The 57,671-nt window shown below is 47.7% G+C and carries 54 protein-coding genes and 1 pseudogene (1 of these 55 running past the window's edge); 15 read left to right on the forward strand and 40 right to left on the reverse strand.

Annotation, left to right across the window (positions count from 1 at the left end; genetic code table 11):
- Positions 1–66: 66 nt before the first annotated feature.
- Entirely contained in the window at positions 67–744 is a 678-nt protein-coding gene (locus C558_RS0127460) for a helix-turn-helix domain-containing protein (RefSeq protein WP_018756428.1), read from the forward strand.
- A gap of 5 nt (positions 745–749) precedes the next feature.
- The gene (locus tag C558_RS0127465; RefSeq protein ID WP_245583789.1) at positions 750–1,622 is read left to right on the forward strand and encodes an IS3 family transposase; all 873 of its coding nucleotides are present in this window, start codon (positions 750–752) and stop codon (positions 1,620–1,622) included.
- Positions 1,623–1,929: 307 nt separating this feature from the next.
- On the opposite strand, the gene C558_RS0127475 is transcribed toward C558_RS0127465, so the two are convergent.
- The 9 genes from C558_RS0127475 to C558_RS0127510 all read right to left on the reverse strand — a co-directional run bounded on the left by C558_RS0127475 (position 1,930) and on the right by C558_RS0127510 (position 6,711).
- Positions 1,930–2,865 (reverse strand): DUF5677 domain-containing protein, encoded by a 936-nt coding sequence (locus C558_RS0127475; RefSeq protein WP_018759511.1) that lies wholly within the window; start codon positions 2,863–2,865, stop codon positions 1,930–1,932.
- Between the two features lie 129 nt (positions 2,866–2,994).
- Positions 2,995–3,189: a hypothetical protein gene (locus C558_RS0127480; RefSeq protein ID WP_156826289.1), complete on the reverse strand. Its 195-nt coding sequence runs from the start codon at positions 3,187–3,189 to the stop codon at positions 2,995–2,997.
- A 104-nt stretch (positions 3,190–3,293) separates the two neighbouring features.
- The gene (locus tag C558_RS0127485) at positions 3,294–3,587 is read right to left on the reverse strand and encodes a hypothetical protein (protein ID WP_018759513.1); all 294 of its coding nucleotides are present in this window, start codon (positions 3,585–3,587) and stop codon (positions 3,294–3,296) included.
- Positions 3,588–3,736: 149 nt separating this feature from the next.
- Positions 3,737–4,207 (reverse strand): hypothetical protein, encoded by a 471-nt coding sequence (locus C558_RS0127490; protein ID WP_018759514.1) that lies wholly within the window; start codon positions 4,205–4,207, stop codon positions 3,737–3,739.
- A 61-nt stretch (positions 4,208–4,268) separates the two neighbouring features.
- Positions 4,269–4,772: a hypothetical protein gene (locus tag C558_RS0127495; protein ID WP_156826290.1), complete on the reverse strand. Its 504-nt coding sequence runs from the start codon at positions 4,770–4,772 to the stop codon at positions 4,269–4,271.
- Between the two features lie 31 nt (positions 4,773–4,803).
- Positions 4,804–5,250, reverse strand: a complete 447-nt coding sequence (locus C558_RS34045) for a ParB N-terminal domain-containing protein (protein ID WP_156826291.1) — start codon at positions 5,248–5,250, stop codon at positions 4,804–4,806.
- A 47-nt stretch (positions 5,251–5,297) separates the two neighbouring features.
- Complete coding sequence (locus C558_RS0127500; protein WP_018759516.1) at positions 5,298–5,747, reverse strand: hypothetical protein; 450 nt, start codon at positions 5,745–5,747, stop codon at positions 5,298–5,300.
- Positions 5,748–5,775: 28 nt separating this feature from the next.
- Entirely contained in the window at positions 5,776–6,432 is a 657-nt protein-coding gene (locus C558_RS0127505) for an outer membrane protein assembly factor BamD (protein ID WP_018759517.1), read from the reverse strand.
- A 36-nt stretch (positions 6,433–6,468) separates the two neighbouring features.
- Positions 6,469–6,711 (reverse strand): hypothetical protein, encoded by a 243-nt coding sequence (locus C558_RS0127510; protein ID WP_018759518.1) that lies wholly within the window; start codon positions 6,709–6,711, stop codon positions 6,469–6,471.
- 75 nt (positions 6,712–6,786) lie between these two features.
- On the opposite strand from C558_RS0127510, the gene C558_RS0127515 reads away from it, so the two are divergent.
- Complete coding sequence (locus C558_RS0127515; RefSeq protein ID WP_018759519.1) at positions 6,787–6,996, forward strand: hypothetical protein; 210 nt, start codon at positions 6,787–6,789, stop codon at positions 6,994–6,996.
- A 201-nt stretch (positions 6,997–7,197) separates the two neighbouring features.
- Here C558_RS0127515 and C558_RS32005 read toward each other — a convergent pair.
- From C558_RS32005 to C558_RS0127535, 3 genes and pseudogenes are all read right to left on the reverse strand, one after another.
- Positions 7,198–8,067, reverse strand: a pseudogene (locus C558_RS32005) (TadA family conjugal transfer-associated ATPase); the annotation flags it as partial.
- The gene (locus C558_RS0127525) at positions 8,060–9,205 is read right to left on the reverse strand and encodes an AAA family ATPase (RefSeq protein WP_018759521.1); all 1,146 of its coding nucleotides are present in this window, start codon (positions 9,203–9,205) and stop codon (positions 8,060–8,062) included. The pseudogene C558_RS32005 and the gene C558_RS0127525, both read right to left, overlap by 8 nt.
- 276 nt (positions 9,206–9,481) lie before the next feature.
- Positions 9,482–10,495: a sugar phosphate nucleotidyltransferase gene (locus tag C558_RS0127535; RefSeq protein WP_018759523.1), complete on the reverse strand. Its 1,014-nt coding sequence runs from the start codon at positions 10,493–10,495 to the stop codon at positions 9,482–9,484.
- Between the two features lie 421 nt (positions 10,496–10,916).
- Between C558_RS0127535 and C558_RS0127540 the strand changes: the two genes are divergently transcribed.
- Positions 10,917–11,702 (forward strand): thermonuclease family protein, encoded by a 786-nt coding sequence (locus tag C558_RS0127540; protein ID WP_018759524.1) that lies wholly within the window; start codon positions 10,917–10,919, stop codon positions 11,700–11,702.
- Between the two features lie 66 nt (positions 11,703–11,768).
- Here the strand turns inward: C558_RS0127540 and mgrA are convergent, their stop codons facing one another.
- The 7 genes from mgrA to C558_RS0127575 form a co-directional block, all read right to left on the reverse strand.
- Positions 11,769–12,755: an L-glyceraldehyde 3-phosphate reductase gene (gene mgrA, locus C558_RS0127545; protein ID WP_018759525.1), complete on the reverse strand. Its 987-nt coding sequence runs from the start codon at positions 12,753–12,755 to the stop codon at positions 11,769–11,771.
- An 86-nt stretch (positions 12,756–12,841) separates the two neighbouring features.
- A complete protein-coding gene (locus C558_RS0127550; RefSeq protein ID WP_018759526.1) occupies positions 12,842–13,267 on the reverse strand; it encodes a hotdog fold thioesterase in 426 nt (141 codons plus the stop codon).
- A gap of 45 nt (positions 13,268–13,312) precedes the next feature.
- Complete coding sequence (locus tag C558_RS0127555; protein WP_281167151.1) at positions 13,313–15,010, reverse strand: long-chain-fatty-acid--CoA ligase; 1,698 nt, start codon at positions 15,008–15,010, stop codon at positions 13,313–13,315.
- A gap of 15 nt (positions 15,011–15,025) precedes the next feature.
- Positions 15,026–16,807 carry an acyl-CoA dehydrogenase family protein gene (locus C558_RS0127560; RefSeq protein WP_018759528.1) on the reverse strand — a complete coding sequence of 594 codons (1,782 nt, stop codon included), beginning with the start codon at positions 16,805–16,807 and terminating at the stop codon, positions 15,026–15,028.
- Positions 16,808–16,843: 36 nt separating this feature from the next.
- Positions 16,844–18,025: an acetyl-CoA C-acyltransferase gene (locus C558_RS0127565; protein WP_026264171.1), complete on the reverse strand. Its 1,182-nt coding sequence runs from the start codon at positions 18,023–18,025 to the stop codon at positions 16,844–16,846.
- A gap of 45 nt (positions 18,026–18,070) precedes the next feature.
- Positions 18,071–20,476: a 3-hydroxyacyl-CoA dehydrogenase/enoyl-CoA hydratase family protein gene (locus tag C558_RS0127570; protein WP_018759530.1), complete on the reverse strand. Its 2,406-nt coding sequence runs from the start codon at positions 20,474–20,476 to the stop codon at positions 18,071–18,073.
- A 28-nt stretch (positions 20,477–20,504) separates the two neighbouring features.
- Entirely contained in the window at positions 20,505–22,688 is a 2,184-nt protein-coding gene (locus tag C558_RS0127575; RefSeq protein WP_018759531.1) for a (Fe-S)-binding protein, read from the reverse strand.
- Between the two features lie 190 nt (positions 22,689–22,878).
- On the opposite strand from C558_RS0127575, the gene C558_RS0127580 reads away from it, so the two are divergent.
- Genes C558_RS0127580 through C558_RS34050 form a run of 3 tightly spaced genes read left to right on the forward strand, consistent with a single transcriptional unit; the run spans position 22,879 to position 24,833 of the window.
- Positions 22,879–23,652, forward strand: coding sequence for an electron transfer flavoprotein subunit beta/FixA family protein (locus C558_RS0127580; protein ID WP_018759532.1), 774 nt, complete (start codon positions 22,879–22,881; stop codon positions 23,650–23,652).
- A gap of 11 nt (positions 23,653–23,663) precedes the next feature.
- A complete protein-coding gene (locus C558_RS0127585; RefSeq protein WP_018759533.1) occupies positions 23,664–24,677 on the forward strand; it encodes an electron transfer flavoprotein subunit alpha/FixB family protein in 1,014 nt (337 codons plus the stop codon).
- A 3-nt stretch (positions 24,678–24,680) separates the two neighbouring features.
- Positions 24,681–24,833: a hypothetical protein gene (locus C558_RS34050; protein ID WP_018759534.1), complete on the forward strand. Its 153-nt coding sequence runs from the start codon at positions 24,681–24,683 to the stop codon at positions 24,831–24,833.
- Between the two features lie 300 nt (positions 24,834–25,133).
- On the opposite strand, the gene C558_RS0127595 is transcribed toward C558_RS34050, so the two are convergent.
- The 12 genes from C558_RS0127595 to C558_RS0127650 form a co-directional block, all read right to left on the reverse strand.
- Positions 25,134–25,916: an SDR family oxidoreductase gene (locus C558_RS0127595; protein WP_018759535.1), complete on the reverse strand. Its 783-nt coding sequence runs from the start codon at positions 25,914–25,916 to the stop codon at positions 25,134–25,136.
- Between the two features lie 47 nt (positions 25,917–25,963).
- The gene (locus C558_RS0127600; protein WP_018759536.1) at positions 25,964–26,836 is read right to left on the reverse strand and encodes a helix-turn-helix transcriptional regulator; all 873 of its coding nucleotides are present in this window, start codon (positions 26,834–26,836) and stop codon (positions 25,964–25,966) included.
- A 133-nt stretch (positions 26,837–26,969) separates the two neighbouring features.
- A complete protein-coding gene (locus C558_RS0127605) occupies positions 26,970–28,073 on the reverse strand; it encodes a Gfo/Idh/MocA family protein (protein WP_018759537.1) in 1,104 nt (367 codons plus the stop codon).
- Between the two features lie 4 nt (positions 28,074–28,077).
- Positions 28,078–29,427 (reverse strand): hypothetical protein, encoded by a 1,350-nt coding sequence (locus C558_RS0127610; RefSeq protein WP_018759538.1) that lies wholly within the window; start codon positions 29,425–29,427, stop codon positions 28,078–28,080.
- Between the two features lie 69 nt (positions 29,428–29,496).
- The gene (locus C558_RS0127615) at positions 29,497–30,669 is read right to left on the reverse strand and encodes a Gfo/Idh/MocA family protein (RefSeq protein ID WP_018759539.1); all 1,173 of its coding nucleotides are present in this window, start codon (positions 30,667–30,669) and stop codon (positions 29,497–29,499) included.
- Positions 30,670–30,760: 91 nt separating this feature from the next.
- Positions 30,761–31,684 (reverse strand): sugar phosphate isomerase/epimerase family protein, encoded by a 924-nt coding sequence (locus C558_RS0127620; RefSeq protein ID WP_018759540.1) that lies wholly within the window; start codon positions 31,682–31,684, stop codon positions 30,761–30,763.
- A 1-nt stretch (position 31,685) separates the two neighbouring features.
- Positions 31,686–32,741: a mannonate dehydratase gene (uxuA, locus tag C558_RS0127625; protein ID WP_018759541.1), complete on the reverse strand. Its 1,056-nt coding sequence runs from the start codon at positions 32,739–32,741 to the stop codon at positions 31,686–31,688.
- Positions 32,742–33,644: 903 nt separating this feature from the next.
- Complete coding sequence (locus C558_RS0127630) at positions 33,645–34,340, reverse strand: response regulator transcription factor (protein WP_018759542.1); 696 nt, start codon at positions 34,338–34,340, stop codon at positions 33,645–33,647.
- Complete coding sequence (locus C558_RS0127635; RefSeq protein ID WP_169445436.1) at positions 34,312–36,429, reverse strand: ATP-binding protein; 2,118 nt, start codon at positions 36,427–36,429, stop codon at positions 34,312–34,314. Before C558_RS0127635 ends, C558_RS0127630 begins: the two co-directional genes overlap by 29 nt.
- Before the next feature lie 116 nt (positions 36,430–36,545).
- Positions 36,546–37,022, reverse strand: a complete 477-nt coding sequence (locus C558_RS0127640; RefSeq protein WP_245583889.1) for a VanZ family protein — start codon at positions 37,020–37,022, stop codon at positions 36,546–36,548.
- A gap of 198 nt (positions 37,023–37,220) precedes the next feature.
- On the reverse strand, positions 37,221–37,502 hold the full coding sequence (locus C558_RS0127645; protein WP_018759545.1) for a hypothetical protein: 282 nt from the start codon (positions 37,500–37,502) through the stop codon (positions 37,221–37,223).
- An 84-nt stretch (positions 37,503–37,586) separates the two neighbouring features.
- A complete protein-coding gene (locus C558_RS0127650) occupies positions 37,587–38,648 on the reverse strand; it encodes an FAD:protein FMN transferase (protein ID WP_018759546.1) in 1,062 nt (353 codons plus the stop codon).
- Positions 38,649–38,779: 131 nt separating this feature from the next.
- Between C558_RS0127650 and C558_RS0127655 the strand changes: the two genes are divergently transcribed.
- From C558_RS0127655 to C558_RS0127690, 8 genes are read left to right on the forward strand one after another with little or no spacing between them, the layout of a single operon-like run.
- Positions 38,780–39,184, forward strand: coding sequence for a NusG domain II-containing protein (locus C558_RS0127655; protein ID WP_018759547.1), 405 nt, complete (start codon positions 38,780–38,782; stop codon positions 39,182–39,184).
- Positions 39,168–39,719 carry a Gx transporter family protein gene (locus C558_RS0127660; RefSeq protein WP_018759548.1) on the forward strand — a complete coding sequence of 184 codons (552 nt, stop codon included), beginning with the start codon at positions 39,168–39,170 and terminating at the stop codon, positions 39,717–39,719. Before C558_RS0127655 ends, C558_RS0127660 begins: the two co-directional genes overlap by 17 nt.
- The gene (locus C558_RS0127665) at positions 39,712–40,557 is read left to right on the forward strand and encodes an ATP-binding cassette domain-containing protein (RefSeq protein ID WP_018759549.1); all 846 of its coding nucleotides are present in this window, start codon (positions 39,712–39,714) and stop codon (positions 40,555–40,557) included. Before C558_RS0127660 ends, C558_RS0127665 begins: the two co-directional genes overlap by 8 nt.
- Positions 40,533–41,456, forward strand: coding sequence for an energy-coupling factor transporter ATPase (locus tag C558_RS32010; protein ID WP_018759550.1), 924 nt, complete (start codon positions 40,533–40,535; stop codon positions 41,454–41,456). The genes C558_RS0127665 and C558_RS32010 overlap by 25 nt, the downstream gene beginning before the upstream one ends.
- Entirely contained in the window at positions 41,435–42,226 is a 792-nt protein-coding gene (locus tag C558_RS0127675) for an energy-coupling factor transporter transmembrane component T family protein (RefSeq protein WP_018759551.1), read from the forward strand. Before C558_RS32010 ends, C558_RS0127675 begins: the two co-directional genes overlap by 22 nt.
- Before the next feature lie 29 nt (positions 42,227–42,255).
- A complete protein-coding gene (locus C558_RS0127680; RefSeq protein WP_018759552.1) occupies positions 42,256–44,214 on the forward strand; it encodes a peptidase U32 family protein in 1,959 nt (652 codons plus the stop codon).
- Between the two features lie 38 nt (positions 44,215–44,252).
- Positions 44,253–45,557, forward strand: coding sequence for an aspartate aminotransferase family protein (locus C558_RS32015; RefSeq protein ID WP_018759553.1), 1,305 nt, complete (start codon positions 44,253–44,255; stop codon positions 45,555–45,557).
- A complete protein-coding gene (locus C558_RS0127690) occupies positions 45,527–46,396 on the forward strand; it encodes a UbiA-like polyprenyltransferase (RefSeq protein ID WP_018759554.1) in 870 nt (289 codons plus the stop codon). The genes C558_RS32015 and C558_RS0127690 overlap by 31 nt, the downstream gene beginning before the upstream one ends.
- 51 nt (positions 46,397–46,447) lie before the next feature.
- Here the strand turns inward: C558_RS0127690 and C558_RS0127695 are convergent, their stop codons facing one another.
- The 9 genes from C558_RS0127695 to C558_RS0127735 all read right to left on the reverse strand — a co-directional run.
- The gene (locus C558_RS0127695; protein ID WP_211220808.1) at positions 46,448–47,386 is read right to left on the reverse strand and encodes an extracellular solute-binding protein; all 939 of its coding nucleotides are present in this window, start codon (positions 47,384–47,386) and stop codon (positions 46,448–46,450) included.
- A gap of 1 nt (position 47,387) precedes the next feature.
- Positions 47,388–47,825 (reverse strand): type 2 periplasmic-binding domain-containing protein, encoded by a 438-nt coding sequence (locus C558_RS0127700; RefSeq protein WP_018759556.1) that lies wholly within the window; start codon positions 47,823–47,825, stop codon positions 47,388–47,390.
- A gap of 240 nt (positions 47,826–48,065) precedes the next feature.
- Positions 48,066–49,772 (reverse strand): ABC transporter substrate-binding protein, encoded by a 1,707-nt coding sequence (locus C558_RS0127705; RefSeq protein WP_018759557.1) that lies wholly within the window; start codon positions 49,770–49,772, stop codon positions 48,066–48,068.
- A gap of 120 nt (positions 49,773–49,892) precedes the next feature.
- Positions 49,893–50,792 (reverse strand): carbohydrate ABC transporter permease, encoded by a 900-nt coding sequence (locus C558_RS0127710; protein WP_018759558.1) that lies wholly within the window; start codon positions 50,790–50,792, stop codon positions 49,893–49,895.
- Between the two features lie 26 nt (positions 50,793–50,818).
- Entirely contained in the window at positions 50,819–51,757 is a 939-nt protein-coding gene (locus C558_RS0127715; RefSeq protein WP_018759559.1) for an ABC transporter permease, read from the reverse strand.
- A gap of 186 nt (positions 51,758–51,943) precedes the next feature.
- Positions 51,944–54,154, reverse strand: a complete 2,211-nt coding sequence (locus C558_RS0127720) for a helix-turn-helix domain-containing protein (protein ID WP_026264175.1) — start codon at positions 54,152–54,154, stop codon at positions 51,944–51,946.
- A 149-nt stretch (positions 54,155–54,303) separates the two neighbouring features.
- On the reverse strand, positions 54,304–55,293 hold the full coding sequence (locus C558_RS0127725; protein ID WP_018759561.1) for a polyprenyl synthetase family protein: 990 nt from the start codon (positions 55,291–55,293) through the stop codon (positions 54,304–54,306).
- A complete protein-coding gene (locus C558_RS0127730) occupies positions 55,280–55,726 on the reverse strand; it encodes a hypothetical protein (RefSeq protein ID WP_018759562.1) in 447 nt (148 codons plus the stop codon). Before C558_RS0127730 ends, C558_RS0127725 begins: the two co-directional genes overlap by 14 nt.
- A 115-nt stretch (positions 55,727–55,841) precedes the next feature.
- Positions 55,842–57,671, reverse strand: the 3' portion of a protein-coding gene (locus tag C558_RS0127735; protein WP_018759563.1) for an FAD-dependent oxidoreductase. 18 nt of this gene lie beyond the right edge of the window; the window shows 1,830 of its 1,848 coding nt (coding positions 19–1,848); the start codon falls outside the window, past its right edge — the gene reads right to left on this strand; it ends in the stop codon at positions 55,842–55,844.

Genomic DNA, 57,671 nt, shown 5'->3' on the forward strand with positions numbered 1-57,671 from the left:
TGATATGCTCCCCCTACGGTAGACAGGTTAAAAAATAAAACCTGTTACTGTAAGGGGAGTTTTTTCGTGGTCAGGAAAAAATATAATGCACTAGAAAAACTCAAAATCATTGAAGAAGTTTCAAATGGAGAGATTGGTTTTCTAGCTGCTGCTAAAAAGTATGAGATTAACAAAACAACGTTAATGAAATGGCAACGACGCTACAAATTGTATGGTTATGAAGGGCTGGAGCGCCGTACCCATAACCGAAGTTATAGTGCTGAACTCAAGCTTCAAGCGGTGAGAGAACACCTTCAGGGCGAATTGTCTCAGTACCAGATCATCGATAAATATGAGATCTCCAGTACAAGACAGCTCTCCGACTGGATTAAGAAGTATAATGGTCATAGCAGCTTAAAAGCCTACAGAGGAGAAACAAAAGCTATGACAAAAGGTCGTTCTACAACGTGGCAGGAACGGATAGAGATTGTTCAGTATTGCCTGGTTAATCAGTATGACTACCAAAAGACGGCGGAACAATTTCAGGTTTCTTACCAGCAAGTATATCAATGGGTGAAGAAGTTCGAGGATCGTGGTCAGGATGCGTTAAAAGATGGCCGAGGCAGAAAGAAAGCACCTGAAGAGTTAATAGAGGCTGATCAACAGAAACTCAAGATGAAGCAAATGGAGTACGAAATTGAGCGCCTTCGGGCTGAGAATGCATTCTTAAAAAAGTTAGAGGAACTCGAAAGAAGGCGACGCTAGGTCATATACGACATGAAACGGTTTACCTTGCCATTGAAGCTCTTCACAAGGATGCATCAATGCGCATTCAGCTTCTCTGTGAAATTGCAGGGATTGCACGCTCTAGCTATTACAAGTGGCTAAATCGTAGACCCAGCTTTCATGAGCTAGAGAATGAGCAGTTGGCGCAGGTGATGCTGAACATCTATGAGAAAGTGGAGCGTACATTTGGATACCGTCAATTAACTCTACATATGCGCAAGCAAACCGGAAAAACGATCAACCATAAACGTGTGTACCGGCTGATGAAGCTAAGGGGGATTCAGTCTGTAATCCGCAGGAAAAGAGCGAAATATGTGCATTCCACTCCACAGCAAGTGGCAGAGAACCTGTTAAACCGTAAATTTGAGGCTTCAGCACCAAATGAGAAGTGGGTCACGGATGTGACCGAATTCAAATATGGACATGGTCAAAAAGCCTATTTAAGCGCTATTCTAGATCTCCATGATAAATCCGTCGTCTCCTTTGTATTGGGGCATTCCAATAACAATCCGCTGGTATTTCAGACGTTGGAGCAAGCTTTGCAAGCAGCTCCAGGAAGCAAACCTATGCTTCACAGTGATCGTGGATTTCAATACACATCGTTGGACTTTAAAAAGCTTTTGGACAAAAACGGGCTGTCTCAGAGCATGTCTCGAGTTGGTCGATGCATCGATAACGGCCCAATGGAATCCTTCTGGGGGACTCTAAAATGTGAGAAGTATTATTTACACACGTACGAATTCTTTGAGGATCTCAAGAAGGACGTCGAGACCTACATTCATTTTTACAATAACGAACGATTACAAGCAAAATTAAACGGCCTTAGTCCAATGGAATTCAGGAACAAGGCCGCTTAACTGTTTTTATTATTTGTACTGTCTACTTGACGGGGTGCAGTTCAATTATTGGATGCTTTCTTATGTATGAAATATGTTTTGTAAATGTCCTACTATTCCTTGCAAACCCCACGTTGTAATATTTGCAATATATTGACTGGATACGATGGGATTTTTTATACACCATACAATTAATAATAAGCCTGCAACAGCAAGTACCAACTTATAGTTCCTTTGAATCATAGATTTATCTCCTTGTTTCAGAAATTCACTCTCTTAATGCTCAGTAATAATTTCAATTTATTATTCTTCTCATGAAATGCCAATTTCAATGACTTTTGTATACAGTTTTATATAATTTTGTTCCTGCAATTTTAAGATGAACTTTTCTAACTTCCTTTGTATACCAATCAGCATAATGCTGTTTCAATTCAGGTAAATATTTCTCTAACATTCTTAACACTAAATCACTGATAAGATTTATTGTCCATGTAACAAGCGTTTGTAATCCCTCAATATCACGGAATACCGGAATTACAGATTCATTATCCTCCGCAACCCTTAAAGTTTTTAATGCTGCTCCCCCATGAATGTATGATGATAGTGTTTGGTACATTACATCGTAAGTTGGCTCTTCTTTAAAATATTGTGCCAACTCTCTTAAATTATTTGGTCCATTATAAAGAGAATACCATTCAGGAACTCGATTTCTTTTCTCTTTTTTTGTTCTTATCCATTCTTGGGTCACATCATACATTTCTTCTTTATCTAATAGGGCAAATAAGTGCTTAGCAGATTCGTTTATTGGTTTCTTTGGATAAGATTCATGATTAGCATCTAAATCGAACATTTCTTTTAGTTGACTACTTAATCTTTTGCCTTTCTCCTCAGATTGATCAAATAACCTTCTTGTGGAAATTTCCTTTTGCACATGTGAAACGATATATGCCTTACACCCACGTTCAATGTCTTGATCCAATAAATACATCAAAGTTAGTCTTGATTCAATTAACATCCTTAAGAGAGGTCTCACACCATTAGTTTGACCTTTTTGTGTAAGTAAAGAAATAGAATCAACAGTATTTATTATTTGACCAAATAATAAAGGTATTGGTAATTCATATTCCCCAAAAGGAACTTCTTCTATGAGCTTATCATGTATATATCCGCAGTAATCAACATAATTATCGATTACCTTACTCATGGAGTTCAATACTTTATATACTTCATGTGGAAATTTTCGATTAACAAAAGTGCTATACATCGATACTCACCTCCCCATATAAACGATATATTTCATTAACAGGAGTGAAAAAGGGATATTCTTTTCAGTACGGATATGAATATGGACTTTTAGTAGGGACTAGTTCTTAAGAATGAAACCTACTTCATTTCACTTATTTCTTAGTTTATCAGTTGAACAACCGTTAAAATAGAGCTCTACTGCTGCTAAAATCACATTCATATTACCTTTACTACGCTTTACTGAAAAAGCATCTACGATTGTAATGAAATCTTCTTTTGTTAAATCAAGAGGAGTTGGCAAGTCAAATTTATGCTTTATCATTCTTCTTGTTTTTTCATCCATTTTAAATGTCTTAGACTCTGTTAGGTTTCCATCAATAGTGCCACAATTATTACACACTTCAAAACATCCCCTTTGTTTAACTCATGAAAGACTCGTTATATTGCTTATCTATTTTTAAGAATTAATTTCGACTCAAACTGTGCCAACTTTGGAAATTCTCTTCCATTCATATATAGATAGTACTTTCTTAAAACATTCTGTCTGTTATTATGATGATCTCTTAGCTTTAATACTCTCAATAAGCAATATGTTAAAATATCATCTGAAACAACTTCATCCAAACTAAGTTCAAATTGCTGCTCAATCTTTCTAGCTAAGGACAAACGCGAACTCACAGCAGCCTTCTTGCTCCAAATACTATCCTCATTTATTAGAAAATCTTTATAATCAGTATTCATAAAGTTCAGCTCCTTTAGGAGCATAATAACAGAAAAACATGTAACAGAACATTGATAAATTATCGGCTAAACGGTGTTACATACCATACCCTATGAAAGAATTGTTTCATTTACTAATAGGTATCATCCCCTAATGCAAAATCAGTTTTTTATAGCCGTTTGGTATATTGTTTTTCAATTTCTGTAACAAGCTCAATATAGATGTTTGCCATATCGTTATACCATTCTTCATGGTTAATGTAGTTCAAATCATCATAAGTGTAACTATCTAACTGTCGAGCTAGCTCAAACACATCTTTTGAAAGCAAATGAAGATCAGACATTAAAAGCGGTCTCATAACCTGCTTATATCTGTCTCTGTCAAAGTCTTTTAATTTTAAATCGCTACTCTCAGTTTCACGAACATACTGATATTCTCCATCCTCTTTCAAAAAAGCGTTATACACTTTAAACATGTCTGCTCGTTGCTTCACATCTCTTTCCTTACTGGTCTTTTCAAGCTCCCACTGTCTAGTCTTACCTTCCTTTCGGGACAAATAAAAATTATTTATGATGTTTCCGATTAGAGTTATAGTAGATCCACCGAGCACACCTACCACACCAATCCAAGCTGCATCCATTACAATTACTCACCCAATCTCCATGATTATTTTGAATCAAAGTATTATTTCATCAAACTTTTTATATAGTTACTTTCCAGACCTGATGTTCTTCAAGTAGCACGTCCTTTTCTTTTCTATATATTGTTCTGAAGTAGTTTAATCTTAAATGACCTTCTAATAAATGATATGGTTTACCTAATTCATCTATTGAATTATTATCAAGAACAATAATCGGTACTGGCCATGTATAATTAGACAAGAAGAATTTTTGAAGCCACGTCTTGTCATTCCTTTCATAGATCTGATATCCTAATGAATCAATTAAATGATTGTCATCAAATGAATTTATGTTACTATAAATCTCATCTTTATTCCAAATTTCCTTAGTAAACTTCATTTTTCTAAAATCTAAATAAGCATAATCATCAATATCAGAATAGTGTCTATAAATCCAGTTTTCGAAAACACACTTCGGAATATTTGGCATATAATGATTAACTCGCTCGTAGTATTTTTCAAATATTTCTTTTTCATATGTATTCCCCAATGGTTTAAGCGATTGTAACATTACTTGATAGTCCACTTATTCCCCTGCCCTTGATATAATATTCTGTTTATCTTATGAATTCTGTATTTTTACCTAGCAAATCTTTAATACGATAATTCAAACTAGTCTTTTTAAAATAGCATACCCTGCAGTCTGAATCCCATGCTCCACCATATAGAGCTGGTATTGAAGTAATGTTAATTGTTTTAGCTATACATGTTCGATGCTGCCCATTAGTAAAAACATAATGACCACAACTACATGAACTTATTTCAACAGGATAAATGAATCCTTTTTCAAGAAGACTTTTCATTAATAATCGGCAGTATAATACTGAGTTTTCCTTGTGATCCTCATATCTCGTGTTTATCTCCACGTCAGTATATTGTTTAACTTCCTCCTCAGGTAACAATAATGAACATTTCCCTGTTAATTTTCGAAAACAGTCATACTTGGATAGCATATATGCACATTCATGTGAAGTAGGGTCAAAACTGCCCAATTGATCGCTCACATCTTCACTCCTCTAGCAACTCCATAAAATTACCTTTTCAACGTTAATTAGACTGTATATTGCTGATACTCTCCCAGATCAACAACCCACTCTTTTTGGGATCGCTGTTTCCATAAAACAAATGCTTCTTTTACGTGTATTTCATAATCCTGCCTGGTACAATGATTGACTTTTAAAAAATGCTTTATTAACTCTTCTTTATCTAACACGCCTTCTGCAACAAGCATATTTGCGCGACCGTGATGAATGATTAAATGACACATTCTACAAACTGCAACAAGACCAGATAGTTTCTGAATGTTTTTCTTATCATCAAACTCCCATAATTCATGACAATCAAGAATCCCTTCTTTACCACCACATTTACCACAAGAATGATTGTAATCCTTGTAAGTCTGCTTTCTTAACTTGTCCCAAACGCTTTTCTTTACAACTTTTCTTAAGTTATCATAGATAGATGTTTCAGGTATGAGTTCAACAGTCACATTAAATTCCATTTATCATTCACCCCTTGAAAGAGTCTTTTCATTTCACTAACATCTTCTCTAATTTAATAATGTCTCGCTTATATGACTCAATGTATAATTCATACTCATGAAAACTAAACATTGCCCTTGTTCTTGAATCATTAGAATTTCTTAGTTTTTTCAGTCTTTCAGATCTAGATTCTCCTTCATTAGCATTATCTAAATTTTCATCAACAATGTTTTCTGCGATGCTTTCATAAGAAGATTTTAAAGAGTTTATTGCTGAGAAAAGATTGTTATATGTAGTAGAAAATTTATCATTATTAGCCCACGAGTCGTGTAATGATTCAACGCTATTTTTTAACTCTATTACTTTTGGTAATGCATCTGTAGCAGTACCTACACTTATTATGTCTACATCGAAAGCTTCTCCAAATTTAATGACCTGCTTATAGATTTCATTTGTTGTAATTAAAAACTCATTAATGCTATCATTCAATTCTTGTTCTAGTAATTTTTCCTTCGCATTTTCCATAAGAGCTTTTGCAAATTTATCAGTTGGCTTTTCTATAAGTGCTACTTCCAGTTGATTTATTGCTTCCTCATATTGTTTTTGAAGCATCGCTTCCTTTGCATTTTTCATACTTTCATCATAACGAGATGAGCAGCTTGAAAGTAAAACTGTAATAAACAACATTAAGAATATTTTCTTCAATATTTAATACCCCTTAACTATGAAACAGTATTTTTATTAAACTTCAATATCATCTTCCCTATACTTCCTAACCGCAATTTCAAATAAAAATGCTTCAATCATCGTATGTATCGGGAAGATATCTAATCCGTTCTCATCTTTAAACCGTTTCCAAATCGATTTAACAATACTATCAGAAGGCCAATCACCATTTACCTTGTTATGATAAATCTCAAGAAAACACTTCTCTAGCTCTTCATCTGTTAATCTAGAAATGAATTTATACAATTTGCTAGACATAGTTCTATTCCTCCTTTGTTAAGAATAAATATTTTAAAAATTGAGAATTATATAATAATCTAAGGAGCGATAAACATGAACGAATGGGATAAGAATAAAGATTATACATTTTTAAATGGAGAAAAATATGAATATTTTGAATACCCAGATGGATCAAAAACATTAAAAACAGAAAAGAATAAAGATGGTTTTAAAATCACTATTAATGTTTCAGGAGATAAAGAAGAACATGAAAGAGGGATCGATGCAGTAAAAGATTTCTATGTAAAAGGCTTTTCCCTATGATACAAGCCATTAGCCACCACAATAAGTGTGTAGACTTCATTCTAATCAAAGCACATAAGATAATAATTACCTAATGCATCTTCTCGTCCATTCATTCATACTTCTCATAAATTGCTATTATTCGACATTTCCCCTTTATTACCTTCTCTTGAAGAGTATTCCTACTGAAATATTCTGAATCCATTCTTATTACCGATTTATATTCATCGCCTGCAGCATATCTAACGCCTCAGCCCCCCGCACTTCCCCAACAACAATTCGGTTCGGACGCATCCGCAGTGAGGAACGAATCAGATCCCGGATCGAGATTTCTCCCTTCCCTTCGGTATTCGCATTTCTCGTCTCCAAGGCAACTAGATTCGGCACGGTACGAATTTGCAGCTCCGCGGAATCCTCAATCGTAATGACCCGTTCATCGCTAGGAATATATTGAGACAACGCGTTCAAGAACGTCGTCTTCCCAGAACCCGTTCCCCCACTAATAAAAATGTTATATTTGCCGCGAACGAGCTGCTGGAGAAACTGTGCCGCCTCGGAAGTCAGTGCCCCCTTCGCGACCAGATCATCCATCGTCATTGGCTGATCCGGAAATTTCCGAATCGTCATCGTTGGCCCCTTCAGCGCAATCGGCGGCAGAACCACGTTGACACGCGATCCATCCTTGAGCCGTGCATCGACGATTGGCGACGATTCATTCACGACGCGATTCACTTGCGCAACAATCGACTGAATGATGTCTTCTAGCCGCTCCTGCGATTCAAAGACAACCTTGGCCCGTTGAACTTCCCCATCGACCTCAATAAAGATCTCCTCATGACTATTAATCATAATCTCTGTAATGCGGCGGTCCTCCACGTAAGGCTGAAGTACGTCCAAACCGCGAAACGTGTAGTACACCCGGCGAACAATTCGCTGCTTCTCCGACGCCGTCCAACTTGGAGCAAGTTCATATCTGAACACGGCTTGTTCGATCATCTTGTACAACTCGTCATCACTCGTTGAGCCGGATAAATTCAAACCCGTTCGGACGGTCTGGCGGATTGATGCTACCCATGCCTCTTGATCATCCATGCTGCATTATCCCCTCGTCAGCGCATAATTTCATGACAGCGGATTGAAAGGAAGCTGCTTGCAGCAAAACATGCGGCTGCTCGATTTGTTTCCATGCGGCGATATAGGGAAGATAGGCCCCCACGCGAATACGCGGAGAACGAACTGCATTCACCATTTGTCCGACAAATCTATTAACTGTAAAGCAGGTCTTATGCAGCAGAGCCGACACCTCCTGGCTCGATTGATGAAGCTCCAAATACTGAAGCACTTGCTCCGTCTTCCATAACGCCAAGGCATCATCTTGAATGAGCCAGAAGAGCTGATCAGAACGCTCCAATGCTGCAAGAGTCCGCTCTTCTAACGCCGAATCCAAATCCATGACAACCGTATCATAGGCACCCGTCTGCAGGATCAGATCAAGCAACTGGCACGTATCCGCCTTATTCAACTGTTTCATTTCATCCAAATTATGCAGCGGCTCAAAATAATCAAAACTCATCGCCGGTCCCCTCGATTTCATCCCGTTCCATTCAGCGAGCAGTTCTTCCATGCGGCGCCCCGCCTTCAAATAATACAGAAGCTTCGACAGTCGATTGTCGGAATCAACGGCCTGTGGGCTTCGACTGGACTCCATAATGAGTGCCGAACCATTCAGCATCTCCAGACTAAGATAGAACACGCGCTGTCCCTGCAGCGTCAGCTGCTTGCACAGATTAAGCGCAAGTGTCGTCTTGCCCATCCCAGCAGCAGAGGAGTAAACCGAAATAACTTTCGTGCGCCCTGCATTGCCCCCGTTCGCCGAGCTCGAAATCCGCTCTCCGCCATAGCGTAACAATAAGGAGGAGAGGAGCACATGCAACGGCTGGTATTTACCAATCTTCTTTCCAGCCTCCGCAGCCCCCAGTCCCCTGGTATCTTCACTTAAGATCAGAATCGGACAAGCGCAATTCGCGGTACTATCCCCTGCTAGAAATGCCTCCTCCGCTAAGATGAGATCCACCGAAGGCTCATGCTGCACGTAATATCGGAAGGATTCAAGCTGTGTGAACGACTTCATCATCACATCATGCACAAACTCCGAAGACTGCACATAATGCATGAATAGCTCCGCATATTCACGATCCGCAGAGGCCAAAACAAGGTTTAATTTCTTCATGTGATCTCCCTCCTTCCGTATCTGTTCGTCATCACATCGCCCCTACCATCTTGAGCACACCGCCAATACAACACACGACACCAATCACAGCCATGAACACCGCCGTCTGAAGTTCCCATCGTTGCAACCGGAACCCTCCTTTCTCGCTGAAACGCAAAAAAACCGCCACCAACCGCAGGATACCTGCGATTGATGACGGTGCTTCCGTTCATCTGCTCTATATTTAACGCCAGAATAGCACATTTATTTCCAACTGTCAAGAATGTAAGTGTGCTTTCAGTCCTTGACGATTGACATGTCTCCCATGATGAATTTGGATGGTTTCGTTTTATTCACGGAACCAGCAAATTTGGTGTTAGAGCCAAATATACTATCCTGCGCGAACACATGAGAGATTTGGACGTGATCAGTCAGTATACTGTTCTCAATGCGGCAGTTTTCCACAACACAGTCTGGACCAATATATACATAAGGCCCGACTACACTTTGGGTTATTTGGGCTGAGGGATCAATTTGTACAGGAGGGTTAATGACGACATCGGTATTTCCAAATAAATGCTCACTGTTTCTTTCCATCTTATCCTTACTCATTTTGTAACGATTTGCGCTGAGCCAGCGTTCAGGGCTTCCTATATCAAAGAAAGGTTCTGTTGTTATGCTATAATCTACATGCTGGCCTTGATCAATCAGGCTCTGCAATGCATCAGACAATTCATACTCCCCCCGCTTAGATGGGATAAGTTGATCAAGGATACTCCATATGCCGCTGCCGAATACATATGCACCCACAATTACAAGATCAGATCGGGGGACTTTGGGCTTCTCCTCCAGCCTCACGATCTTGTTATCAGAGACCTCCACTACCCCGAAATCATACGGGTTCTCCACACGAGTAAGAAGAAGTGCGGCAGCAGATTTTCCATCGCTCATCAAATCGATCAGCGGCTGTAGGTCCCCTTCGATCAAATTATCGCCAAGCATCAGGAAGAAGGACTCATCCTGTATAAACGAACGGGCACTTTTCACAGCATGAGCAATGCCCAAGGCTTTTTCTTGCAGCAAGTAAGTGAGCGTTGCCCCATAAGCTTCTCCGCTGCCTAATAGCTCTCGAACACTTTCTTGTGATGTGTTCAGGACGATACCAATATCATGAACGCCTATACTCATCATCTTATTAATAATCGATACAATAATAGGTTCTCCGTTTACCGGAACCATGCACTTAGGCCTTGCATAGGTGAACGGTTGAAGCCTCTTTCCTTGCCCCGCACATAATATTAGTCCTTTCATAGCAGCCTCCTAAAAACCCACGCCCGGCCGTAGTTATGGGCAATTCTTATTCGCAGGAATAGGTCTAGCCAGGTTTGATCAGCATCTCACTGTGCATCATAGAGCTAACTCCTGCTATAGCCTCAAGCATCTCAACTGGCAATGTAATGGGATAAAAATGAATATGGTGATTAAAACTTTTCGTTATTTCATTGATCCGTCGCTCATCGTTTGTACCCTCGTGTTCCATTATATTATGTTTGTTGAGAACGATTGGAAAGGCATACCCCCAATCTATTCACCCAATTTTAGGTACTCCTGGTCCATTAATTTCTGCCATTGAAGCAGCACTTTTAAGCCTTTGTTCGCTTGCCAATGACGTTATTTCTGCGCCATACTTAAGTCTACATACATATGAATGACATAAGGAGTGCCTATTGCTTTGAAAAAAAACTTATCTGCCTCATCTCTTCTCATCTGCATTATACTAACGTTTGTTCTTATTGCTGCTGGTTGCAGTACAAACTCTACATCCGCTGACGATACCAATGCGAAAGTCGTGAAGGTCGTGGATGGCGATACGCTGGATGTCGAATTCAACGGCAAAACCGAGCGTATCCGCCTCCTGCTCGTCGATACACCAGAGACGGTACATCCATCCAAGCCAGTGGAGCCTTTTGGCCCCGAAGCATCGAAGTTCGCCAAAGAAACCCTCTCGAATCAGCGCGTTAAACTGGAATTCGATGTCTCGGAACGCGATAAGTACGGACGACTGCTCGCCTATGTCTGGATCGATGGCAAGATGTTCAATGAACTGCTACTCGAAAAAGGTCTTGCCCGGGTCGCTTACGTCTACCCGCCGAATGTGAAATACGTCGATCCATTCCGCGCCATTCAATCCAAAGCGCAGAAAGCAGAGCTCGGCATCTGGAGCATCGAAAATTATGCAACGGATCGTGGATTCGATGATTCAGCTGCAAAGAAGAATAGTAAGGCAAGCGAGAATTCGAAGCCTCGGGCCCAAACGAAAGACAGCAGCAGCTCGAAGTCAAATCAGCCTTCCATCGGCTCCTGCAAGAAACCGACGATTAAAGGCAATATCAGTAGCAAGGGCGATAAAATCTATCATGTTCCTGGCGGTCAATCGTACGAATCGACCAAAGCAGAGGAAATGTTCTGCTCCGAGGCAGACGCCGAAGCAGCTGGCTTCCGTAAAGCGAAGCGTTAAAACACAAAAAAGATCCCCAAGTACAAAGCCGCAATTCGGCCTCTTGGGGATCTTTTGGCATTCAATTTATTTCAAAATCGCTTCAATCTCCGCTAACTCATCGCTGCTAAACTCCAAATGATTGATTGCTGCGACGTTCTCCTCCAGCTGCGGCACACGGCTCGCTCCGATCAGCACCGACGTAACGCGTCCACCGCGCAATACCCATGCCAGCGCCATTTGCGCTAAGGATTGACCACGTCTAGCCGCAATCTGCTGCAGCTTGCGTGCCTTCTCGATGACCGCTTCCGTCACGTCTTTCTTATTCAAGAAGCCACCACGGCCCGCACGAGAATCCTGCGGAATGCCATCCAGATAACGATCCGTTAGCAACCCTTGAGCAAGCGGCGAGAACGCAATGCTGCCTACGCCATTTTCCTCAAGTACATCTTGCAGACCATTTTCAATCCAACGGTTGAACATCGAATAGGAAGGCTGGTGAATCAAGAGCGGCGTTCCTAGATCGCGTAGGATTCGAACCGCTTCCGCTGTCTGCTCGGCATTGTAATTCGAGATGCCCACATACAACGCTTTTCCTTGACGAACGATCAAATCGAGCGCAGCCATCGTCTCCTCCAGCGGTGTATCTGGGTCTGGACGATGATGGTAGAAAATATCGACATAATCCAGGTTCATCCGTTTCAAGCTCTGATCGAGGCTAGATACGAGGTATTTTTTCGAACCCCATTCCCCATACGGCCCTTCCCACATGTAATACCCAGCTTTCGTCGAAATGACTAATTCATCCCGATACGGTGCTAGATCCTTCTGCATCATCCGACCGAACATCGACTCCGCTGAACCCGGAGGCGGTCCGTAGTTATTCGCTAGATCAATGTGGGTGATGCCGAGATCAAAAGCTCTGCGCAGCAGCGCTCTGCCGTTCTCCTCCGTATCCACCCCGCCGAAATTATGCCACATACCTAGCGAGACTGCAGGCAGCTTCAAGCCGGATTTGCCGCATCGATTGTATTTCATCGTGCTGTAACGCTCATGATTTGCTTGATAAGTCATTGTACTTGCCTCCCATGAATCGTATTGAAGGACATGCTTCTTCAACAAAATGGTAAAGTCTTACGGAGGCAAAGTCAAATAATACCTTAGTCGCCGGAAATAATCCGGAACGTCCCCGTCCCAATCGAACCAAGATGACCTTCACGATCCGTAATTGAGCCGTAGACGGTTAACATTTTACGAGATTGATGCAATAAATCTGCGGTTACGATCAATTTCCCAGCATACATCGGCGCGACAAAATGAACATTCAGATTCGTCGTTACCGTTTTCGCACCTGGAAGAAGAGTAGCAATTAATACCCCCATCGCGTTATCCAGCAAAGAAGACAGCACACCACCATGCACCATACCGATTAAATTCATATGATGCGCTGTTGCCTCTAAACTAATGACGGCTTGTTTTGGAGACAACAACTCCAGCTGGCATCCAAGATACCCCCAGAACGTCTCCTCAGCTGCCTCCGCAATCTTCGCAATATAGGCCTCCCTTTCAGCCTCGTTCATATCCATCCTACGCACCTCCCTGCAGCCAACCGAGCAAGCACTTGTGCCGTGCTATTTCCCTTTCGGGGTCTTATTCAATTCTTCCTCCAAGAGCTTGCGGCGCAGCACTTTTCCGATAATGTTCTTCGGTAGTGATTCACGGAATTCATACAGCCGCGGCACTTTATAAGCGGCTAGACGCTCGCGGCACCATGCGGTAATCTCTTGCTCTGACGTGAACTCCCCATCCCGCAGCACAATGTAGGCTTTGACCGTCTCGCCGCGGTAATCATCCGGGACGCCGACCGCAATCGCTTCTTTAATGCTCGGATGTTCGAAGAGCACTTCGTCGATTTCGCGCGGATATATTTTGAACCCGCTGGCGATAATGACATCCTTTTTCCGATCCACGATTGCAAAAAAACCATCCTCATCCATCGTGCCCATATCCCCGGTATAGAGCCATCCGTCCTGCAGCACTTGCGCCGTCTCCTCTGGTCGCCCCCAATACCCCTTCATGACTTGCGGGCCTTTGACGAGCACTTCGCCTACCGTACCTATCGGCAATGCCTCTCCAGTTTCGGGATCGACGATTTTAGCATCTGTATCCGGCAGCGGTATGCCGATCGTTCCGATTTTACGTTTCTCCCAGACCGTATTCGCATGGGTCACAGGCGAGGCTTCCGTCAGGCCGTACCCTTCAACCAATCTGCCTCCGGACAATGCTTCGAACGTCTCCTGCACTTCAATCGGCAGCGGCGCGGATCCGCTCACGCAGGCTTTGATCGAGGACAGATCATATTTAGCAATATCCTTATGGTGGATGAGTGCAATGTACATCGTCGGCGCCCCAGGAAAAATTGTCGGTTTAAGCTTATCGATCGTCTTCAGCACTTGACTGACTTCGAATCGAGGCAGTAGGAGCAGCATGCCTCCTGAATACACACATTGGTTCAAAATCACGGTAAGGCCAAATACATGGAAACACGGAAGTGCTCCGAGATAACGTTCCTGGCCAAACTCGGCGCGATAGAACCATCTCGCGATTTGAAGCGTATTGGCAATGAGGTTCTTATGGGTGAGCATGGCACCTTTGGGAACCCCCGTCGTTCCTCCGGTATATTGCAGAACGGCAAGCTCTTCATCGGCATTCACCTGAACCATCTCAAACACGGGAGAGGCCCCCATTAGCAGCTTGCGAAATGAATGTACGGAGCTATTGTAGGTGACCGATAAATTCTGGCCGTCTTTCTTCGCTTTGATAGGATAGAGCCACTTGACTGGAACAGGCAATACATCTCTCAGCGAGGCTACAATAATATGTTGTATGGATGTCTGCGGCTTTACGGCGAGCACGCGATGATGCATGAAGTCGAGGGTAACGATCGCCTTCGCGCCAGAATCCTGCATCTGATGCCGCAGCTCCCCCTCCATATAGAGGGGGTTCGTCTGAACGACAATTGCACCAATGGAGAGTATGCCGAAGTAGGCGATCACCATCTGCGGACAATTGGGCAGCATAATCGCAACGCGGTCTCCTGCCTTGATGCTTAACGTGAGTAGGGCGTTAGCGAAGCGATTCGATTCACATAACAGTTCGCCGTACGTCATTCGTTTGCCCATGAAATCGATGGCGGGACGACTCCTGAACTTCGTTGCGGAGTCGACCAGAAATTGAGCGATGTTCTGATTCGGATAATCATTCGATGGAGCGACTTCTTGCGGATAATGCCTTAACCAGACCTTGGATGAATGCAAAATCGAACACATCCCTTCCTTAATGGATTAAGACTGGTATTTCTCCCCATGAATGACCCGAGCCCCGATCGCCCGTTTAAGCTGCGTCGTGTTCACCGGGGTGTTGCGCGTCAGCTTCTTCAAGATCGACAGCTGTGTCCGAAGGATATCGCCAGACTCCAGCGTCGAGAGTGTAATCTTTGCTTCGGATTCGATCCGTTCGAATGCTTCTTGCGCGAACACCTGTGTCATTTGAATATAGTTCATCGATTCCGCCTCAGAAGACCGGGCGACCTGCTTCTCGGCGCGCAGCAGCGCACTTTCTAGTGCATAGATCTGAATCATCATATCAGCGAGACTGCTCAGAATCTCTTGCTCGGCTTCGATCCGCGTTCCCACCTTCTGAATTGCAACGCCACCGGCAAACAAGAAGATTTTCTTCGCCATACTGAGCAAATGACGTTCTTGTTCAAGCACGCCGTCGAAGGTCTGCCCTGGAATGAGCTGCAGCAGCTCCGATTGTAAGGCTTCAGCCTTCTGAATAAGCGGCAGCTCACCTTTTAACGCTTTCTTCAGCAAAGTTCCTGGAATGAGGAGCCGATTGATTTCATTCGTTCCTTCGAAAATCCGATTGATCCGCGAATCCCGATAGATCCGTTCGATTTTGTACTCTTGGATGAAGCCGTATCCGCCATGAATTTGGACGCCTTCATCGGCGACAAAGTCGAGGGCTTCCGAAGCAAATACTTTATTAATGGAGCATTCGAGTGCGTATTCCGATATCCCTTTGGCCGACTGCTTCCCTGCGTCGGGACTCGTGTGATCCAAATCGCTTAGAATATGATCGATGTATCCTGCCGTGCGGTAGACCATGCTCTCCATGACATACGTCGCAATATTCATCTCCGCGAGCTTCTTCCCGATCAGTGGGAAGGAAGCAATCGGCTTGCCAAATTGGGTCCGAACATTGGCATATTGGGCCGCGATATGGATCGCTTCCTTCGCCCCGCCGAGACAGCCCGCACCAAGCTTGAACCGCCCAATGTTGAGAATGTTGAACGCAATGAGATGCCCTTTGCCTACTTCGCCAAGTAGGTTCTCGACAGGAATATGCGCCTCTTCGAAAAATAACGGACGTGTCGAGGAGCCCTTGATCCCCATCTTCTTCTCTTCTGGTCCGAGGGTGAAGCCTGGTGTATCCTTCTCCACAATAAAGGCGGAGAAGTGCTGGCCATCCACCTTCGCATATACGATGAACAAATCCGCAAAACCCGCATTCGTAATAAATACCTTCGAACCGTTCAAGATGTAATGTTGGCCGTCATCGGACAGCTTCGCAGTCGTCTTCGCTCCGAGCGCATCCGAACCCGACGTCGGCTCCGTCAAGCAATAAGCCGCGATCTTCACCCCTGTGGCTAGATCAGGCAGATAACGTTTCTTCTGCTCTGGCGTACCGAAGAATACGATTGGAAGGGTTCCAATCCCGACGTGGGCACCAACAGATAGTGCAAAGGAGGAGGCTCCCGCGAGCACTTCATTAATAATGGTAGAGCTGACTTTATCCAGCCCAAGTCCCCCATAGATCTCCGGGATATCCGAGCTGAGCAATCCAAGCTCCCCTGCCTTGCGCATCAGCTTCACCGTCAAGTCATAGTCCAGCTTCTCCAGATGCTCATCCTGCGGCAGAACATCCGTCTGCAGGAATTGCTTGGTCGTCTCCGCGAACATGCGCTGTTCTTCGGTAAAATCTTCCGGTGTTACAATCCGATCCGGCGAAATATCTTCAATCACGAAGCTGCCGCCGATGATGCGATCGATCACTTTCCCCATCTTACTCCCTCCATGTATGCAAATTATTGAATCGATCTATTCATGTACTTCAAATACACCCGCAGCCCCCATGCCTCCGCCGATACACATCGACACGACACCAATCCCGCCGCCACGTCGTTTCAGTTCATAAATTAGGCTCGCAGACAGCTTCGATCCGGTGCAGCCTAAGGGATGACCTAATGCAATGGCTCCGCCATTGACGTTGACCTTCGATTCGTCCAAGCCAAGCTCTCGAATAATATGGATGCATTGTGAAGCAAATGCCTCGTTAATCTCGAACAGATCGACTTGATCGATCTCGATTCCGGCGCGTTTGAGTGCCTTCGGTATCGCCTCGACCGGGCCGATGCCCATCACTTCCGGGGCAACTCCCGCAACCGCGAAGGCACGGAATGTCGCGAGCGGCTTAAGGCCCAACTGCTCGGCTCTCGTTCTGCTCATGACGACAGCGGCCGCGGCTCCATCGCTGGTCTGTGAAGCATTGCCCGCTGTGACTGTTCCTCGGGCTGCGAATGCCGGCTTCAGCTTCGCCAGGACCTCTTCGGACGTATCCGGCCGTACTCCTTCATCACGATCGAACACAATCGCGTGCTCTACGAGCTGCCCGCGTTCATCTACATGACGCAGCTTCGTCTCGAGGGGGACAATCTCATCTTCGAACTTCCCTGACGCTAACGCTGCAGCCGCCTTCCGGTGACTATTCGCCGCGAAGCGATCCTGGTCCTCACGGCTAATGTTGAACTGCTTCGCCACCTGTTCAGCGGTATGCCCCATGGCCATGTATACGCCCGGCAGATCCGAGACAATCTGCGGATGCGGAGACGGTCTAAATCCCGCCATCGGCACATGGCTCATACTCTCCACGCCGCCTGCAATCACAACATCCGCTTCTCCGAGCATGATGCGATCCGCCGCGAACGCGATGGATTGCAGGCCCGATGCACAGAATCGGTTAATCGTGAGTGCAGGAACCGATACGGGAAATCCCGCATATTGCGCCATAATCCGGGCGAAATTCAATCCCTGCTCCCCTTCCGGCATCGCACATCCGATGATGATATCCTCGACATCTCCTTTGGATAGCCCCGGCGCTCGTTCTACGACGGCATTTAATACCGTTTTCCCCAAATCTTCCGCCCGCGTCTGTGCCAGACTTCCTCGCTTCGCCCTTCCGATCGCGGTACGCGCGATCGATACAATGACAGCCTCCTGCATCATCGTTCACCTCACTTTCTATCGTCTCATTCCCTCTTCATCCCGTTAGTTGCGAAGCGGCTTCCCGCTCGAGAGTGTGTATTGAATCCGCTGCATCGTCTTCGGTTCGCCTGACAGACTTAAGAAGGCTTCCCGCTCCAGATCGAGCATGTATTGTTCGGATATAAGCGAGCCAGCCGGTGCATGACCGCCAGCCAGCACATGGGCAAGTTTCTTCGCGATTAAGAGATCGTGATCCGAGATGTATCCGCCTTGATACATTTGCAGCGCACCGAGCTGCATCACGGCAGAGCCATCTTCACCAAGCACGCGAATCGGCTCTTCCGGTGGAAGTAGATATCCTCTCCGATCCATCGCCAGAACCGCTTGCTTCGCTTCATAGATGCGATAATCGGCATGTACGATGACACGATCATGCGGCTGAGCGAAATGCAAATTGCGTGCATCATCACCACTTGTCGAGACTTTGGCGAGCGCGATGGTCTCGAACACTTTATTCATGAACGGCTGCACATCTTCATCACGGTCTTTCGCGGATCGACTGACCCGAAGCGCCATCTCTTTGCAGCCGCCGCCGGCAGGGATTAGGCCTACACCTGTCTCTACAAGTCCGAAGTACGTCTCCGCCGCGAACAAAATCTGATCCGCTGGCATACAGGCTTCGACACCTCCGCCAAGCGTCATGCGATGCGGCGCCGCAACGACAGGCTTCTCAAGACGTTTGAGCTTCAACATCGTGTTCTGGAAGGTGCGGATGATGTTATCGACCTCATCCCATTCGCCGTCCTGTGCTTCCATGAGCAGAAGCATCAAATTAGCCCCGACGCAGAAGTTCTTGCCTTCATTCGCAAGCACAAGCCCTCGCCAATTTTTACGAACCTCATCAACACTCTGCTGAATCATCGTGAGGATATCCACGCCAATGGCATTATTCGGCGAATGGAATTCAAGACAAGCGACACCGTCGCCAAGATCAATCAAGCTGGCCCCCGGATTTCCGCGAATGACCTTCTTCTGCTGCTTCAGCTGTGCGAGGGAGATGCATTCCGGAATCACATCAATCCCTTTCCATGCCTGCTGATTGGTATAGAACAATCGGTCTTCCTGCTGCTGGTAGAACGTGTCATGCCCTTGCTCCACCCATTCCATCACCCACGCTGGAACCGTCGTCCCTTCAGCCTCCATCCGGGCAATCGAGGCTTTCACTCCAATCGCATCCCATGTCTCGAACGGCCCGAGATCCCAGTTGAACCCCCACTTCATCGCCTGATCGATTTCTAGGATGGAATCTGCAATTTCCCCGACCTTCTCTGCGGCATAGATCAACACAGGCTTCACGATATTCCAAGCGAGCTGCGAATACGTATCATTCGTTCCGAGCAGCGCACGAATTCGTGCACGGGCGCCCTTTGCATTCTTCGCGGCTTCGAGGGATGCGGAAGTAATCTTGCGTGAAGGTTCATAGGACAACGTCTCCAGCTGCAGCGCTTCAATGATGGATTTACCATCCGAGCCTTTAACCTTTTTGTAGAACCCTTGCCCTGATTTCTCACCGATCCATCCTCGCTGAACGAGTTCCGTCAGCACACGCGGCACCTGAAATACCGATTTCTCCACCACGGCATCATCCGGTAAATTCGAATGCACATTATTCGCAACATGCACGAACGTATCGAGGCCAACCAGGTCCAGCGTTCGGAACGTGGCACTCTTCGGTCGACCTAACGCAGGCCCTGTCACCGCATCCACTTCCTCCACGGAATATCCCCCGCGCTCCATTTCTTGAAGCGTCACGAGCAGCCCGTACGTCCCAACCCGGTTAGCAATAAAATTCGGTGTATCCTTCGCTTGCACAACACCTTTGCCAAGCCGTTTCTCTGCAAAACCCTTCATAAACGCAAGAATTTCTGGATCTGTGTCCGGCCCAGGTATGATCTCCAGTAGCTTCATATACCGCGGCGGATTGAAGAAATGCGTCCCGAGAAAATGCGCACGAAGCGCTTCACCGCAGTCCGCGATCATCTCGCGAATGGAAATACCCGACGTATTCGAGCTCACGATTGTCCCCGGCTTCCAGACTTGCTCCAGCCGAGCGTAGAGCCCTTTTTTGATCGGCAATGATTCTGTTACGACTTCAATAATCCAATCCACATCCCCAAGCTGGCGCAGGTCGTCCTCGATATTCCCAATCTGAATCCGTTGCACGAATTCCGGACTATAGAGCGGTGACGGGTTCGTCTTTTTTAGCCTAGCCACCGCATCCGCTGCGAGCCGATTGCGAAATGTAGACGAGGCCGGATTCAGGTCCTTTGCCTCCTCTTCCTTCGTTCGTGATTCTGGTACTCTGTCGAGCAATAAGCACGAGATGCCCACATTCGCGAGATGCGCAGCAATCGCAGCCCCCATAACGCCGGAGCCTAACACCGCTGCTCTTCGAATCATTCTTGTCATTTCGTCCATCCCTCCACTTCACTCACCACTACACTTCATCACCAAATACCGCGAGCGCCAAAATTTCCGCAATATCCATCGCCCGCACCTGCTCTTCCACGCCTTGCTGCTTCGTCCCATCCGATAACATCGTGAGACAATACGGACAGGCAGACCCAATCATCGTCGGCGATACCGCGAGCGCTTGCTCGGTTCGAGCCATATTCACTCGCTTCCCTTCCGTCTCTTCCATCCACATCCGACCCCCGCCTGCGCCGCAGCACATTCCATTCTCCCGGGACCGCTCCATTTCGAGCAGCGTGACCCCCGAAATTGCTCGCAGAATCGCGCGCGGCGGATCATACACCTCGTTGTACCGACCGAGATAGCAAGAATCGTGATATGTGATTCGCTCTTTCAAAGCATGCTGCGGCGAAAGCGCTCCCGATTCAATTAATCTTGCGAGCAGCTCACTATGATGAATCACCTCGGCCTTCAGGCCAAAATCGGGATACTCATGCTTGAAGGTATTGTAGGTATGAGGGCACGCCGTTACGATTTTCTGCACGCCGTATTTCTCGAAGATGGCAATATTCTCCTGACATAATTGTTGGAAAAGAAGCTCATTCCCGAGCCGTCTCGGCGTATCGCCTGAGTTGCGTTCTTCATTGCCAAGGATTGCAAAATTTATATTTGCTTCCTGCATAAGTCGCACAAAGGCTTCCGTAATTCGCCGTGAGCGAATATCATATGAACCCATCGAGCCCACGAAGAAAAGATATTCGAAACCCGGATTTTCCTGTACCGTTCTTACGCGCTGCTTGTTTTCGTGAGCCGAATCCGGATCGGCGCTTTTCCTTTTCGCTGCATATTCCTCGGCCCATTTCGCCCGATCCATCCGACTCATACCCCATGGATTACTCTGACGCTCAATGTTCTGCATCGCTCGTTGGCCATCATGCGGCATACTGCCCTGCATGAGCACGAGATGGCGGCGCAGATCAATAATTTTATCCACGTGCTCGTTATCCACAGGACATTGATCTTCACAGTTCCGACAGGTGGTACATGCCCAAATCTCTTCCTCCGTCATGACATCGCCGATCAACTGGATCGAATCGGTTGACGCAGTCGGATCTGCATGCCATGCCTGCTTCTGTGCAGACATCGTCGGTTCGATATTCACAGCGAGATGAGGTTCCGTATGAAAAGAAATCGGTGCATACTCCCCTGTCATCTTGTGCACACCGGAGCTATTGAACGCAAAAGCAGGAACCCATGCGGAGCTCGATGTCATGGCGGCGCCTTTTTCGGTTAGATGGTCGCGGAGCTTCGTAATCAGATGCATCGGTGAGAGCAACTTGCCTGTACTCGCTGCTGGGCACACGTTCGTGCACCGACCACATTCCACACAGGCATACAGATCCAATAGCTGTTTCTGCGTGAACTGCTCAATCTGATCCACCCCGAACGTCTCGGCGTTTTCGTCCTCCAAATCGAGCCTTACGAGCCGTCCCGGCGGTCCTTTTCTCCGGAGCCAGATGTTCACAGGTCCAACGATAATATGGAAATGCTTCGACTGCGGAACATATACGAGAAAAGCAAGAATCGTAAGCAGATGCACCCACCAGCTTACTTCCATCCACACGCTGACGGCATTCGAAGAAAGGCCTGCGAATAACCAAGCTGCTGCAGAGGATAGCGGGGCGGTAAGCGATCCATCCAGATTGCTGTGAACCCGATCGAACCCTAAGAACGCTACGACCGACAACATCAAGGTACCGATAAAAAACACAACCAGACTCGGTTTAAAATCCCGTTTCAACCGCGTGAGCTTCTCTATGTACCGCCGATAGGCTGCGTAGAGGATAGCGAGCAGCACAAGTCCAACGGTTATTTCTTGCGTTAAGGTGAACCACGCTGCTTCGAACCAAGGAATTCCCCCTCCCGCCACACCTTTGACCAGAATGTCGAGCGCTCCAAATTGCACAATGATGAAACCATAGAAAATGACAACGTGCATCACCCCACTGCGCCAATCCTTGAGCAGCTTGGATTGACCGAAGACCTGTGCTGCAAATCCATTACGCGCCGCACCATCGCGGGTCTGGTGTTCCATCCGTTTGCCGAGCCGGATATATTGCCATCGCCTGTACACGACCACGCCGAAAAGTGAAGCCGCATAGGCAGCTACTGCTATCGCGATCAGCAGGCGCACAATGGATGGGTTCATAGGCTATCCCTCCCTCTTTTTTGTTCCCAAGTGGTCTGTCGTCACGTTTGCGATCCTCAATACTTGTATATGTCCAGTAAGATTGAAAAATGAATTTGGATAAGCGGTATTTTAGCAGTGTTCAATTAATAAACTTACGAAGAGGATGTTACTCTCGGCTGAGGAAATGAAGGCGAAAGGAGAACATAGGATGAATATTTGGGTATTGCTTAAACAGACGTTTGATACCGAGGAGAAAATTGTGCTCACGGGCGGCGGGATTTCCGAGGCTGGTGTGAAATGGATCATCAATCCTTATGATGAATATGCCGTTGAGGAGGCGATTCGCCTCGTCGAGCAACATGGCGGCAAGGTGAACCTGCTGTCGGTGGGACCTGAACGAGCCGGGGAAGCCCTTCGTACAGCGCTAGCGATGGGGGCCGATGAAGCTGTATTGATTCATGATTCACGAATCCCACAGGATGAGTGGGCAATCGCCAAAGTGCTCTCTGCGTTCTTAGCCGATCAAGGGGCAGATCTGATCCTCGGGGGCAATTTTTCCGTTGACAACGGTGCAGGGCAAGTGGCGATTCGGATCGCGGAGCAGCTCGGCTTACCGCATATTGGATCGATTACAAAGCTGGATATTTCAGCGGCGGGAGAGGCAATCGTTCACCGCGATGCGGAAGGGGATACGGAGATTATCGATGCTCATCTGCCTGCACTCTTCACGGCGCAGCAGGGGTTGAACGAGCCGCGCTATCCGACGCTGCCGGGCATTATGAAGGCGAAGAAGAAACCGTTCAGGCTGCTGTCACTGGACGATATTCCAGGCATTTCGCTGCAGGAACTTGAAGCTCGAACGACGAGGGTATCGTTATCCTTGCCTCCGTCGAGACAGGCAGGGGTTATTCTGCAAGGCGATCTGGCAGCCCAAGCCGCGGACCTCATCCGTCGATTGCGCCAAGACGCCAAAGTGATCTAGGAGGGAAGAACATGAGTCGTACAATCCTTACATTCGCAGAAATTCGAAATCACGAGCTGCGTCAGGTTGCCTTAGAAGCGGTCAGCGCGGCAGTGAAAATCGCGGGTACAGCTCCTTCGGAAATTGCAAGCTGCCTGCTCGTTCCGGTTGATACATCGCTAGATGCTCTAGAGCGCTATGCCGAAAGTCTCTTCACGCATGGAGCGAATCGAGTATATGTGTTGAAGCATGCGGACTTTACAGCATATCATGCAGAGCTTTATCTGGGCGCAGTGCAGCAGGTCGTGTCCACGGCGAATCCGGAGTTCATCATTTTCGGGCATACTTCGGTCGGTCGTGATCTTGCTCCACGTCTAGCTTCAATGCTGCAAGCCGGGCAAATCTCAGATGTAACGGCGATTCAGCACGAGGATGGCAATCTGCTCTGCACGCGTCCGCTCTATGCCGGCAAAGCGGTAGAACAACGTGCCTTTACTGGAACATCGGCAGCCCCTTCGATAATCACGATTCGGCCAAATAATATTCCGCTCAGCGCGCCAGACTCCTCCCGCTCCGGTGAAGTGATCGAGGTTGCATTCGCCCCGCCATCCTTGCGTACCATCGTTCGCGATGTCGTCCGCAAGACAAGCGGTACGCTCGACCTGTCCGAAGCGAAGATCATCGTCTCCGGCGGACGTGGCGTGAAGAGCACTAACGGTTTCAAGCCGCTCGAAGAGCTCGCATCCGTCTTGAATGGCGCTGTCGGTGCTTCGCGTGGCGCCTGTGACGCGGGCTACTGCGACTACGGCCTGCAGATCGGCCAGACCGGCAAGGTCGTAACGCCGGAGATCTACATCGCCTGCGGCATCAGCGGCGCAATCCAGCATCTTGCGGGGATGAGCGGATCGCGCGTCATTATCGCGGTGAACAAAGACCCCGAAGCGCCGATCTTCAAGGTGGCCGATTACGGCATCGTCGGGGATCTCTTCGAGGTAGTACCGCTGCTGACTACGGCGTTCCGTGAGTTTCTGGAGCATGAGGCATAGGGCATGATTATTGGATTAAAAATAGATGCGGCTGAATCTGATTCAGTCGCATCTATTTTTATTCACAGTGTGCCTTATCTGCAATTTACAATCAAAGCTCTGACTTTTCTACTTCATGCCATTGTAAATCCAATAGAATTGGAGGAATATAAATGATTTGCGGACAATCAATCCGTTATTCACCCGTTTTTGATGTGCAAATCTACTTTCACGGACCGTGAATCCGTTATTCGTCAAAAACATTGCTTGTTCTGGCACGAATCACCTAAATAACGGCTTTATGGTCCTCGGAAAGCCAAAAATCACGAACAATCCATGGCATAGCGGATCGTAGGTCCGTACGCCAGTCTGTACACTTAGACAATACAGCATCGCCCTCGCCCACTATGCTATTGCAGTAAAAAAAGCGTGGCTGATTCCCTCAGCCACGCTTCTCTATTTTCGACAAACCCTACTCTAAATCGTTACCGCGCCAAATCCCCCGTCGACTCGGATCAACGTCCCTGTAACAAAGCTGGATGCCGCTTCGGAGGCAAGCCATACGACGGCGCCTTGCAGTTCTTTCGGATCGCCAAATCGGTTCATCGGCGTATGGCTCATGATAGAAGCGACACGCTCGGGGGACAGAATCGAACGATTCTGCTCCGCAGGGAAAAACCCTGGTACGATCGCATTGACCCGTATCTTGTTAGGAGCGAACTCTCGAGCAAGGTATTGTGTCATGCTGTTGAGCGCTGACTTGGATGCGGAATAAGAAAATACGCGCGACAGCGGCGGTCCGGATGAAACGGAGCTGATGTTGATGATGCTGCCCCCCATTCCTCCATCGATCATCGCCTTACCGAATACCTGACAGGCCAACATCACGCTCTTGGCGTTGACATCCATAATCCGGTCCCATTCTTCTTCGGTAATCTCGAAGAACGGTGTTGCACTGTTCACTCCTGCCGTATTCAGCAATATATCGACGCGACCCGTCCACTCCACAATTTCAAGCAACGCCTGCTGTAATTCCGGCTTACTGACCGCATCCGCTTTGAACATCCTAGCTTTCCCCGTATCAAGCAGCGGCTGAAGGTCTGTTGCAGCTTTGTCCTGATTGCGGACGACAAGCGCCACATGAGCCCCGTGGGCGACTAACGCTTCAGCCATCACGCGGCCCAAGGTACTGCCTGCTCCGATCACGACCGCCGTCCGTCCAGACAAATCAAATAATGGTGATGGTGCTTGTAATGGCATTGGAACGAACTCCTCCTTTACATGGCTCGTCTTCTCGACCGTAAGGTTTACTCGCGATGCGACGACGACTCCTGCCATATGCCTTTGCGGTATGCCTCCGGGCTGCACCCGGCAACCGCCTTGAACAATCGGCTGAAGTGTGCCAGATGGCGGAAACCGACCATTCGACCGATATCCGATACCGAGTAGCTTGGCTTCAGTCGTAACCAGATTTTCGCCTGATTGATGCGGCGATTGTACAAATATTTAAACACCGTTGTGCCTGTCACTTCCTTGAACAAATTGGACAAATACGGTTTCGACAAATGGAGCGATGAGGCGATCGCCTCGAGTGTAATCTCTTCCGCATAATGATCCTCAAGAAACGAAATCACACGTTGGACGTATCGTTCTTTCTCTGAGCGATGCTCACGTTCGTACACATGCTTACTGCATAATCCACCGACAAAGTGCATCAATTCCATGAATCGCAGCGAAAAACGATCATAGGCCGCATGAACAACCGGATCTCTCCGATGCCTGTACAAGTCGTTCATCTCGGTGAGTAGTCGGTTGAATTCCTCTTGATCCCGCTCGTTCAAATGTAAGCGGATGTTGCTCAATTCTTCAAACGGCCGCAGTAGTTCCGCTGCCTTATTCGGCTGAAGAACGGTCGTCAAATACGACGGGTCAAAATGGATGATCGTTCGCACATAAGGAACATGAGGCACAGGATTCGGACAATGGAGCGTCATGCCATGCATTAAGATAAGATCGCCAGAGGCAAGCGTCATGATCTTGTCCCCAATCAGATACGTGCATTCCCCGGTATGAAAATAATACACTTCGTAAAAAGCATGAGAATGAAATACCCCGTCAATCGGCAGCGAATTGCGGTACATGAGCTCGATCGGCTCCTGCAATTGCATGTTTTGCGACACAGACTCAACCTCCAGAAGCGCGCTAGGCGTCGGTTTGCAAGTGGTTCACGTTGTTGTAATGATTCTACCACACGACAGCCTTTTCGGTTAGAGAACGATCACGCTCATGGTGCCATAATGCCGTTCATGAATTCTACTTGATCACAACCGCTATATTCTGCGCTTGGATGCACAGTTCTGCCGCCTTGAACGCATGTTCCTGCGTCATCGCGTTCTCGGTTCGGTTCAGACAATCGAGAATAAGCTCCCCGAAAAAGGGAAAGCCGACCTGACCAGCAACGGCAAAATGATGCTCTCCTTCATGGTTCACCATGTACACGTGATCCCCTCGCGGATCGCGTGCTACATCGATATATTTACGAAGCTCGATATAGCCGTCCGTGCCGAGTACGATCGCTCTGCCGTCTCCCCAAGTGCCAAGACCATTTGGCGTAAACCAATCGACGCGAAAATAGTTCGTCGCCCCGTTGTCGCCGATCAACGTTGCATCGCCGTAATCCTCCAGCTCGGGATAATCCGGGTTATTGTAGTTCGCCACCTTGCTGTGTGCTACGCGAGCATCCTTACATCCGGCATAATACAAAAATTGCTCTACCTGATGGCTGCCGATATCGCAGAGAATTCCACCGTATTGCGCCTTTCGAAAAAACCAATCCGGACGCGAAGCGGCATTCAACCGATGCGGACCCGTGCCGATCACCTGTAGCACTTTACCGATTGCACCGTCTTGGATGAGTTGCCCCGCATAAATAGAGCTCTCCGAGTGAAGCCGCTCACTGTAATAGACCATATATTTGCAGCCCGTCTCGATTACCTTGGCGCGTGCCGACGCGATCTGCTCCAGCGTCGTAAACGGTGTCTTGTCGGTAAAATAATCTTTGCCGTGGTCCATAACCATCAGCCCGAGTGCGCACCGTTCGGAAGGAATCGCCGCCGCCGCGACGAGCCGAACCTCTTCGTCGTGCAAAATAACGTCAAGCGATGAAGCCGCTTGAACCCGCGGATACGTGCGGCAAAACGCAGCCACCTTCAATGGGTCAGGATCGTACACCCATTTGAGTGTACCTCCCGCTTCGATCAACCCATTGCACTGGCCGTAAATATGGCCGTGATCGAGCCCTACTGCGGCGAATACGAATTCACCAGGGCCGCATACCGGTTCCGGCTTTGCGGACGTCGGGGCGTAAGTCATGCCGTCTTTGTTCTGAAAACGAGGCGTTCCTATCGTTTCTGTCATCCCATCATCCCCTCCCCTTCTTGGCACGGCTTAACACTTGCTGGAACACGCCGCCGAAATAATGCTCGATATCACGACGAATGTCGTTCTCGCTCACCAACCAGCGGTCTTGATGCAGCCGGGCATATTTGTTGTACAACACGCCCGAGATCACGGAACGCGAATGGTCCCATTTATTGACGAGCTGCTCCAACACTCGACAATCAGAATGCTGTGGGATGTAGCTTGTGCCGAGCAGCTCTGTGCGGAATGACGTCATCTCCCGGATCATCGATTCCGTATGCAGGAACCACCAGCACCCGAAGATCGTCAAGTTGCTGAACTTCCGCGCCAAGACAGCTAATTCATGCTGGTTCTCCCGAGCAAGCACCGTCACAAGCAGTTGCAGCTCCGGGTAGCGCAAGCACAGCCGTTCTAGCAGGCCAAGGTCGGCCTGCATACTCATGTCACCGGCAAGGCGCAGCGCTGGATTCACTTGTCGTCGAACGCCGACCATCAGCGCCAGCGGTAGACCAAGCTCGCGGCAGACCGGCACGACCGCGCCATCGAGCAGCATCGTTAGCGCTTCACCCGGTGTAGGATACTGTACGTCGCCCGGCAGCGACGCCATAATATACAAGGCACCGATGCGTCCGCACCAGTCGCGCAGAAAGCGCCGAACCTCGGCAAGCGTCGCCTCTTGAGACAGCGCCGAAGGATCGTCCGCAGCGACTGTGTAGCCGAGACTTTGCAGCTCAGTTGCCGCCGATGTCCAATCGAGCAGCAGCTTGTCGATGCGCAGCGCCGCCTGGAAGCGCGCATCCGTGCATCCGCCCTTCAACCATACAGCTCGCTCAACTGCATCAAACGGGTCGTTCGTCATAACGACTGTTTTCACTTTGGCTGTAACGAGCACATCATTTACTTGTGCAACAGCCGTCTTTTCCGCCCAGGCAGCGCGGTAAGCGTCCAGGTCGCGACCGTAGACGGATGGCGATAAGCCGAGTCGGCTTATCGCAGTAATGACACCGGACGCCGCTTCGCTTACAGGCATGCGATCGACGAATAAAGCCTTCCAGACCCGATCCGCTCTGCCTGCATCGTCCATTGCCCAAAATTCGTCGTACGACAATTCGCCCTGGCGGAAATACTCCGCCGTCAAATAATGATAAACAAGCAGCTGATCGATGCCCCACAACAGCCGCTCCTCAAAATCAGCGGAATACAAGTGGGTATGAATATCATAAACCGGCGTTTCCAAGACGATATGCCGCACCGTCTGCTCCAGCTCGGCTAACGATTCGATCGGCGCATCCGGCTGGCGCAATAAGTTAACATTCGCGGGATTAGCATCGCTTGCAGCATGTCGTTCCATCCAGCGTTCCCCCTTTGTGCACGTTCCTCGGGGAACGTGCTATGCTCGAATACTCAATTCAGCAGCATTCTAAAAAGTGCCTTTCAAATCAACCGGCCCTGTGCTGCACGATACTGCAGCTTCCGGCTTGCGATATCGTGACGATTTGATTCGTTTGCGCAGCTCTGATTCATATAAGTCCTCATTTAACGGAAGCTCTACCCAGTCATCGAGCCAAGTCGACAAATGCATCGCATTAGAGATGGTCAGACCGTGGATGCCTTCCTCGCCTGGAGCGATCAGCGCCGTGCCGTTTCGGATGGCGTCGACGAAATTTTGCACAATGCCCGCGTGCTCCGAGCTCGTACCATGAATAGGTACTTCGCATTTCCAATGCTCCGGCGATCCGAACGCTGCGCGGTTGCGAGCATTAAAGTCACGTTCCGACTCGCGCAGCCGCCAGAACGTCAGCCTTCCGTCTTCGATGACGATTTTGCCTCGGTCGCCAGTCACTTCGAATCGGTTCGTCCCCGGCGCTTCGCCCGTCGTCGTAATGAATACACCCGTTCCGCCATTCGCGTATTCCACATAAGCAGTGACGTCGTCTTCGACTTCAATGTCGCGGTGTTTGCCAAAGTGGCAGAAAGCGCGAATCCGTACTGGCATTAATCCTGTCGTCCATTGCCATAGATCAAGCTGGTGCGGACATTGATTGATAAGAACCCCGCCGCCTTCACCGCCCCAGGTAGCCCGCCATGAACCGGAATCGTAATAGCTTTGCGATCGATACCAGTTCGTGATGATCCAGTTCGTGCGGCGGATTTCGCCAAGCTCGCCGTCTGCAATCAGTTCGCGCAGCTTCCGGTACAGCGGATTCATCCGCTGGTTATACACGATACTGAACACACGGCCGCTTGCCGCCGCGGCTTCGTTCATCTCCCGCACCTGCTTCGTATAGACACCTGCCGGCTTCTCGATCAAGACGTGCATCCCTTGGGCCAAAGCACGCTGCGCCTCCACCGGATGATCGTAATGCGGGGTTGCTACAATGACGGCATCCACATCGCCAGATGCCAGCATCGCCTCTGAATCCGCATATACGGCTACCCCTGAATAAGTTTCCGCCGCCCAAGCGCGTTTTTCGGCATCACCATCGCTAATCGCCGCTAATACAGCACCTTTGATCGTGCCTGACTTTAAATGATTCGCATGGCCCGCTCCCATGTTGCCGATGCCGACAATTCCAATTCGAACGTTACTCATATCGTTTTCTCCTCTCATTTATGGCTGACCCAACCTCGTTAGCATTGTCGTTTCGTTTATATCTTCATTTCATATCTATTTCGGCTTCAGCTCAATCAAGCTCTTCCCACCAAGCCCTCATTTGCTGGGCGTATAAGCTTAACATCGTTTTTGAATCGTACGCTTCGCTGAAGTCTTCAACCCCGAACCATCCGTCGTAACCAACGGCCTTCAGATCGGCTAATACCCGCTTCCACGGTACCATGCCCGATGCGATCGGCCTCCAGGAACCCGACCAAGCAATCGGATTCAATGGCTCTGCCTCCTGACCGCCATGCTCCGCTTGCGGCAAATTCGGATGCTCCACGCCGCTGGCATCCTTCGCAACAGGCCTCCAGCCCGCGTTTTTGACATGGACATGAGCTAGATATGGACCCAGCAACTCCATGCCCATCCGGTAATTCTCGAAGCCCTCGTACACCATATTGCCTGGATCGTACAGTACACCGACCTTATCGGGGTTAAGTCCTTGTACGAGCCGGTAGGCTGCGCTTGCGCTTGGCGCAATCGTAAAATGATGCGTCTCCACAAGCGCCTTAATGCCATACTCACCGGCAAGTCCCTCAACCGCCTTCAAATAACTGACCGCGTCTTGAAGCATCTCGTTGTAATTCCGTGTACCGTTATAGAAAGGAACGCCAACGCGGACCATCGACGCGCCAAGCTGCACAGCAAGCTTGAACACCGCCTCCGTTCCCTCCAAATCGCCGCATGTGAGGTACGGCGTTAGTGCGATCGATTGCAGCCCGTAACGGTTAGCAGCGCTGCTAAATACGGAGAGCTGTTCGTCGGTAACACGAGGATCGATCGTGCTCAGATTATTCCCCCAGAATGAAGGGGGGCCTTGAAGTTGGGTATCTTGCGGCTGCTCCTTACAGCGCCATTCCACACCTTGAATGCCTGCCGCCGATGCGGCTCTGGCAAGTTCCTCCGGCGATAAATCAGGCGTTGCGACAGTAAATACGGATAATTTCATATTAATAGCCTCCTCGCTTTATCTTCGCGACCGTCTCCCAGATGCCGTTCAAATACGCAGCCCCCAATGCGCGGTCGTACAAGCCGTAACCAGGGCGTCCTTGCTCCCCCCAGATCATCCTGCCGTGATCGGGGCGCAGCGGCCCATCAAATCCGGTATCCCATAGCGCCTCCAGCACCCTCACCATATCGATAGAACCGTCCGCCGAACGGTGAGACGATTCCTGAAAGGAACGAGCGCCGGTGCGAAGAATATTGCGCGTATGGGCAAAATGTATCCTTCCCCTGTCCCCGAAATAACGAATAATCTCGATCAGATCATTATCGGGATCGGCACCAAGCGAACCAGAGCAGAACGTGATGCCGTTGGCGGGACTGTCGATATGATCCACAAGCCTACGCAGCTGCCGCATATTGCCGACAATCCGCGGCAACCCGAATATTGGCCACGGCGGATCGTCGGGATGGATTGCCATTTTCACACCAGCCTCTTCGGCTATGGGAATGACCCGCTCCAGAAAATAGGTCAGATTAGCCCACAATTCGTCTTCGCTCATACCGTGGTACTGCTCCAACAAATGCTGCATTTCCTCCTTCGTGTAGCTGGCATCCCAGCCAGGCAGCGACAGATCGCCTTGCGCCGGATTCATGCGTTGTATCTTTTCGTCTTCGAACGTGAGCGTCGTTGAGCCATCCGGGAGCGTAAAGGCCAGATCGGAACGCGTCCAGTCGAACACCGGCATAAAATTGTAGCAAACAACCGGTACGCCCGCCTCGCCTAATCGCCGAATCGTTTGACTGTAATTTTCAATCCATTGGTCGCGATTGGGCTTCCCAAGCTTAATATCTTCATGAACAGGAACGCTCTCAACGACCGCAAGCTTCATGCCGTGCGACTCGATTTCGGTTATCAATGCAGCGATCGCCTCATGCGGCCACACTTCACCGACAGGAACATCGTACACAGCCGACACGATGCCGTAGACGCCCGGAATTTGCCGAATTTGCGCCAATTTCACAGGATCGTTGCCTCCGAACCAACGAAACGTCATTTCCATGGACAACCCCTCTTTCTAACCCGTTTTTGTATATCGCTTCGTGTACGTTTTCGTTTGATTCCGGTTAATTAAGCCCCATTGTAGCACAGGAAATTTAACGCTTTGACGCTTTTCCCTATGATCTTAACCACAGTCAAATAAACTGGCAAAGTTCAACGTTTCGGTCAACAAGGAAGCGCAACGTGGCGCATTCAAATTCCATACATTCGCCACAAGCAAAAAAAGAGCAACCCGCCAACGGCAGATTACTCCTTCCTCCAAACATTTATTCTTATCAGATCATCATAGGCATCATCCATCACACGGTAGCGCATTCACGCTAGTTACGGAAACCACGAGTCGTTATGATGGATTTCTGACAACATAGCCCCACTCATATCACCCAATTCTCACTCTATAATGGAAGTATGCACTAACTTTGAAGGAAAAGAGCCAGAGAGGCGGATACATACCACTCTATCCTGCAGACATCCACTATAGTCACGATATGGTATCCATTTAGCCCTCCTATCCTGCAGCAATCCAACATAGCAAAAAAGCGCGACTAAACAATGCAGCCGCGTACCCGATCATCACAAATACTAATTTCTTCTGGATTATTCAAAGATAAAAGCCATCACTTAATCACTTACCCTCTTCCCTGCCTCACCCCACAAAAAAGGCCGTCCTTTAAGGACGGCCCACGGGTTGACGATATCTCGCTCAGCGATTAACACCTATAGGTGGAGAGGGGAATCTCCTGGAAGAGTCTACGTCCGGCATTTGGTAGCCCATTGCATCCATCCAATCTCATCTTAGCAATAGGTGGACAAGAGCCGGCTGAAAGGAGATCCCCTCCCACACTCTTGTGCATAATCGCCCCCCAAGATATGGTCAACCCCCACGCCGCCCTTAACAGACAGCCTACTCCATATTGAATTTATACCCGTATCCCCTTACCGTCTGAAGCATCTTCGGATTGCTAGGATCAAGCTCTATTTTCCTGCGCAAATTGCTCATATGGACCATTACAGTCCGCTCGTCACTGTCATTGCCTTGCCCCCAGATCGTATCGAACAAATGAGAGACGCTGTAGACACGGTTCGGATTCTGTAAGAGATACATGAGCAGCTGACGTTCCTTCACGAATAACGACACGCTGCTTCCATTCACCCGCACCTCTTCGGTGCGCATATCGATCTCCAGATGTCCGTGACGCCATAGACTCGCCTTCTCTTCGACCTCACGCTTCATCGCGGACCGACGCAAGTTCGACTTGACCCGTGCGACCATCACCGTCGGATTGAACGGCTTCGTCATATAATCATTGCCCCCCAAGTCGAGCCCATTCACAATGTCCTCATTATCTCGCTTGCAGCTGATAAAAATGATAGGAACATCCGATATCAGACGCACCTGATTGCATACATCCATTCCACTCATCCCTGGCAGCAAGATATCGAGCAGAATCAGATCCGGCCGCTCCGAAGTTACCAATTCCAGCCCTTGCTCCCCGCTCATCGAATGAATGACGTGATAGCCTTCCCGCTCCAGGTATAACCCCATCAGTTCTCCAATTTCTTGATCATCTTCAATGACTAAAATCGTCTGCTCTGCCATCTGCCTTCCCCTCCAACCTCATCTGCTCTTCCTGGAGCAATGGAATCGTAAAATACACGTCGCTGCCTTCGCCTAACATACTGCACATCTGGATCGTACCCTCGTGATAAGCGACAATCTCTTTGCAAATAGATAACCCCAGGCCTGCACCCTTCTGACCCGATCGCTGACTGGCACTCCCCCGATAGAAACGATCAAACAAATGAGGAATCTCCTCTTCCGCCATGCCTCTGCCGGTATCGATAATATGAACCGTAAATTCCATCGTATCCACCTGGACAAGGATTTGAATTTTCCCTCCAGGGTCCGTATGATACTTTGCATTGTACAGCAAGTTCGAGACAACTTGTTCGATTCGAACAGGATCGAAGAGGGCTGCGGCCTTCTCCTGCTCCGCATGATCCCCCTGAACTTCAAATGTATAGTCATACTCCACCAGATCAAATTTATATTTATCGTACAATTTCCGTAGGAAAGGAGTAATCTGCGTTTCTCTGCGATCGAATGTAATCTGTCCCGCCTCAAGCTTCGATAACTCGAACAAATCTGCGATGAGCCGATCCAGATATAACGTTTTCTCAAAAATAATCTTCATATATTTCGGCTCGCCGGGCGGCACAACCCCGTCCATCATTGCTTTAACATAGCCTTGGATCGACGTCAGTGGGGTTCCGAGCTCATGCGAAATATTCGACAACAGATGTCTTCTCGACTGCTCCAATTGACTAAGAGACTTGTTAGCATGCGTCAGCTCGGCATTGGATTGTTCCAGTTCAAGCGTCCTACGCCGAATATTGGTCGCCAGCGTCTGGTTCCATTCACCAAGTTCCTGCGAGAGCCGCTCGGACTGTTCGAAGGATGAAGAAAATTGATGCGCTAGCAGGATCCCCTGCAAAATAAGCCCTAGAAACATCCCCAATGACAATACGTCTGCGAACCCAAACATCGTCTTATAATAGAGCAGCTCGCTAATCACACACGGTATGATGATGAGAATCGTGGCGAGATGCAGCTTCGCTCCCTGAATACCGTGTCCAACAGCCATCCCGCTTAGATACAACCAATATACGGTGACAGCAACGAAGACCATCAGATATAGAGGTAGCGTCTGCGTAAATAGGAGTGCCGGCGTGAAAATGACGATTAAGCTTAGCACTAGATGAATCCCGAGGACGATGGATGCAACCCACCGATTCAGGTACTTCTTAAATTGATTCTGTATATAACAAGTAAAGAAAATCACACCACTATAAGCCGTCAAATATTCAAGCTTAACCGCTATTTCCCACGGCAGTTCTGGAAAGAAAGATATGAGCAGCGACTGCCCCAATAGAAGTGCACGCAAACCGATAACGATACAAGTCAACCCAAAGTATAGAGGAGACTTGTTCTTGCTGCGCTGTAAATAAAAAAAGATGTGGTACAAACCGAATACCAGCAGCGTACCAGATAGGAACACCTCATACGCGATGCTTGCCTCACGCTTGCTCGTGATCACTTCAGGATCGCCAAGCTCAATACGCTCCCAGATCCCCGCCTTCCGCTGCACGAAGCTCGATACCTGGATGACAACCTCAAGTTCGGATTGATCCGGTTGAAAAGACGCCATCTTCGCATAATTTCTTGGCACCGATGCCTCGGCATTCGGACCAACCGTCCCGTTCTCCAATACAAGCTCGCCATTCACCCACAGCTTGTACGCCGTAGCAACGCCGTGTACATAGATCGACTTCATCCGTCCGACCTCAGCAGGCGGTAACTGTACAACGAGCCGGTAGGTGGCATAGCCTTGGTTAGATAACGCCTGACTTCTGAGCGAATAATTGGTCCAGCTGTCTGGCACTTGTGCCAACGCCGGCTTAGGCAGTGCTGTCATCTCCTTAAATCGCTGGGGTTCAATCAACGACTGCCAATAGAATAACCATTCTCCGTTCAAAGGCAGCACACGGTCCCTGGCGTGACTCCAATTCTGCGCGTCGAGCACACCATTTCTCGCTGTAGGTGCAGTATCTTCAATGGCTGCCGATGACGAATCCGCAGCAAGCACGGTCCCCCCACCCCATAAGCCAAACACAAATATCCATATCATGAACCAACTTCGTAACGATCGCATTCCATCAGATCCTTCATATCAAGTCGTGAACAATTCATTACATAATTCACCATTTCTTGATAAAATCCTGCATGATCTGACGGGGCCCGAGATTAGCGTGCTCTCCTCCATCTGCGTAAGAGCAGCACGACCCCATATCCACATGCGACGAGCAGCACGCCGACCGAGTCCATCCCGACGTCAATCGCATGCCCTGTCCGCCCTACGACAAAAGTTTGATGCCATTCATCGGAAGCTGCATAGAGTACAGAAAGCACCGCCCCCAATGGAATCGCCAAACTTCGAAAACGATTGGTGGCTCGTAATGTCTTGATCCATAGCAAAGTAAGCAGGGCATACTCCGCGATATGACCCCCTTTTCGAATAATAAATTCGATGAAGTCATATGGCTCTTTCCACGTCACAAGCCCACCGTCATATGTAAATTCGATATGCGGCATCCATTGATCCACGACCGATTGTGGAATCCATTCCGCGAGCATCGGACGAATGTCCTGCTCCTGATACGGTTCGGCCGATTTGTAGAAAATGAACCCCATCCATAACACCGTCAAAATAAGCCAAACCATAAAAGATCTACGATTGCGTAGCACCATGCTGCACCCCTTTACAATAAATAAGTCTATATAAGATTACCCCACAAAGTGGTGTTTTGTCTTCGGAGTGGTTCAAGTAATTTGCGGGGGCCCCGAAACCTAAGAACAAGAAAAAAACATGCCAAGGAAGTTCGTTGACATGTTCGTGAAGTTCATTTGTATCTTATGCAATTATGCTTGCGATAGCACCGAGGAGATCAATTCGCGCTCTTGAACTTGCGCATGAATTAGATCTACGACATTTCCCATACATTTACAAATGTAATCCTTACGGCAGATCGGGCAAGGTGTCGTGTGCAAGCGGCTGATGTTTTTAACCGTCCATTCCGGGTATCTATTGTAGAACATTCTGCATTTAATACCATCCTGCAGTTCAACAACAAATTGGTAAAGGCCTTCTTTTTCGTTATAATCGGAAAGTTTGAAATCAATTACTCTAGGAATGTACGCCATAGGACCACCTTTTTAAATAAGAAATTTTTAACGAGTTTACCGATACTCTATGATAAAGAAAAATGTGTCACGTGTCAAATACAGCTATTTGCCATTTACAATGACATAATCTTTATTCGTCATATGAAATTTGTCATTCATCCCTGATGTCATGTACACTTTCTTATCCTTCGTAATAAATATCGCTTCTGTATTCTCCATATTCTCTACGAATTTCATACCCTCTTCTTTGCCAAGTGCGAACAAGGTGGTGGACAAGGCATCCGCATCAATCGAATGATCCGTTACGATGGAGACGCTGTTCAGATCATTAACAACCGGATAACCTGTCTTCGTATCGAGGATATGATGGTATTGTACGCCGTTCTCGATAAAATAACGCTCATAGATCCCTGAGGTAACGACCGTCTGATTCTGAACACGCATGCTTCCAACCTGATTGCCTCGGCTATCGTTCGGATCTTGAATACCAATCGTCCAGTAGTCACTACCCGGCTTCACGCCAAGCGCAAAAATATTACCGCTCAAATCGATGATCGCATTCGGCATCTTGCGTTCTACGAGATAGTCAGCAATCCTATCCGCAGCATATCCCTTCGCAATGCCCCCTAGATCAAGCGCCATCCCTTCCTTCGTTAGCTTGATCGTCTTATTCTTCTCATCTAGTATCAAATTCTTGTAATCCACGTGCTTGAGCGCATCGTCAATTTCGCTCTGAGGCGGAACATGTGCGCCCTCATGATTAATGTTCCATAGGCTGACGAGGGTTCCGATGGCGACATCGAATCGACCTTTGGAAAGTTCTGAGTATTTTTGAGCCGTTTTCACAACATAAAATGTCTCATCCGATACTTTAATGGCTTTTTTGCCTGCATTGGCATTGACCTGATAGATATCGCTTGTCTTAATGGTACGGCTCATCTTATTCTCGATATCGTCAAGCATGGCCTTAATCTCTTTAAAGTTCTGATCTGTTACTTTTTTGTCGTATACCTTAATGGTTACAACCGTATCAAATACGAAGTAGGTCTGTGATTTGGGGTTTATACTCTCTGTCGTATCCTTGGTTGTTGAGGTTCCGCCACAACCGGCAAGAGTCAACATACAGAGGACGAGCAGCATGATGATAGCTTTGGAACGAAGCATAATGTTACCTCCCTTAAATTGTAGCCGAATATTATATCACATATGATGCCAACTTACCATTTCATCACGCATAGTTTAATTCAATTTTTAAGTATATAATCACAACTAACTTACATGAGGAGGACTACACGATGATGAAGCTTAGACGTGGAGATATTTTGCTCATCGGTATTGTCCTACTGTGTGCGATCATTTTCATCATCATAAGAGCATTTCCGAATGAAGTAAGTGACGAATCGCACAGCAAAATTGCCACGATTACAGTAGACGGAAAAATATACCGTACCGTTGAGCTTACGGCTGAACCACAAGAAATTAAAGTTCAGACCGAAGACGGCCACTACAACTTACTCAAGGTTCACGATCACGGCATTGAAATGATCGATGCAGATTGTCCAGACAAAGTCTGCCTCACCTTCGGATTTATTACGAATCCGTCGCAGACCATTGTCTGTCTCCCACATCGGGTATTAGTCGAGATCGAGAACACAAATCCAAAGGATCAAGGAGATGATCTCGATGCCGTCGTCAATTGATACTTCCACAGCTATGCTCAAAAAAACGGTGATGATTGCAATCTTCGCCGCCGTCGCTGTCGTCTTAAGCATCATTGAATCCATGATTCCCTTGCCCTTCTCTGTTCCAGGTGCCAAGCTAGGCCTCGCAAATATTATGGTGCTGACTTGCCTCTATTTCTTAAACGGCAAAGACACGCTGATGCTCATTGTACTGAAGACGATTCTGACCGCATTTATATTCGGAACCTTCTCCAGCTTCCTGTTCAGCTTCTTCGGCGCCATCGTCAGCTTCGTGCTCATGTATGGCATGATGCGTCTGGGGCGAGATTTCTTCAGCTTGATCAGTATTAGTATCGTCGGTGGAATAGGTCATAATATTGGTCAACTTACGGCGGCGATGATCATCTTCAAGACATCGAAGATGTTCTACTATTTGCCGGCGCTGCTGCTCACAGGGGTTGTGACGGGGATCTTCATCGGTCTCGCCGTCAAATATTTGATCTCGGCACTGTCGAAGCTCACATTATTCCAAGGGTGGGCTGCACATGAGTAACCCAATGATATTAATGGAAGGAGTCCATTTTTTCTATAGAGGAGCTGACAACAACACGCCCATTCTGCAAGATATCTCACTCTCGATTCATCCAGGAGAATGGGTATCGATTATTGGTGCGAATGGTTCAGGCAAATCCACCCTCGTCAAATTGTTCAATGGACTTTTACGTGCAACGCAAGGTCAAATCTCCATTGAAGGCACGCCGTTAACCAATGAGAACTTATATGACATTCGGCAGCAGATCGGATATGTGTTCCAGAATCCCGAGAATCAGTTCATAGGCACCACGGTCATGGAAGACATGGTCTTCGGACTAGAGAATCTATCGCTCGATCATGCCGAGATGGAGCGCCGTGTGAATCACTATGCAGCAAAGCTCAATATTGTCTCTCTATTATCAAAGCATCCAGCGGAACTCTCAGGTGGACAGAAGCAGCGTGCTGCGCTAGCCGCAATCCTTGCCATGGAACCTCGCATTGTTATTTTCGACGAAGCGACTTCCATGCTCGATGAGCAATCCAGGCAAGATGTCATTCAGATCATCCGTGACATGCATCAGAGCGGTTCCTACACGATCATTTCAATTACCCATGATGCTGACGAAATCGAGGCATCGGATCGGGTACTGGCACTCGCTGACGGGCAGATCATCGCAGATGCGCCTCCTTCCAGCATCACACGGCAACCTGATGTTATGAGGCGATGTAACTTGATTCCATCATTCTATATTCGATTAACACAGCAATTGAAAATGTCATACGATGTACCCGTCCACCATCATGCAGATGAACATGGACTACTGGAGGAATTATGCCAATTGTATTCAATGAAGTAAGCCACGCTTACGGCGGCAATCCAGAACATCTGGCACTCGATCATGTACGCTTTCATATTCAAGATGGGCAATTCGTTGGGATCATCGGTCCGACCGGCTCAGGGAAATCAACACTGCTACAGCATTTCAACGCCATCCTGCGTCCGACAGACGGCAAGGCACAGGTGCTGGATTTTCTAATCCTTCCAGGTGAAAAAATTCACGAAGTCAAACGTCTGCGGCAACGCGTCGGACTTGTCTTCCAGTTCCCGGAGCAGCAGCTTTTCGCCGACACCGTAGAGCATGATCTCTGCTATGGTCCGATGAATTTTGGTGCAACAGAAGCCGAAGCCAAGCTACTGGCCATCGCTGCACTTGAGCAAATCGGATTAAGTCCAGACCTGCTCTCCCGCAGTCCATTTCAGCTGAGCGGAGGGCAGATGCGCAAGGTAGCTATTGCTTCCGTGCTCGCGATGAACCCTGATGTACTTGTGCTGGATGAACCAACAGCGACGCTGGATCCAAGAAGCCGTGAAGAATTTATGACCCTGCTGCACACCTTATGTAGGACCCAGAACAAGACGGTCATCGTCGTTACGCATCGGCTGGACGAGGTTCTGCCTTTTACGGACCACTTGCTCGTCATGCATGAAGGCAAGCTCGTCTTCGAAGGATCGAACATAGCGCTCTACGAACATGCCGAGAAGCTGCCAACTTGGCGAATGGCCATTCCCAAGCCGTTCCGAATCCTACAGGCTTGTGAGCAGATGACGAATAACCCGTTAGCGAACCATGTGCGGCAAGACGGCACAAGGGCGACATTCGCACCCTCATGGGTGGCAGAGCAAATCCATCTACTATTCCAGACATTGCAACGTGACGATAGCGGAGGTGTTCCATGCAGCAACGATTCATCCTAGGCCGCGTCATCGCAACAGACTCATGGGTTCATAAGCTTGACCCGCGTGCCAAAATGACCTGCATGCTAATCTTTGCGGTCATTACTGTCCTGCTCCATTCTCTTGTTGACTTCGTCGCCGTCACGATCGTCTCCCAGCTGATTCTTCTCAGTACAAGAATCAAACTGACGATGTTCTGGAAGGCTGTGAGACCGCTTAGATATCTCATGCTATTTATCTTTCTATTCCAACTCTTCCTCGAGAAGGGTGGACATTTGTTACTCTCTTGGGGACCGATTCAGTTCTATTCCGAAGGGATCATCACCGCCGTGTTCACTGTCTGGCGGATGTCCTTACTCGTCACGTTCACTGCACTGCTTACATTTACGACAACACCGGCAATGCTGACCCAAGCGTTAGAGGACATGCTGAAGCCGCTCAAAATATTTCGCATTTCACCGCAAGCCATCGCACTGATGCTCAGCATTGCGCTTCGATTCATTCCGACCATCCTGGAGGAGACCGAGCGGATTGTCAAAGCACAAGCTTCTCGGGGAGCAGACCTGAAGGATCTCCCCTGGAAAGATAAAGCCAAAGCGATGATTGCACTGCTCGTTCCCGTTACTGTCTGTGCCTTTCGGCGTGCGGAAGAGCTCGTCAATTCAATGGAAGCTCGGGGATACAAATTAGGAGAGCCCCGCTCCAAATTTTTCAGATTAACCTGGCATCGTCAAGACACCTATTTTTTACTCATTTTTATACTCATCGGATTATTTGTCATTTGGCAATGATCGAAGAAAGTTTATGGAGGTTTTATCCTATGGCAAGATATTTTCATGGTAAAGAAGTAGAGCTGCTCGCTCCTGCAGGTACGTTCGAAATATTCCAGACGGTCATTGAGACCAATTGTGATGCTGTTTATTTCGGTGGTCCAAGTCTCAATATGCGTATGATGCGCAAAGGCTACAATCTGAATTATGAAGAAATCGAGCAAGCGATCTCTATCGCTCACTCCCTTGGCAAGAAAGTTTATATTACGCTTAACAATCTTATTAATGAACAGGATATGGATGATGCAAGGCAGTATCTGCAATTTATTCATCAAGTGAAGCCTGATGCGATTATCGTACAGGATTTCGCGATCCTCTCACTCATCAAGGAGATGGGATTAGATATTAAGATCCACTCTTCCGTCATGATGAACGTTCACAATCTACCGATGATTGAGTTCCTTGCGGATATGGGTGTTACAAGGGTTGTCGCTTCTCGCGAGATGGATCTGCAGACGGCAAGGTATCTGCAAGCCAAATCCGGTATGGAATTCGAATACTTCGTACACGGCGATATGTGTACGGTGCATGGCGCCAACTGTCATATCAGCTCCATGATCTTCGGCATGAGCAGCAACCGCGGTCAATGTATGAAGCCATGCCGTTGGGAATATCGCGTGAAGAAGGACGGCAACGTCTATCCGACAGAATACCCGCTTGCTGCAAAAGACATGAATTTATATGAGTATATTCCCGAGCTGATCGAATCCGGTATCACGTCATTCAAGATTGAAGGGCGTATGCGGGATAAAGAATTCGTAACGATGCTCATTAACAGCTACGGCGACGCCATTGATCGTTATATTGCAGATCCGACCGGGTACAACCGATCCCAAAACTCAAGTGAATTATTTGAGCATCGGAAGCGTGATTTCTCCACAGCGTATGCATTCGGTAATCCAGGGTTATCTTACATTAATCGACGTTATGAAGGAACCGGTAAGTTCTACAGCACGGGCAAAGTCTTCAGTACACCAACACCCGAACGTGACATTCACGAAGATCGCCTGAATGAGATTCGAACATCCTTGTCTACGGTACATCGGTCAGAAGCTGCTGTAAGAGAGCTCTCCGTACGTGTCAATAATATCGCGCAAGCGAAGGTCGCAATTGAAGAAGGCGTTCATCATATTTACTTGGCTGGTGACGTCTTCGCACCCGATCGTCCATTCACACGTCAGGAGATTAAAGAATTGACGACAATGAAAGGATTATCTCAAATCTATCTCGCCTTGCCGCGCATGATGTCGGAGCTGCATTTCGAGCAATATGAACATCTATTGAAGTCAGCAGACCTTGGTATCGACGGCATGGTCGTGACGAATATCGGTGCGCTGCATCGCTTCCAGCAATTCGGTCTTAAGATGATTGGAGATTACAATTTGAACATCTCGAACAATCATGCCGCCATGTTCTATAACGAGCATGGACTGAATCGATCCACCGCTTCCATCGAGCTTCCGCTCGAGCATTTCACAGAATTGGTCTCGCATACGACAGTCCCGATGGAGATCGTCGTTCACGGCTCACCTGTTGTGATGTTCTTGGAACTCGATTTATACGAGAATACAGAAGTCTTCCAATCCATAGCGGAAGAAGACAATAAATTCGTCGATAATCACCATCTTGTCCTCATGACGGATAAAGGCGAGAACCCGGTATATCGGGACCAATTCGGACGGAATCATCTAACGACAGCCAAAGAACTCTGCTATCTTCCTATTTTACAAGATCTTATCCGAGCTGGCGTAGGGTATTTCCGCATCGAAGGCAGCACGTACACACCGGACCAATTGCGCACAATTCTAAAGACGTATCGCAAGGCGCTTGAGGCACCTCAGCATTGCGCATCACTCTATGAACAGAGTTCACCGGTCTATGCCGGATATACGCTAGGCACATTATCCTTCGGTAAGGCCGTGCAAGAAGAAGCCGTGACAACCAAGTAAGATCATGATCATGACCAATAGAAAGGAGCACGATCCTAATGGACAATATGATCGGCGCAGACCAAATTCTACAGAAACGCAAAACGTTCATGTTCCCTTGCACAAGCCACTTCTATAAGCAGCCTCCTCAAATGGTACGAGGACATATGCAATATTTGTACGACGAGAAAGATACCCCCTATGTGGACTTCTTCGCAGGGGTATCCGTGGTCGCTTGCGGCCATTGCAATGAGCATATTACACGAGAGACGATTAAGCAGGTTGAGACGCTCCAGCATACATCGACCATCTATCTCACACAACCAATGGTGGATCTGGCAGAGCGGCTTGCGCGTATTCTGCCTGGGGATTTGAAGCGGACGTTCTTCTGCAACAGTGGTTCCGAGGCGAATGAAGGCGCCTTGCTCGCCGCTCGACTGCATACGAATAAGCGTGATTTCATTGCGCTAGATTTCGGACTTCATGGACGGACGTCATTAACGATGAGCGTTACCGGCATCCCGATGTGGCGTACGGATCCGTATCTTGAGAAGAACACGCACTTCATTCCTCGTCCGTTCGATGGGGGCATGACATTGGAAGAAGCCGCAGAGAAATCTCTTCAGGCTCTGCGCCAAGTTCTTGCTGAGAAGGGCGATTCCATCGCAGCGATGATCGTCGAGCCGATCCAAGGTAATGGCGGCATTATCGTACCGGCAAAGCACTATTTCCAAGAGGTGCATGCACTGCTTAAGCAGCACAATGTCTTACTAATCGCAGATGAAATTCAAACCGGCTTTGGACGGACGGGTGCTATGTTCGCGATGGAGCATTTCGGTGTCGTCCCTGACATCTTATCCATGGCGAAGGCGCTCGGCAATGGCACCCCGATCGGCTGCTTCTCGACGACGGATGCGATCGCGAATTCCTTTAATCGACCTTCGGCTTCAACCTTCGGCGGTAATCCGGTCTCTTCCGTTACGGCAATGGCGGTGCTGGACTATATTGAACAAGAGAAGCTGGTGCGGCGTTCGCACAAGCTTGGTCAACTGCTGAAGGATGGTCTATTGGAGCTAAAACAAAAGTTCCATTTCATTACGGATGTGCGCGGCATGGGACTTATGGTTGGCATGGAGATCTTGGGGGATGCACCTCAGCGTGGCGCAGAGGCCGTTGATATGATGATTGAATGCATGAAGAACAGGGGCTTCATTATCGGAAAAAATGGTGTGAACCGCAACGTGCTGGCTTTCCAGCCGCCGCTCGTCATCCATGAATCCAACATTCGCAGAATGCTCTCAGCGCTCGAAGATGTCTGTACAGGAGGGCATGCATGGTTATACGAAGCGTCACAAGCAAAATAAGACTCTTCGGCGAGCTCGTCATGTTCTCGCATACCTTATTCTCGCTGCCATTCGCCATCATTTCCTTGCTGTGGGCGTCGAATGGCTGGCCTTCATGGTATGTGATAACCTGGTCGCTTATCGCCCTTGTCGCAGCCCGGAATGGGGCGAATGCCTTTAATCGGCTTGCGGATTTGAAGTTCGATACCTTGAACCCCCGGACCGAATCGCGCCATATGCCGAAGAAACAGCTCATGCCAAGGGAAGTCATCCTGTTCGTTATTCTGAATTACGCGCTGTTCGTATTCGCAGCCGCCATGCTGAATCCACTCTGCTTCGCGTTATCGCCAGTCGCGATATTGCTAATTACAGCTTATTCGTATACAAAGCGGTTCACTTGGCTCTGCCACCTGTTTCTAGGTTTCACGATTGCGTCCGCGCCCATTGGCGCCTGGTTCGCCGTGACAGGACAGTTCGCCTTTACACCCTTTATTCTGGGAACGATCGTCATGCTCTGGATTGCAGGCTTCGATATTATCTATGCGACGCAAGACATCGATTTTGATCGCAAAAATGGCCTCTGGTCCGTACCGAGCATATTCGGGTTCGAAGATGCGCTCTACATTTCCCGTGCCCTGCATTTTATCATGGTGCTCTTGCTCTTCAGCCTTGCCTTCATTCGCGACCTCGGCTGGATCTATTTGCTCGGCATTTTCATTGCAACTCTGCTGCTGCTTACCGAGCATCGTATTATCAAACCGAGCAATCGTCACCTGATGAAGATTGCTTCCTATAAACTGAATCAGGTCATTAGTATGGTGATCTTATTCTGTACACTGCTAGATTTTATTCTGCTGTAGCATAAAAGGCTTCGATAGACCTTACTAGGGTCCATCGAAGCCTTTGAACATTTACTTTTTATTCGCCTTCTCCTTCAATATCGCCGCATACTCATCCGTCATTTTACGCAAGAACGTATTCACATCTTCTTTGCCTTTGTTCTTGATCATTTCTGCGGTCTTATCACTGATAATATTGGATTCATAGTAGAAAATATCCGGGCCGTACGGGGAGAATACCGGCGCTGCTGCCGTCCCCTTGTATGCGACGTCGATATTATAGACGCCTACTTTATCTTCGCCTGCTAGATATTTGCGAATCTCTGGATCCTTCACCACCGGCGGAGCCCCACCAATCGCGATATTCTTCTGATTCTCTTCAGACGCAGCGAATTCTAACACTTTGAACGCCTCTTCAATATGTTTGCTTGCTGGGTTAATGGCAAGCGTAAGCGGAATATTGTTCGGCAATACACCTGGGAGATCGCTCCAGCTTGGGTAAGCGGACATGCCGAAGTTCAAGCCTTCCGTATGCGCATAGAGCTTCGCACTATTCACGAAGGATAGAATCATACCGACATTGCCCTTCTCAAAGCCGAAATTATCTTTCTGCGCTTCATCAGGCACATTGCCCGGAATACTAACCACCCGTTGAATCAAATTGAAATACTTTGCAAATTTCGGATCCTTCTCGAATAGGATTTCTCCTGTTTCGGGATTCGTACCGGAAGCGGATAGCTGGAGCATCGCTTGGGATAAGCCGCGTGCGGCAAGTCCAACATACTCGCCATCTCCATGCTTCCCTGCGATTTTCGTTGCCATATCCAACACTTCATCCCAGGTAGGCGTCTCGCTCGGATACTCAATGCCTAGCTTATCGAAGATATCCTTGTTATAGAATAGATTCACAACAACATCTTCCAGCGGCATGCCGAGCAATCGATTCTTCTGCTCCGGGTCACGCTGACGAATGGCTTCGATCGCGCCATCACGGAACTTGGTGAGGTCCACATTACTTGGCAATCAGATCATCTAATGGATAAGTCATTTCGAGATCGTGCAATGTTACGAATGGATCTGTAATCAACATAATATCTGGGGAGTTATTCGCAGCATTCGCTTCTTGTATTTTCTCAGCTGAAGCAAATGCACTGATATGTTCAATTTTGATATGAGGATACTTCTTCTCTAATGCATCCGCAAGACGGATTCTAACTTCTTCGCCGCCCCACGGCGTCATAAATTTTATCGTGACAGGTTCGTTCGATCCGGTCGTGGCCTCAGCATTGTTATCCGTTGCTGGCTCTGTCTTATTGTCATCTACTGCTGCCTCAGTAGTAGGTTTTGGTTCCTCTGTCGTCTTGGTTGAGTTGCCGCACGCCGATAGTAGAATGGACATGATGCACGTTGTGATTAGGAATAATGTCATCAATTTTCTAGTCTTCTTCAATCGATTCCCTCCCTTTTTTGTAAACCCTTTCATAAGTTATTACTCAAAAAAGCAAGAAATTGGGCCGCTAATCCCGTACATCTCCCCCTCCAACTATTACCTTTATTCGAAATTACTATATCAAAAACGGTGTGTACGTCGTGTGATTTTTATGTGTTTTTCCTGTGAATCTCATCATGTCCGCAGCCAAAAAAAGACCGCCCATACAAGGGATTCCCTTGCAGGACAGCCTTTTCTCGCTTATTTAGATGCGAGCGCCTTCTGGTAGATTTCGAGGTACTGTGCTAATTGCAGACCATCCAAGCCTTTCACATAAGCGTCCCATTCCTTGTTGATATCCTTCGAGCCTGTAATGAATTGCGCCATATTCGACTTCACGTAGTCGACCAAAGTGGTCTTAATCTGTGCGCTAAGCTCCGCATCCTCGAGGGCGATGAACAGACCGTTCGGGTATTGCTCTTTAGAATGATATGGCTCGTATTCCTTGGATACGTTATTGAGTCGTGTACCATAGCCATTATCTGCGAGCGGATCCTGTGGAGCTGTCCAAGAAGCACGGTACGCATACGTTCTGAGCGATGGACCAATTTGTTCCCAGCCATCGTTGTGGGTCGGTTTCTTATCGGTTTTTACGATGTTCGTATATTTGGCTGGCTTGCCGTCCATACCAAGTTCACCATCTGTAGCTTTGCGCCAGCCACCGCCTTCAGGCCCATTCTCTTGCAATACAATCGATTCCTCGGTGTATAGATAGTCTGCGAACCGGATCGCGGCGATTTGCTGCTCTGGCGTAGCTTTATTGGTAATGGCGAATTGCGAGCTATTGATCCCTGCGAAGAACAACGTCTGCTGTACGCCATTCGGTCCTTTGAGCGGCGGAACGACGACATAATCTTTATGACGCGGCGCCTTGCTGTCCATGCTGTATGCATAGCTGATTAATGCTGTCGACAACGCACCCATCACGTTATCCTTCTCTCGATTCGCAAGCTGTTGGATCGCGTCTGCATTTTGCGTGAAGGAAGCTGGATCAATCAAGCCTTCTTTGTATAACTGATTTAAGTATAAGAGCCCTTGCTTCCATTCCTCTTTATTCGCGACGAAGTCGACCTTGCCGTCCACGACACGTAGGAATGTACCCGCATTCTTCTCGGTATAATCATCGACGATGAAGGAGTTCATTAAGAAGGCCGAGACATTTCCCGTCCACATCTCATCGGAGCCCGTTAGTGGAATTTCATCCGCTTTGCCGTTGCCATTGGGATCCTTTTCCTTGAAAGCTTTCAATACGTTATGGAATTCTTCCGTCGTGGTTGGAACCTGAAGCCCTAATTTATCAAGCCAAGCTTTGTTGATCCACATTTTGAGCGCATTATCACAGTGGTAGCACTCATTCACTTGCGGCAGCGCATAGATGTTGCCGTCCGGCGCTGTAATCGATGCTTTCATATATGGAATGTCTGCCATCGCTTTCTTAATGTTCGGCGCATATTTATCGATCAATTCATTGAGCGGAATGAACACGCCTTGCTTGCCATATTTCATTTGCTCCTCTTTCGTAAGCGCTCCATGCAAGATGACTTCCGGGTAATCGCCGCTCGCGAGCATCAACTGTTTGCGATCATTCAACGCGTTATCCGGTACCAAATCCCAGTCAATCTTAATATTCGTCTTCTCTTCGAGGAACTTCGTGTAAGTATTCGTCTCCATGTTCTCAATTGTCGATAGCTGAGGTGCGAACATCTTAATCGTCATCGGCTTCTTCACAATGGGATACGTGCCCACTTCCGTGAACAAATCCTCCTGAGCAGCAGGCTTCTCGCCTGACGAGTCAGCTGGCGTCTCTGACTGCTGCGTGCTATTGCCGCTGCAAGCGCTGAGCATGAGTGCCAAGGTGAATACCAAACTTAATGTCCCTGCAAACGTCTTCGTCCATTTTTTTCTCATAAAGACTACGCCTCCATTATCATCTTAATGGTAAATCATGACCCTGTCATCCTTGTGCTAATGCCAACGTGCGAATTCATTTGCGGCTGCCGCATCCCCCCTCTCAAGTCTGTAGCTGACTTATCCTTTGAGTGAACCGATCATAACCCCTTTGACGAAATGCTTCTGTACGAACGGGTAGATGATGAGCACCGGAGCGCTTGCGACGACGATCAAGGAATACTTGAGCAAATCTCTCAGCCCTTGCTGTGCCTGCATCTGATCGACATTCGCCATCATCGAAGGATCGACGGAATTCAGGATGAGAATATTCCGCAGAATAATCTGTAGTGGAAATAAATCTGGCGATCTAAGGAAAATCAATGCATCGAAATAGGCGTTCCAATGGCCTACCGCATACATGAGCGTCATAACCGCAATAATCGGCTTCGACAACGGCAATACAATGCTCCAAATGAACCGAATATCGCTGCACCCATCCAGCTCTGCCGCTTCGGATAGTTCATCCGGAATCGATGTCTGAAAGAAGGTTCGTGCAACAATGACCTGGAATACCGCCAGTGCGCCTGGCAAGATCAACGCCCAACGTGTATCTAATAGATGCAAATTTTTGACGACCATATAAAAAGGAATCAATCCTCCATCGAACATCATCGTAATCACGAGGAGCACCATGACAAAATTGCGTCCATAGAAGGTCTTCTTTGCCAGTGGATATGCGATCATGATTGTCAGTAAGACATTGATAACGGTTCCAACAATCGTATAGAAAAGTGAATTCATATAACCGACGCCGATTTGTGCATTATTGAAGACCGCCTTGTAGCCGGCTAACGTAAAATCGACGGGGAACAACCAGACTTTACCCGATACGACGGCCTGAGGCGAACTAACGGAAGAGCTAAGAATATAGAGCAGCGGGAGCGCCACGATCAATAAGATAACCGTCAAGAACAGATAGACGATACCTAAGAACAGACGGTCACCCTTGGATTCTTGAATACGAGATGCTGTTATCATAAGGACTCCTCTCTCCTTCTTCGAGATTACCACAGGCTATTATTAGATAATTTCTTAGCAATGTAATTGACGGATACGAGCAGAATCAAGTTAATGACCGAGTTGAACAATCCAATCGCAGCCGAGAAGCTGAAGCTAGAGCCCAGCAAGCCCACTTTGTACACGTAAGTAGAGATGACTTCAGACGTGCTCAGATTGAGCGGATTTTGCATGAGATAAATTTTCTCGAATCCGAGTTTCATAATATTCCCTAAGTTCAATATCAACAAGATGACCGATACCGGGATTAGACTCGGAATATCGATATTAATAATCTTCTGGATGCGCGAAGCCCCGTCTACCTTGGCCGATTCATAGAGCTCAGGGTTGACCCCTGCAAGCGCAGCAATATAGATGATCGCGCCATAACCTGTGAACTGCCATACATCGGACCAGACATAGATCGATTTGAACAATCCGGGAATGCCCATAAAGTTCGTATTCTCGACGCCCAGCATCGCGAAAAACTTACTAATCATTCCTACATTCGGCGTCAAGTTCACGATAATAATCGAGACCATGATAACCGTGGAGATGAAGTACGGCGCGTAGGTGACGAGCTGTACACTTTTCTTAAATAGTCCGTTGCGTATTTCATTCAGTGCCAGCGCCAGAATAATAGGAGCCGGGAACCCGATCAACAGCCCGTAGAGACTAATGCCGAGCGTATTCTTAATATAGAGCCAGAAATTCGGTGAATTGAAGAATTGCTCGAAATACTTCAGTCCCACCCAGGTGCTGCCCCAGATGCCTTTGATCACGTTATAATCTTTGAATGCAATGACGATCCCTGCCATGGGCACATATTTGAAGATTACTAAATAGAGCAGTGGCAGCAAAATCACCAAGTACAATTGCCAGTGACGCTTCATTCGTCTCCACGCTGGCGTTCTTACGACTCCTGTTTCATTCACTAGATTTGGCATCACGCAGCTCCTTCCGTCTAGACCTTGGTTTGCGGCTTTCGAATATGACCCCATTGTAGAGGGCATTTCATGCATCAACAAGAAACAAGAATAAACCGATCTAACTTTTTTCACTTTGGCGTCAGCATGCGAAAAAAGCAGCGATTCGCATCGCTGCCCGCACTATTTTCTACGAATAAACCGTTTTCAACCATTCGCTCTTCGCAAGTGATCCGTACGATATTCACCGGGTGAGTAACCAACAACTTTCTTGAATACGCGACTGAACGAGATCGCACTCGTATAGCCAACCCGCTCTGCAACTTCCTGCACCGAATATGTCGTCTCGATCAACAGACGCTGCGCCTCTTGCATGCGCATTTCGATAAGGAAATCGACGAACTTCTGCCCGGTGTTCTCTTTGAACAGCTTACTCACATATTTCGCATTCATCTTGAAATGCTCGCCCAGAAATTCCAGCGACATATTCGGATTCGCATAATCCAGTTCAATGAATTTCCGCATCTCACGAATCATCGCCGTATGCTGACGCGTATCTCGCATCTGCTGGATCGTATCATACAATTCAATCAGTACCGGCTTGATGCCTTCGCGCAGTTGATCAAGAGAATACCCGTTATCGACCTGCTCACTCAACTTCGGCAGACTCTCCTGAACCCACATCTGCTGGATTTCTTTACTCCATCCGGACACTTCTCGGCCGAAGAAATAGATCAAATAATTCATGACATTCATAATTTCATCATTTGTGAGCAGCCCTTGCTTCAATTGCATGAACCAAGCATCGTATTCCTCGATCCAATGGTCTTCGCCCGTACGGAAAGACTGCACTAGCCATCGAATCGCTCCAAGATGCGAATAGACCTCCGCTTGGCCTTGGCTTGCAATATCCTCGCTCGAGATCAACCGATTCTCGCCCAGAACGGTCTTATACTTCAGTGCTTCCATGCAAGCTTTATAGGACATCGGAATCTCGCTTACAATCTCTGCGAGCGGGCCTAGACCAATCGTAATTGTAAATTTCAAATTCTGCTCGGTCCAGCCTCTAACCTGATCCGCAAGCTGAGGCAGCGAGGTCGGTTCATCGAGATTCGCTTCAGGCGTCTCGAACAACATCACCGACAAATGGGAAGCCGAGGTCCATTCAGACCACAACCTACAATCTAATTTGGACGCGATTTCTTCAATGACCGTACGCAAGGTGAACTTCAACAGATGCTGGTCACCCTTGGAATAGTTGTTACAGAAATCCCCGTACTTATCAATTTCGACGACGAACATCTGACATCGTCCTGTCGGTGTCGGAAGCTTCAATGGCTTCGCTTCGAGCTCCCATTCCACCAAGGTTAGATTTGCCCCGCCATCAATTAATTGATGAAATAAATCTCGCGTCCGAAGATGCAGATCCTCTTGGTATTTCTGCTGATATTGCCTCGCCTGCTCCAGAATATTGTCCAGCGCAGACTCGATAAAGGCAAATTCGTCCGTCTTGCCACGTCTTGCTCCCCCGCCTGCAATGGGTAAGGAATAGCTGCTGAACTTCGCAGCAATCTGCTCGATCGGCTTGGAATGGCGACGCGTCACATAAACCATCCAGAGCAGGCCCATAGCGATCATCAGAAGACCGATGACGAACCATACGTTATAGAGCGATGAAATAAACCGAACCAATCCGCCATGTACCAGCCCGCTTCCATATTTCCAGCTGGTGTAGCTCGAGATATATTGCGAATTCAATTCCGTCCCATCCTGATTCAGCGGGCTGCCGAACAACGGGTTGCCGGACGTATCCCGTGTCTGAATAAAACTGTTCTTTGTGTCGTACAGATCTTTCGTTAGCTTATGAAGGGATTCTGTCGCTACATTGATCACGATCATACCGAGATCATTCTTCATGTACGGCGCGCCTCGAACGAGACTGACAACTTGTTTACCACCGATCATTTTAAATTGTTCGAAATTGCGACCATCCGTCCACTTCGGCGTTTTGGAGATTTGGTATTTGTGTATGAAATTCTGGTCTGCATAATCTTTGACGAACGAATTCGTCGCATCGCTGAGGACGAACCCGTCCGCATACCGCACCATATAGATCGAATCGATTAAGGGGTAATATGTAATCATTTCTTTCAGCTTCTGCACGGCAGCAATAGTAATATACGGATCGCTGTTCGTATTCGATTTGAAGAAGTCTTTGAGCGGCTTGCTGTTAATGGTCTCCAGCACCACCATATTATCAATCACCTTCAGCGACGTATCGACAAGACGCATCGCCTGCAATGACAACATCTTATTCGCATTGGACGCTTCCTTACGACTCTGCTCACTGAACAGTTGGAAGAACACGAAGAATGTAAACGTAATGACAATAATAAAAATCGGCAAATAAGACAGCAAAAGCCGTTTAAACCAAGAACTCCTCACGTTCAAACCCCGCTTCGCAGTTTTTTAAGTTATTATATCGGATTGAATCTCACTTGTAACCCCTTTCATTTAGAAGCATGCAAAAAAGAGCTACCCATGAAAATGGATAACTCTCTCTAAGTTTAAAAATCCCGATCATTAAAATAATGCCAAATGGTCTCTAAATCCTGTGAAGCCTTAAATTCTCGCAGGTCTTCAATCAGCTTCCACGCTTCATGCATATATCGATGGCTCAGTTCCTTCGCTTGATCCATGGCAGGACTGCTTCGAATCTGGTCGATCACGAATTGGAACTCTTCCACTGATGAGCCTTCATGCAACGCTCGAATTTGATCCCCGAGCTGCTCTTCACGAAGTGCATAGATGACAGGAAGCGTCACTTGTCCGTTCATTAGATCCGCTCCTGCCGGCTTACCCAGCTTGCCTTCTGATTGCTCGAAATCGAGCAAATCATCCTTAATTTGAAAGGACATGCCTACCGCTCTGCCAAATGCGTATAACTTATTGGATACCGACTCGTCTGCTTCTGCCGTCCGTGCGCCAATCTGCAGGCAAGTTGCCATGAGAAGCGCTGTCTTATTCATCGTTTTCTCCAAATACGTATCTAGCCTAATATCATAATCAAACCGCGTGTTCAGCTGTTGATACTCTCCTAGACAAAGCCTTGATGGTGCTGCCGAAATCAGATCCTGGAGAGCACTTCCTTGTTCTTCTGTATCCGAATACTCGAAGAGTGCTTCCACAATTCTAGCCATCATGTAGTTCGCAACATGGGTTGCTGTATAGTTATTCGTCTTCGTGTGGAGCGTCGGCTGCTGTCTTCTCCGTTCTGCACCGTCAATAATATCATCATGAATCAAGGATGCCGCATGCACGAATTCAGCTGCCGCAGCAAGACGAACCAGTCGCTTCGCTTCCGGTTCTCGCGTCCCGAATCGGCTTCCGACGATAACGAGCATGGGACGAAGACGCTTTCCCCCCGCTTGAATCAAATCGAGCACGCTGCGCTTTACAACCGAGAATACCGGCAAATCTCGATCGTAGCGAACCAGGTCAATCATCTCTTTATCAATGCGGTCCACATCGATGTGAAGGGCATCAGATAACTTCATAAGCTGCCTTCGAGTACCGATACGTCACAAACTGATGTATTGCGGTAGGGAGTATAAATTCAGCCGGTTTTCCTTCGATTCTACGAATGTGTATCGTTTTGATAACAGGTGCGAGTGCATTGAGCAAATCCATAGCATGGTTCGCTAAGGCATATTCATAATAAATGCTCTGTAAATAATCGCCGTCAAGAATTTTACGTGTTAGTTCTAGTTTTTCTTCCTGTACATCACCATGGGACTGCAGGGACAATCGAAGTAATACATAGCATCCCAAAATACATTGCCGCCGCGCATCATCCATATCATATTCATTCAGAAAATGAGCCATTTCTTTCACCCAGCGGGTGTTCACTTCAATCGCAATGCCAGCATCGGGTGCTAATTGCTGCATTAATTGTTCGAACGTCTGTGTCATTAATTGGCTTGTACTCATGATTCATCACCTGCTTTTCCTCTGAAAATAAGGAGGGCGTAATGCAGCAAGACCCGCAATACGCTCCTTTTTTTATGGCTGACAGGTACCCAGACCTATAACCTTAACCTCTAGTTTAATCTGCGTATAAATACCATTTCTTGACGAACGGAATTTTGCGCCAGATGCGTTTCAAATGCGGGTACAGGTAGTAGTCCATACCAAGCGTACTGCCGGAACCTCCGATTAACGCGACACCTGCGAACAAGTACCAGAGCATTTCGTAAGGAGCCATACCAGATGTCCAGATCATCAACCCCATTGCAACCGTACCAATGGATGCTACCGATGTGAACAGGCCTACGATGAGCATGAGACCGAAGATGATCTCTCCGCATACCATAGCAGCTTGGAATATCGATGCTAGTGCAGTATACCCGCCATCGCTCGTGTAGAAGAACATATCCATCGTTCCCTTGACCATGCTGCTAATAAAGTCAGGAACCGGCAGTGCCTCGACAGCCGTTTTTACGGCTTCCCCTGCTGCTGCTACAGCTTCAGTCGCACCCGAAGTACCGTCAACAGCTTTAGCTGGGATCAAGAAAATATTGCCCGGATCTTCCAAAATTTTCGGTAACTTCGCAAGACCTTCTTTTAACCACATCGCACCAACGAATATCCGAAGAGGTACGAGCCAGAAGTTCGGGGAACGCTTGGACAAGTGTCCGCCCACGAAGCTCCGACGATTTGGTACATGGAAGAACTCATGAAGCATATAGGAATAACATTTATTAAATCCACACACTTGGAATAAATAGAACAAGTTAATGAAATGCTTGAAGAACATAGCCATGAAGCCTGTGAACATGAACATTTTCTTCGGTGTACCGATATTCGCTACCCCGTAGCGTCCACCGATACATACCATCGTCCCGTGGAATACCGGCTTGTATGGCTTCTGCTGAGCTTGTCCCGTAATCACAGCGTGAATGTTATTCGCAATGAGTGGCGCTGCGTTCTCCGCATTCTCAACCATCTGTGGAACAGGACGTTCTTCGCCTTCTGGGATGTAGAAGATGTTATCGCCGACGACGTATACGTTTTTGTGATCAATACTTTGCAAATGCTCGTTCGTTACGATCCGTTTTCTACCCTTTTGTTCTAGATCCAATTCGCCTACCAAATCCGAACCTTCGACACCCGCCGTCCAGATAACGGTGTTCGCTTCGAGGTCCCCGGATTCTCCGAGACTTACGGACGTTGGCGATACGCCTGTAATTTGCGTACCTGTGATGACTTCGATGCCCAGTTTATCAAGACGCTGCTTTGCTTTCTGGATCAGCTTGTCTGGTAGAATCGGCAAGATTTTTGGTGCCATATCGGCAACAACAAGACGTACTTCCGATTTATCCAGGTAGAACTCTTTGCACAATTGCTCCTTGTATTCACCAAGCTCACCGATCATCTCAATCCCCGTGAAGCCTGCACCTACAACAACGAACGTCAACATACGTTTACGGACTGCTGGATCGGTTTCTTTCACAGCTCTGATGAACATATTTCGGATTTGTTCTCTTAGTGCAACAGCATCTTCATAAGACCATAACGAGAATGCATGCTCCTCTGCACCTGGAATACCGAAGTACGACGGCTTACAGCCTGTACCGATAACTAAGTAATCGTAGTTATAGCTTTTGTTATGTTTCGAATGAAGTGTATTGGCATTAAAATCAATGTTGGCAATATCGTCGAGCACCACATCGACATTACGTCCGGCAAAAATCTTCTTCAGATCGACTTTGATCGAATCTTCCTCAACGCGTGCTGCTGCAACTTCGTGTAATTCGGTTAGGAGTGTATGGTATGGCTTGCGATCGATGAGTGTGATTTCAACGCCGGATCCCTTTTTGAACTTCTTCGCTAATTTCTTAGCCGTTAGTACGCCTCCGTAACCTCCACCAAGAAC

Origin of the sequence: Paenibacillus terrigena DSM 21567 (assembly GCF_000374845.1) — a bacterium.
In the GTDB taxonomy this organism is placed as follows: domain Bacteria; phylum Bacillota; class Bacilli; order Paenibacillales; family Paenibacillaceae; genus Paenibacillus_K; species Paenibacillus_K terrigena.

What these genes read in the sequence shown, in the direction of transcription:
- C558_RS0127475 (WP_018759511.1), bottom strand. Translation starts at nt 2,865, where the DNA reads ATGTATAGCACTTTTGTTAATCGAAAATTTCCACATGAAGTATATAAA.
- C558_RS0127480 (WP_156826289.1), bottom strand. Translation starts at nt 3,189, where the DNA reads ATGGATGAAAAAACAAGAAGAATGATAAAGCATAAATTTGACTTGCCA.
- C558_RS0127485 (WP_018759513.1), bottom strand. Translation starts at nt 3,587, where the DNA reads ATGAATACTGATTATAAAGATTTTCTAATAAATGAGGATAGTATTTGG.
- C558_RS0127490 (WP_018759514.1), bottom strand. Translation starts at nt 4,207, where the DNA reads ATGGATGCAGCTTGGATTGGTGTGGTAGGTGTGCTCGGTGGATCTACT.
- C558_RS0127500 (WP_018759516.1), bottom strand. Translation starts at nt 5,747, where the DNA reads ATGGAATTTAATGTGACTGTTGAACTCATACCTGAAACATCTATCTAT.
- C558_RS0127510 (WP_018759518.1), bottom strand. Translation starts at nt 6,711, where the DNA reads ATGTCTAGCAAATTGTATAAATTCATTTCTAGATTAACAGATGAAGAG.
- C558_RS0127515 (WP_018759519.1), top strand. Translation starts at nt 6,787, where the DNA reads ATGAACGAATGGGATAAGAATAAAGATTATACATTTTTAAATGGAGAA.
- C558_RS0127525 (WP_018759521.1), bottom strand. Translation starts at nt 9,205, where the DNA reads ATGAAGAAATTAAACCTTGTTTTGGCCTCTGCGGATCGTGAATATGCG.
- C558_RS0127535 (WP_018759523.1), bottom strand. Translation starts at nt 10,495, where the DNA reads ATGAAAGGACTAATATTATGTGCGGGGCAAGGAAAGAGGCTTCAACCG.
- mgrA (WP_018759525.1), bottom strand. Translation starts at nt 12,755, where the DNA reads ATGACTTATCAAGCAAATCATGAGCGTTACAGCACGATGAAATACAAT.
- C558_RS0127550 (WP_018759526.1), bottom strand. Translation starts at nt 13,267, where the DNA reads ATGGATATGAACGAGGCTGAAAGGGAGGCCTATATTGCGAAGATTGCG.
- C558_RS0127555 (WP_281167151.1), bottom strand. Translation starts at nt 15,010, where the DNA reads ATGTGTTCGATTTTGCATTCATCCAAGGTCTGGTTAAGGCATTATCCG.
- C558_RS0127560 (WP_018759528.1), bottom strand. Translation starts at nt 16,807, where the DNA reads ATGGGGAAAGTGATCGATCGCATCATCGGCGGCAGCTTCGTGATTGAA.
- C558_RS0127565 (WP_026264171.1), bottom strand. Translation starts at nt 18,025, where the DNA reads ATGCAGGAGGCTGTCATTGTATCGATCGCGCGTACCGCGATCGGAAGG.
- C558_RS0127570 (WP_018759530.1), bottom strand. Translation starts at nt 20,476, where the DNA reads ATGACAAGAATGATTCGAAGAGCAGCGGTGTTAGGCTCCGGCGTTATG.
- C558_RS0127575 (WP_018759531.1), bottom strand. Translation starts at nt 22,688, where the DNA reads ATGAACCCATCCATTGTGCGCCTGCTGATCGCGATAGCAGTAGCTGCC.
- C558_RS0127580 (WP_018759532.1), top strand. Translation starts at nt 22,879, where the DNA reads ATGAATATTTGGGTATTGCTTAAACAGACGTTTGATACCGAGGAGAAA.
- C558_RS0127585 (WP_018759533.1), top strand. Translation starts at nt 23,664, where the DNA reads ATGAGTCGTACAATCCTTACATTCGCAGAAATTCGAAATCACGAGCTG.
- C558_RS34050 (WP_018759534.1), top strand. Translation starts at nt 24,681, where the DNA reads ATGATTATTGGATTAAAAATAGATGCGGCTGAATCTGATTCAGTCGCA.
- C558_RS0127595 (WP_018759535.1), bottom strand. Translation starts at nt 25,916, where the DNA reads ATGCCATTACAAGCACCATCACCATTATTTGATTTGTCTGGACGGACG.
- C558_RS0127605 (WP_018759537.1), bottom strand. Translation starts at nt 28,073, where the DNA reads ATGACAGAAACGATAGGAACGCCTCGTTTTCAGAACAAAGACGGCATG.
- C558_RS0127610 (WP_018759538.1), bottom strand. Translation starts at nt 29,427, where the DNA reads ATGGAACGACATGCTGCAAGCGATGCTAATCCCGCGAATGTTAACTTA.
- C558_RS0127615 (WP_018759539.1), bottom strand. Translation starts at nt 30,669, where the DNA reads ATGAGTAACGTTCGAATTGGAATTGTCGGCATCGGCAACATGGGAGCG.
- C558_RS0127620 (WP_018759540.1), bottom strand. Translation starts at nt 31,684, where the DNA reads ATGAAATTATCCGTATTTACTGTCGCAACGCCTGATTTATCGCCGGAG.
- uxuA (WP_018759541.1), bottom strand. Translation starts at nt 32,741, where the DNA reads ATGGAAATGACGTTTCGTTGGTTCGGAGGCAACGATCCTGTGAAATTG.
- C558_RS0127630 (WP_018759542.1), bottom strand. Translation starts at nt 34,340, where the DNA reads ATGGCAGAGCAGACGATTTTAGTCATTGAAGATGATCAAGAAATTGGA.
- C558_RS0127635 (WP_169445436.1), bottom strand. Translation starts at nt 36,429, where the DNA reads ATGATATGGATATTTGTGTTTGGCTTATGGGGTGGGGGGACCGTGCTT.
- C558_RS0127640 (WP_245583889.1), bottom strand. Translation starts at nt 37,022, where the DNA reads ATGGTTTGGCTTATTTTGACGGTGTTATGGATGGGGTTCATTTTCTAC.
- C558_RS0127645 (WP_018759545.1), bottom strand. Translation starts at nt 37,502, where the DNA reads ATGGCGTACATTCCTAGAGTAATTGATTTCAAACTTTCCGATTATAAC.
- C558_RS0127650 (WP_018759546.1), bottom strand. Translation starts at nt 38,648, where the DNA reads ATGCTTCGTTCCAAAGCTATCATCATGCTGCTCGTCCTCTGTATGTTG.
- C558_RS0127655 (WP_018759547.1), top strand. Translation starts at nt 38,780, where the DNA reads ATGATGAAGCTTAGACGTGGAGATATTTTGCTCATCGGTATTGTCCTA.
- C558_RS0127660 (WP_018759548.1), top strand. Translation starts at nt 39,168, where the DNA reads ATGCCGTCGTCAATTGATACTTCCACAGCTATGCTCAAAAAAACGGTG.
- C558_RS0127665 (WP_018759549.1), top strand. Translation starts at nt 39,712, where the DNA reads ATGAGTAACCCAATGATATTAATGGAAGGAGTCCATTTTTTCTATAGA.
- C558_RS32010 (WP_018759550.1), top strand. Translation starts at nt 40,533, where the DNA reads ATGCCAATTGTATTCAATGAAGTAAGCCACGCTTACGGCGGCAATCCA.
- C558_RS0127675 (WP_018759551.1), top strand. Translation starts at nt 41,435, where the DNA reads ATGCAGCAACGATTCATCCTAGGCCGCGTCATCGCAACAGACTCATGG.
- C558_RS0127680 (WP_018759552.1), top strand. Translation starts at nt 42,256, where the DNA reads ATGGCAAGATATTTTCATGGTAAAGAAGTAGAGCTGCTCGCTCCTGCA.
- C558_RS32015 (WP_018759553.1), top strand. Translation starts at nt 44,253, where the DNA reads ATGGACAATATGATCGGCGCAGACCAAATTCTACAGAAACGCAAAACG.
- C558_RS0127690 (WP_018759554.1), top strand. Translation starts at nt 45,527, where the DNA reads ATGGTTATACGAAGCGTCACAAGCAAAATAAGACTCTTCGGCGAGCTC.
- C558_RS0127705 (WP_018759557.1), bottom strand. Translation starts at nt 49,772, where the DNA reads ATGAGAAAAAAATGGACGAAGACGTTTGCAGGGACATTAAGTTTGGTA.
- C558_RS0127710 (WP_018759558.1), bottom strand. Translation starts at nt 50,792, where the DNA reads ATGATAACAGCATCTCGTATTCAAGAATCCAAGGGTGACCGTCTGTTC.
- C558_RS0127715 (WP_018759559.1), bottom strand. Translation starts at nt 51,757, where the DNA reads ATGCCAAATCTAGTGAATGAAACAGGAGTCGTAAGAACGCCAGCGTGG.
- C558_RS0127725 (WP_018759561.1), bottom strand. Translation starts at nt 55,293, where the DNA reads ATGAAGTTATCTGATGCCCTTCACATCGATGTGGACCGCATTGATAAA.
- C558_RS0127730 (WP_018759562.1), bottom strand. Translation starts at nt 55,726, where the DNA reads ATGAGTACAAGCCAATTAATGACACAGACGTTCGAACAATTAATGCAG.